General features: G+C 68.0%; 50 protein-coding genes (1 of these 50 only partly in view). 25 read left to right on the plus strand and 25 right to left on the minus strand.

What is annotated here, in order from left to right; translation table 11 throughout:
* Window positions 1–82 precede the first annotated feature (82 nt).
* Both H0X95_RS08455 and parA read right to left on the minus strand, forming a co-directional pair.
* The gene (locus H0X95_RS08455) at window positions 83–1144 is read right to left on the minus strand and encodes a ParB/RepB/Spo0J family partition protein (protein ID WP_006485146.1); all 1062 of its coding nucleotides are present in this window, start codon (window positions 1142–1144) and stop codon (window positions 83–85) included.
* 23 nt (window positions 1145–1167) lie between these two features.
* Window positions 1168–1830, minus strand: a complete 663-nt coding sequence (parA, locus tag H0X95_RS08460) for a ParA family partition ATPase (RefSeq protein WP_006480195.1) — start codon at window positions 1828–1830, stop codon at window positions 1168–1170.
* Between the two features lie 991 nt (window positions 1831–2821).
* On the opposite strand from parA, the gene arsC reads away from it, so the two are divergent.
* Window positions 2822–3178: an arsenate reductase (glutaredoxin) gene (gene arsC, locus H0X95_RS08465; protein WP_006485155.1), complete on the plus strand. Its 357-nt coding sequence runs from the start codon at window positions 2822–2824 to the stop codon at window positions 3176–3178.
* Window positions 3179–3315: 137 nt separating this feature from the next.
* On the opposite strand, the gene H0X95_RS08470 is transcribed toward arsC, so the two are convergent.
* Together H0X95_RS08470 and H0X95_RS08475 are read right to left on the minus strand one after the other, a co-directional pair.
* On the minus strand, window positions 3316–3531 hold the full coding sequence (locus H0X95_RS08470; protein ID WP_006485156.1) for a zf-HC2 domain-containing protein: 216 nt from the start codon (window positions 3529–3531) through the stop codon (window positions 3316–3318).
* Window positions 3509–4108, minus strand: coding sequence for an RNA polymerase factor sigma-70 (locus H0X95_RS08475; RefSeq protein ID WP_006496230.1), 600 nt, complete (start codon window positions 4106–4108; stop codon window positions 3509–3511). Before H0X95_RS08475 ends, H0X95_RS08470 begins: the two co-directional genes overlap by 23 nt.
* Before the next feature lie 368 nt (window positions 4109–4476).
* Between H0X95_RS08475 and H0X95_RS08480 the strand changes: the two genes are divergently transcribed.
* Entirely contained in the window at window positions 4477–5031 is a 555-nt protein-coding gene (locus tag H0X95_RS08480; RefSeq protein WP_006485152.1) for an NADPH-dependent FMN reductase, read from the plus strand.
* A 60-nt stretch (window positions 5032–5091) separates the two neighbouring features.
* Here the strand turns inward: H0X95_RS08480 and H0X95_RS08485 are convergent, their stop codons facing one another.
* On the minus strand, window positions 5092–7341 hold the full coding sequence (locus H0X95_RS08485; protein ID WP_012493655.1) for a hybrid sensor histidine kinase/response regulator: 2250 nt from the start codon (window positions 7339–7341) through the stop codon (window positions 5092–5094).
* A 470-nt stretch (window positions 7342–7811) separates the two neighbouring features.
* Between H0X95_RS08485 and H0X95_RS08490 the strand changes: the two genes are divergently transcribed.
* The 3 genes from H0X95_RS08490 to H0X95_RS08500 are packed head-to-tail and all read left to right on the plus strand — an operon-like array spanning window position 7812 to window position 9734.
* The gene (locus H0X95_RS08490; RefSeq protein ID WP_011548759.1) at window positions 7812–8180 is read left to right on the plus strand and encodes a response regulator; all 369 of its coding nucleotides are present in this window, start codon (window positions 7812–7814) and stop codon (window positions 8178–8180) included.
* The gene (locus H0X95_RS08495) at window positions 8173–8799 is read left to right on the plus strand and encodes a chemotaxis protein CheC (protein ID WP_006496234.1); all 627 of its coding nucleotides are present in this window, start codon (window positions 8173–8175) and stop codon (window positions 8797–8799) included. Before H0X95_RS08490 ends, H0X95_RS08495 begins: the two co-directional genes overlap by 8 nt.
* On the plus strand, window positions 8796–9734 hold the full coding sequence (locus H0X95_RS08500; RefSeq protein ID WP_006485173.1) for a GGDEF domain-containing protein: 939 nt from the start codon (window positions 8796–8798) through the stop codon (window positions 9732–9734). Before H0X95_RS08495 ends, H0X95_RS08500 begins: the two co-directional genes overlap by 4 nt.
* Before the next feature lie 19 nt (window positions 9735–9753).
* On the opposite strand, the gene H0X95_RS08505 is transcribed toward H0X95_RS08500, so the two are convergent.
* Window positions 9754–10638, minus strand: a complete 885-nt coding sequence (locus tag H0X95_RS08505; RefSeq protein WP_006485162.1) for an alpha/beta fold hydrolase — start codon at window positions 10636–10638, stop codon at window positions 9754–9756.
* Between the two features lie 191 nt (window positions 10639–10829).
* Here H0X95_RS08505 and H0X95_RS08510 point away from each other — a divergent pair, with 191 nt between their 5' ends.
* The 5 genes from H0X95_RS08510 (at window position 10830) to H0X95_RS08530 (ending at window position 16233) form a co-directional block, all read left to right on the plus strand.
* Entirely contained in the window at window positions 10830–11162 is a 333-nt protein-coding gene (locus tag H0X95_RS08510; RefSeq protein WP_006480205.1) for a hypothetical protein, read from the plus strand.
* A 258-nt stretch (window positions 11163–11420) separates the two neighbouring features.
* A complete protein-coding gene (hpnD, locus tag H0X95_RS08515) occupies window positions 11421–12269 on the plus strand; it encodes a presqualene diphosphate synthase HpnD (protein ID WP_006485179.1) in 849 nt (282 codons plus the stop codon).
* A 13-nt stretch (window positions 12270–12282) separates the two neighbouring features.
* Entirely contained in the window at window positions 12283–13536 is a 1254-nt protein-coding gene (gene hpnE, locus H0X95_RS08520) for a hydroxysqualene dehydroxylase HpnE (protein ID WP_012493654.1), read from the plus strand.
* A 12-nt stretch (window positions 13537–13548) separates the two neighbouring features.
* Window positions 13549–15522 (plus strand): squalene--hopene cyclase, encoded by a 1974-nt coding sequence (gene shc, locus H0X95_RS08525; protein ID WP_006482092.1) that lies wholly within the window; start codon window positions 13549–13551, stop codon window positions 15520–15522.
* 3 nt (window positions 15523–15525) lie between these two features.
* Window positions 15526–16233 carry a phosphorylase gene (locus H0X95_RS08530; protein ID WP_080403554.1) on the plus strand — a complete coding sequence of 236 codons (708 nt, stop codon included), beginning with the start codon at window positions 15526–15528 and terminating at the stop codon, window positions 16231–16233.
* A 104-nt stretch (window positions 16234–16337) separates the two neighbouring features.
* On the opposite strand, the gene H0X95_RS08535 is transcribed toward H0X95_RS08530, so the two are convergent.
* Together H0X95_RS08535 and H0X95_RS08540 are read right to left on the minus strand one after the other, a co-directional pair.
* Window positions 16338–17345 carry an MlaA family lipoprotein gene (locus H0X95_RS08535; RefSeq protein ID WP_062910155.1) on the minus strand — a complete coding sequence of 336 codons (1008 nt, stop codon included), beginning with the start codon at window positions 17343–17345 and terminating at the stop codon, window positions 16338–16340.
* Window positions 17338–19971 (minus strand): MMPL family transporter, encoded by a 2634-nt coding sequence (locus tag H0X95_RS08540; protein ID WP_059722227.1) that lies wholly within the window; start codon window positions 19969–19971, stop codon window positions 17338–17340. Before H0X95_RS08540 ends, H0X95_RS08535 begins: the two co-directional genes overlap by 8 nt.
* A gap of 327 nt (window positions 19972–20298) precedes the next feature.
* Between H0X95_RS08540 and H0X95_RS08545 the strand changes: the two genes are divergently transcribed.
* The gene (locus tag H0X95_RS08545; RefSeq protein WP_006485934.1) at window positions 20299–20895 is read left to right on the plus strand and encodes an MlaC/ttg2D family ABC transporter substrate-binding protein; all 597 of its coding nucleotides are present in this window, start codon (window positions 20299–20301) and stop codon (window positions 20893–20895) included.
* 81 nt (window positions 20896–20976) lie between these two features.
* Here the strand turns inward: H0X95_RS08545 and H0X95_RS08550 are convergent, their stop codons facing one another.
* Window positions 20977–21615, minus strand: a complete 639-nt coding sequence (locus H0X95_RS08550; RefSeq protein WP_012493651.1) for a TetR/AcrR family transcriptional regulator — start codon at window positions 21613–21615, stop codon at window positions 20977–20979.
* Between the two features lie 145 nt (window positions 21616–21760).
* Here H0X95_RS08550 and H0X95_RS08555 point away from each other — a divergent pair, with 145 nt between their 5' ends.
* Complete coding sequence (locus H0X95_RS08555) at window positions 21761–23281, plus strand: MFS transporter (protein WP_059722226.1); 1521 nt, start codon at window positions 21761–21763, stop codon at window positions 23279–23281.
* 45 nt (window positions 23282–23326) lie between these two features.
* Here H0X95_RS08555 and H0X95_RS08560 read toward each other — a convergent pair whose 3' ends face one another.
* The 8 genes from H0X95_RS08560 to glcD all read right to left on the minus strand — a co-directional run bounded on the left by H0X95_RS08560 (window position 23327) and on the right by glcD (window position 34133).
* Window positions 23327–23971, minus strand: coding sequence for a response regulator (locus tag H0X95_RS08560; RefSeq protein ID WP_006485936.1), 645 nt, complete (start codon window positions 23969–23971; stop codon window positions 23327–23329).
* A 32-nt stretch (window positions 23972–24003) separates the two neighbouring features.
* On the minus strand, window positions 24004–25386 hold the full coding sequence (locus H0X95_RS08565; RefSeq protein WP_006496242.1) for a cache domain-containing protein: 1383 nt from the start codon (window positions 25384–25386) through the stop codon (window positions 24004–24006).
* A 182-nt stretch (window positions 25387–25568) separates the two neighbouring features.
* Window positions 25569–27134 (minus strand): sensor domain-containing diguanylate cyclase, encoded by a 1566-nt coding sequence (locus H0X95_RS08570; RefSeq protein ID WP_059722224.1) that lies wholly within the window; start codon window positions 27132–27134, stop codon window positions 25569–25571.
* Window positions 27135–27671: 537 nt separating this feature from the next.
* Window positions 27672–29846 carry a malate synthase G gene (locus H0X95_RS08575; RefSeq protein ID WP_048988876.1) on the minus strand — a complete coding sequence of 725 codons (2175 nt, stop codon included), beginning with the start codon at window positions 29844–29846 and terminating at the stop codon, window positions 27672–27674.
* A 39-nt stretch (window positions 29847–29885) separates the two neighbouring features.
* Entirely contained in the window at window positions 29886–30290 is a 405-nt protein-coding gene (locus tag H0X95_RS08580; protein ID WP_006481612.1) for a GlcG/HbpS family heme-binding protein, read from the minus strand.
* Window positions 30291–30312: 22 nt separating this feature from the next.
* The gene (glcF, locus tag H0X95_RS08585; RefSeq protein WP_125332587.1) at window positions 30313–31533 is read right to left on the minus strand and encodes a glycolate oxidase subunit GlcF; all 1221 of its coding nucleotides are present in this window, start codon (window positions 31531–31533) and stop codon (window positions 30313–30315) included.
* Between the two features lie 24 nt (window positions 31534–31557).
* Window positions 31558–32634: a glycolate oxidase subunit GlcE gene (gene glcE / locus H0X95_RS08590; RefSeq protein WP_112750817.1), complete on the minus strand. Its 1077-nt coding sequence runs from the start codon at window positions 32632–32634 to the stop codon at window positions 31558–31560.
* Window positions 32634–34133, minus strand: a complete 1500-nt coding sequence (glcD, locus tag H0X95_RS08595) for a glycolate oxidase subunit GlcD (protein ID WP_196446022.1) — start codon at window positions 34131–34133, stop codon at window positions 32634–32636. The genes glcE and glcD overlap by 1 nt, the downstream gene beginning before the upstream one ends.
* Before the next feature lie 218 nt (window positions 34134–34351).
* Between glcD and glcC the strand changes: the two genes are divergently transcribed.
* The 4 genes from glcC to H0X95_RS08615 all read left to right on the plus strand — a co-directional run bounded on the left by glcC (window position 34352) and on the right by H0X95_RS08615 (window position 38865).
* Window positions 34352–35122 (plus strand): transcriptional regulator GlcC, encoded by a 771-nt coding sequence (gene glcC / locus H0X95_RS08600; RefSeq protein WP_124633472.1) that lies wholly within the window; start codon window positions 34352–34354, stop codon window positions 35120–35122.
* A 195-nt stretch (window positions 35123–35317) separates the two neighbouring features.
* Window positions 35318–36820 (plus strand): nitronate monooxygenase, encoded by a 1503-nt coding sequence (locus tag H0X95_RS08605; protein ID WP_125332589.1) that lies wholly within the window; start codon window positions 35318–35320, stop codon window positions 36818–36820.
* A gap of 35 nt (window positions 36821–36855) precedes the next feature.
* Window positions 36856–38310, plus strand: a complete 1455-nt coding sequence (locus H0X95_RS08610) for a DEAD/DEAH box helicase (RefSeq protein ID WP_125332591.1) — start codon at window positions 36856–36858, stop codon at window positions 38308–38310.
* A gap of 171 nt (window positions 38311–38481) precedes the next feature.
* Window positions 38482–38865 carry an ATP-dependent protease gene (locus H0X95_RS08615; RefSeq protein ID WP_124633474.1) on the plus strand — a complete coding sequence of 128 codons (384 nt, stop codon included), beginning with the start codon at window positions 38482–38484 and terminating at the stop codon, window positions 38863–38865.
* Between the two features lie 74 nt (window positions 38866–38939).
* Here H0X95_RS08615 and H0X95_RS08620 read toward each other — a convergent pair whose 3' ends face one another.
* Window positions 38940–39884 (minus strand): LysR substrate-binding domain-containing protein, encoded by a 945-nt coding sequence (locus H0X95_RS08620; protein ID WP_196446023.1) that lies wholly within the window; start codon window positions 39882–39884, stop codon window positions 38940–38942.
* An 82-nt stretch (window positions 39885–39966) separates the two neighbouring features.
* Here H0X95_RS08620 and H0X95_RS08625 point away from each other — a divergent pair, with 82 nt between their 5' ends.
* Window positions 39967–40365, plus strand: coding sequence for a nuclear transport factor 2 family protein (locus H0X95_RS08625; protein WP_171983974.1), 399 nt, complete (start codon window positions 39967–39969; stop codon window positions 40363–40365).
* Between the two features lie 218 nt (window positions 40366–40583).
* Here H0X95_RS08625 and H0X95_RS08630 read toward each other — a convergent pair whose 3' ends face one another.
* From H0X95_RS08630 to H0X95_RS08650, 5 genes are read right to left on the minus strand one after another with little or no spacing between them, the layout of a single operon-like run.
* Complete coding sequence (locus H0X95_RS08630; RefSeq protein WP_006482683.1) at window positions 40584–41435, minus strand: carbohydrate ABC transporter permease; 852 nt, start codon at window positions 41433–41435, stop codon at window positions 40584–40586.
* Window positions 41436–41456: 21 nt separating this feature from the next.
* Window positions 41457–42401, minus strand: a complete 945-nt coding sequence (locus H0X95_RS08635) for a carbohydrate ABC transporter permease (RefSeq protein ID WP_006494288.1) — start codon at window positions 42399–42401, stop codon at window positions 41457–41459.
* A 54-nt stretch (window positions 42402–42455) separates the two neighbouring features.
* Window positions 42456–43715 (minus strand): ABC transporter substrate-binding protein, encoded by a 1260-nt coding sequence (locus H0X95_RS08640; protein WP_059722214.1) that lies wholly within the window; start codon window positions 43713–43715, stop codon window positions 42456–42458.
* 60 nt (window positions 43716–43775) lie between these two features.
* Window positions 43776–45767 carry a beta-galactosidase gene (locus H0X95_RS08645; protein WP_196446024.1) on the minus strand — a complete coding sequence of 664 codons (1992 nt, stop codon included), beginning with the start codon at window positions 45765–45767 and terminating at the stop codon, window positions 43776–43778.
* An 8-nt stretch (window positions 45768–45775) separates the two neighbouring features.
* Window positions 45776–46933: an ABC transporter ATP-binding protein gene (locus H0X95_RS08650; RefSeq protein WP_196446025.1), complete on the minus strand. Its 1158-nt coding sequence runs from the start codon at window positions 46931–46933 to the stop codon at window positions 45776–45778.
* Window positions 46934–47122: 189 nt separating this feature from the next.
* Between H0X95_RS08650 and H0X95_RS08655 the strand changes: the two genes are divergently transcribed.
* Entirely contained in the window at window positions 47123–48148 is a 1026-nt protein-coding gene (locus H0X95_RS08655) for a LacI family DNA-binding transcriptional regulator (RefSeq protein ID WP_006485083.1), read from the plus strand.
* A gap of 27 nt (window positions 48149–48175) precedes the next feature.
* Here H0X95_RS08655 and H0X95_RS08660 read toward each other — a convergent pair whose 3' ends face one another.
* Window positions 48176–48817: a GntR family transcriptional regulator gene (locus tag H0X95_RS08660; RefSeq protein WP_171984152.1), complete on the minus strand. Its 642-nt coding sequence runs from the start codon at window positions 48815–48817 to the stop codon at window positions 48176–48178.
* 131 nt (window positions 48818–48948) lie between these two features.
* On the opposite strand from H0X95_RS08660, the gene H0X95_RS08665 reads away from it, so the two are divergent.
* Window positions 48949–49425, plus strand: coding sequence for an OsmC family protein (locus H0X95_RS08665; RefSeq protein WP_006485099.1), 477 nt, complete (start codon window positions 48949–48951; stop codon window positions 49423–49425).
* Between the two features lie 18 nt (window positions 49426–49443).
* On the opposite strand, the gene H0X95_RS08670 is transcribed toward H0X95_RS08665, so the two are convergent.
* The gene (locus H0X95_RS08670; RefSeq protein WP_006485089.1) at window positions 49444–50394 is read right to left on the minus strand and encodes a LysR family transcriptional regulator; all 951 of its coding nucleotides are present in this window, start codon (window positions 50392–50394) and stop codon (window positions 49444–49446) included.
* Between the two features lie 114 nt (window positions 50395–50508).
* Between H0X95_RS08670 and H0X95_RS08675 the strand changes: the two genes are divergently transcribed.
* From H0X95_RS08675 to araH, 6 genes are all read left to right on the plus strand, one after another.
* Entirely contained in the window at window positions 50509–52260 is a 1752-nt protein-coding gene (locus H0X95_RS08675) for an IlvD/Edd family dehydratase (RefSeq protein ID WP_006485093.1), read from the plus strand.
* Window positions 52261–52376: 116 nt separating this feature from the next.
* On the plus strand, window positions 52377–53306 hold the full coding sequence (locus H0X95_RS08680) for a dihydrodipicolinate synthase family protein (RefSeq protein WP_059722209.1): 930 nt from the start codon (window positions 52377–52379) through the stop codon (window positions 53304–53306).
* A gap of 25 nt (window positions 53307–53331) precedes the next feature.
* The gene (locus H0X95_RS08685) at window positions 53332–54261 is read left to right on the plus strand and encodes a Gfo/Idh/MocA family protein (protein ID WP_059722207.1); all 930 of its coding nucleotides are present in this window, start codon (window positions 53332–53334) and stop codon (window positions 54259–54261) included.
* Between the two features lie 93 nt (window positions 54262–54354).
* Complete coding sequence (locus H0X95_RS08690) at window positions 54355–55368, plus strand: arabinose ABC transporter substrate-binding protein (RefSeq protein ID WP_006485098.1); 1014 nt, start codon at window positions 54355–54357, stop codon at window positions 55366–55368.
* Window positions 55369–55389: 21 nt separating this feature from the next.
* Window positions 55390–56937, plus strand: coding sequence for an L-arabinose ABC transporter ATP-binding protein AraG (gene araG / locus H0X95_RS08695; protein WP_125332599.1), 1548 nt, complete (start codon window positions 55390–55392; stop codon window positions 56935–56937).
* Between the two features lie 36 nt (window positions 56938–56973).
* Window positions 56974–56994, plus strand: the 5' portion of a protein-coding gene (gene araH / locus H0X95_RS08700) for an L-arabinose ABC transporter permease AraH (protein ID WP_006485094.1). 1005 nt of this gene lie beyond the right edge of the window; 21 of the gene's 1026 nt are visible here — the first part of the coding sequence; its start codon is at window positions 56974–56976; its stop codon lies beyond the right edge, outside the window.

Consider the following 56994-nt stretch of genomic DNA (forward strand, 5'->3'; position numbering starts at 1 on the left):
GGCCCGTTGACGGGCCGCCGCCGGCTCCGCCCCCTGATCGGGCGGGACCGGCGCCCTCAATAGGCCCTGCGAGCCGTTTCCCTCACTCCGACAACAGCATCCGCTCGAGCTGCTCGAGAATCGCGTCGCGCTTGTCCTTCGGGAGGCCGCGCAGGCGCAATTCGATGCGGTCTTCGCCATACGACTTCAGGTCGCCGACCGACTTGCCGCCGAGCTTGATCTCGAGACGCTGCGCATAGCGCTGACGGCCTGCAGGCTTCGGCGTCTCCTGTGCCGCGACGCGACCCTTGACGATGTCCGACACCTGGCGCGTGCTGAGATCGTCCGACACGATCTTGTTGATCAGCCGCAGCGTGGCCTCGGTGCCGCGCGCATTGTGATAGCGGCCGACCTGATACGCCATGTTCGATCCGAAGCGATCGGGGCGTGCGACCATTTCCTGCATGATCGCTTCCGGCAACTTGCCGATCGACAGCGCGACGGCCACTGTCGACTCGTCGAGGCCGAGATGCTCGGAGAGTTCTTTCTGGCTCTGGAAATGCTTGTCGTCGAGGAAGCGGCGCCACACGACGGCGTTGTCGAACACCGTCTGCGAATCGCGCTGAACGTTCAGGTCGTAGCCGAGCTTGTAGCTCTGGATGCCGATCGGCACATCGATCACGATCGCCTTGACCGATTCCTTGTTCGCTTCCTTCAGCGCCCGCACGCGACGCCCGCCATCGCTGACGAAATACGTGCCCGGGTTGTCGTAATCCGGAATCACGTGGATCGCCTGCTGCTGCCCCTGCTTCGCGAGGTTGACCGCGAGTTCGGCAATCGACGATTTCAGATAGAAGTGCCGCGGGTTGAACGGGCTATGCTTGATCGCCTTCAGCGGCAGCTCGATCACCTGCCCGGGTGCATAGCGATTCTCGAGACGCCACGCGCGATATTGCTGCGATTCGTCGATCGACGGATCGATCGTGAATTCCGGAGCAGGCGGCGGTGCGATGTCCTTCTTCGCGGATTTGGTCGGCGCCGGGGTCGGCGTCTCGGACTTGACGATGCCGTCGATCGCATTGAGCCGATCAAGCGCCGTGCGCTTCTCGCTCGTCGTGATATCCGGGCGCGCTTGGAATCCTTTGGCAAATTGGGAGGGTTTCATGTGACTCCTTTGTGCGCATAAAGTCAGGGCAGCATGGCGACGATTTCGTCGGCGCATGCGCGAATTTCGGCGGCGGCCAGCTTGCCGCCACGATCGTTCATCTGCAGCACGGTCTGACCGAGCGCCATCGCCTGCTTGTACGCTTCCCGAGTCGGAATCTGCGTCTTCAGCAGCGGGAAGCCGAGTTCCTCGAGCGCACGCTTGAGCTCACGGGTCAGCATGCGCTTCTCTTCGGTCTTGTTCAGCAGGAAGACCGCGCGGAGGTCTTCGTTCATCACCTGCGCCTGCTGAATCAGTTTGACCAGCCCGACGCTCGACCAGTAGTCGGCCGGCGACGACGACGTCGGAATCACGGCAATCGACGCGGCCAGCAGGACGACACCGGAGACTTTCTCGGTGATCGACGGCGGGCAGTCCACGACGATGATGTCGTAGTCGTTGATGAACTTCTTGATCTCGCGATGGATCTGGCCGTCGGCCTCGGCAAGGTTGACGACCGGAAACGGGATGCCGTTGTCGCTGTCGCCGGATGCGCTCGACCAGTGAACGAGCGTGTTTTGACGGTCTGCGTCGATGACGAGGACGCGCTTCCCTTTTTCATGGAACGCGGCGCCGAGATGCATGGCAATCGTGCTTTTGCCGACGCCACCTTTTTGTTGAGTGACTGCAATGATTTCCGCGGCCAATTTTCACTCCTGTTTTGGTCGTTGGAATTCTACAGGACGATATTTGAATTTCAATGAAATTGTCGTTCGACAACTACGCGTTGGCCATTCGGACGATCGGTTTATGCGCATAAACGAGCGGTGGATGTTCGATGGCTCGTTTGGACGGTGTGGTGAAGAGGAAGCGGCTGATGCCGAGTGATCGATGCCCTGCTCAGGATTACGTCTTCATGGGCGTATCGTCGGGGCCGTTCGTGGCAGAGATATCTCGACGCTCTCTCCTTTCGCGGGACGAGCCGTGTTGCCTGCGAGCCGCGAGTTTGTGCGCATAAAGACTGCGGAGGCCGATCGATGGGCTTCGTCGCTAGAGCGCATGGTATTCACTCGCGAGCGACCGGCGTGAGCTGCGTGTCGTAGTCAGGTGCGTAGATCACGAGGTGCGTCGTTGAATGGACGTGCATGGAGGCAATGTCCTGCCGGGCCGTAGTGTTTATGCGCATAAACCAGAGGCAACGATGGACCGCGACGAAGGGTTGGACAGAGACTACGCCTGAGTTAGGCGGGCAATGACGTCATGTCGGGGACGACGGTCTATCGATATAGCCATCGCGCAGTGCCGTTGCGTGTCGACATATGTCCATGCCACGAGCCACGCTGTACCTCGCCCGGCAATCGCGCGCTTTATGCGCATAAACCTACCCGGCGTGTTCCGCAATCGCATACCCCTTTCGCCACCCGAGACAGCCCTCACGAGACAGCCCTCACGGGACATCGGCTGCGCCGGTCGTCGGCCCCGCGAAGCCACCCGCCCGACTTTATGCGCATAAACAACCACTCTTCGACGCGTCGCCGAACACAGGACACTCCCCTCTCGCGATCACTGCGCATCGCCAAACCGAAACCGCCTCAGCGACCTATCAAGAGGAACCCCACACCGATCTCGATTGCCCCCCATCAGGCCCCTCGATGCAGACTCGCTACAATACAGGCCTCACCCCTCCTGCCTTGAACGATGATCACGATCTACCACAACCCCCGATGCTCGAAATCCCGCGAGACGCTTGCGTTGGTCGAGTCGCTGAATACCGCCGGCGCGCCGCTGAATGTCGTCGAGTACCTGAAGACGCCGCCGACTGTCGAGGAACTGGACACGCTGCACAAGCAGCTCGGCCGCCCGGTCCGCGACATGCTGCGCGACGGTGAGGAGCCGTACAAGGCGTTGAATCTGGCCCGCGCGGATCTGACCGACGCCGAAGCCTACGGAGCGATCGTCGCTCATCCGGTTCTGCTGCAACGCCCCATCGTCGTGTATCGCGGCAAGGCGGCTATCGGTCGCCCGCCCGAGTCGGTGAAGGCGCTGTTCGAATAATTCTTGCCGCGCGTATTTTTCTTATTGCATCAACGCGCTCCAGCCCGGCACGCGCAACGGCAATCCACGCCGACGCGCTCGCCGGGCCGCACCCGCCAGCCACCACCGGAACGATGCGTCGGCAGGCACCGCGACGCCTAGCCCCCACCGGACGATCCATCGTCACCGTCCGGCTCCCGCCCGGCCGCCGCTTTCGCCGCCGTCCGCAACAGCGCGATCTGTCCGCGATAGGCGCGGCATCCGCTGCAGGTCGGCAGATGCACGCGCACCTGCAGGCGCTCGTGCAGCGTCAGACGCCGATCGAGCGCATCCGACAGCAGTCGCGTCACGTCAGTACATTTCCCCGGCAGCATCTTCGGTCGTCAGTCCTTTTTCGCTCAGGCAGGTTCGCAGGCGCGTGCGCGCCCGATACAGCAGCACGCTGCAATGATTCGTCGTCAGCGTCAATTCACTGCAGATGTCCACGATCTCGACATCGAGGAATTCGCGCATCATGAACACGCGTCCGATCTGCTCCGGCAGATGGTCGAGGCACGCCTGGAACAGCGTCCAGAATTGCTGCTGCTGCAACAGCGTTTCGGGCTTCGGCCACGGACGCGGTTTCGCGTGCGCGGCCCAGTGACCGTTGTCCTTGAACAGTTCGCGATCGAGCACGGATTCGCCGTCGAGTTCCGCATCGAGCGCGGTCAGGCTCACCATCCGCTGCCGTGCGCGCAGCACGTCGATCAACTTGTTGCGCAGGATGCCGAACACCCAGGTCTTGTGGGCCGACTGTCCGGCGAAATCGCCGGCATGCGACCACGCGGCGGCCAGCGCTTCCTGCACGGCGTCTTCGGCCGCGTCGGCGTCGCGGAGCTGGAGTCGCGCGAAGCGCAGCAGGTCGCGCCGCAGTTGCGCGAGATAGGTGGGGTCGTCGTATGCGGACGGCATGTCTGGGTGGCAGTGTCTCGAGGCGACCGCGCGTGCGTCACGGAGCGGGCGCGTCGCGGTGCGAGCAGCTTACTGGGCGCGGTGCCGGCCTGCAACGCAATGTTCCGTCACGATTTCACGAAGCCGGTCGCCGCGCTGCGCTATGCTTGCCGAACCCTGTCGCGCGCGTCGACGCCGACACGCGGCGGGCAATCTGTAACGTCAGAACATAACGGTCGAGTTATCCACAATTTCTGTGGAAAACCTTGTGGAAAGTCGGCCGGACGGCCCCGTGGGACGGCTCGCGGGCTGGCTTGCCTATAAACAGACCTTTGTCGCTCATTCGGAAGCAATCGATCCGATTCCTCACTCACCGGAAGGAGAATGCCATGTCCTATCGTATTGCGGTCGTCGTCGGCAGCCTGCGTCGCGCGTCGACGAACCGTGCGCTCGCGCACGCCGTGATCTCGCTCGCCCCCGCCGATTTCTCGTTCGAGTTCGTCGAGATCGGCGAGCTGCCGTTGTACAGCCAGGACTACGACGCGGATTTCCCGGACGTCGCGAAACGCTTCAAGCAGTCGATCGAAGCCGCCGACGCGCTGCTGTTCGTCACGCCCGAGTACAACCGGTCGATTCCGGGCGTGTTGAAGAATGCGCTCGACTGGGGTTCGCGCCCGTGGGGTTCCAACTCCTGGTCGGGCAAGCCGGGCGCGGTGCTCGGCACGTCGCCGGGCGCGGTGGGAACCGCGCTCGCGCAGCAGCACCTGCGCAACGTGCTCGCGTACCTCGACGTGAAGACGCTCGGTCAGCCGGAGATGTTCATCAAGCACGATCCGGCGCGCATCGACGACCAGGGGCAGATCGTCAGCGAGGACACCCGCAAGTTCCTGCAAGGCTTCGTCGATCGCTACGCGAGCTGGGTGCGCCTGCTGAAGTCGGCGTGATGTCGCCGGCCTGATCGCCACCCCCGTTCACGCCGCCGGCGCCGGCCCGCCCGCAGCGGGTCACGCGCCGGCGTGGCGTGCGTCGCGCGCTTCGCGGATGCCGAGCAGGATCTCGTCGAGCAGCGCGATGTCGAACGGCTTCGACAGCACGCGGACGTTGACGGTGCGCGTGCGGTCGAGTTCCTCCGCATAACCCGTGACGAGAATCACGGGCAGTTTCCCCGGCCGCTTCTCGATCGCTTCGGCGAGATCGATGCCGTTCAGGCGGCCCGGCATGTGGATGTCCGAAATCACGAGATCGAACGCATCGTTCGCGGCGGCGCCTTCGATCAGGCGCAACGCGTCGTCGGCAGTCGGCGCATAGGTCACGCGATGACCGAGCAGCGACAGCAGCGCCTCCGTGCCGGCCGCGACTTCGCCGTTGTCCTCGACGAGCAGCACGTGCAGGCCGGCGAGCGCGCCGCTCCCCGCATCGTGCGCGACGGCCGCCGGCCGCGCGACGACATCCTCGGCGCGCGCGCGCGGCAGATACAGACGCACCGAGGTACCCGCGCCGACCGCGCTGTCGATCGTCGCGAGGCCGCCCGAGCGTTCGCAGAACGCGAATACCTGGGGCAGGCCGAGCCCCGTCCCCATCCCCTGCGCCTTCGTCGTGAACAGCGGCTCGAACGCGCGGGCGAGCACGTCGGGCGCCATGCCCGAACCCGTGTCGTCGAGCGAGATCTGCACGAAGTCGCCGGTCAGCGGGAAGCCGTCCTCGCGGCGCAGCGTGACGTTGCGCGCACCGACCGTGAAGCGTCCGCCGGTCGCCATCGCATCGCGTGCGTTGACCGCGAGGTTGATCACCGCGAGCTCGAGCTCCGCGACGTCCACGCGGATCGGCCAGACGCCCGGCTCGATCGCGACGACCAGCGACGACTTCGACCCGAGCGACGTCTTCAGCAGTTCGCGGCACGTGCCGACCCATTGCCCGACGTCGATCGTCTCGTTGTGCAGCGGCTGCTTGCGCGCGACGCCGAGCAGCTGGCGCGTGAGCGACTGCCCGTTCTTCAGCGCGCGTTCGATCGCGCCGAGCTCCTTGTCGAGATGCTGGACGCCGCGCCGCCGCGCGATCTGCACGTTGCTCGAGATGATCATCAGCAGGTTGTTGAAGTCGTGCGCGACACTGCCGACGAGATTGCCGAGCGCCTGCATCTTGCGCGACTGCCGGTACGCCGATTCGATCGAGCGCCGCATCGACGCTTCGGCCTGCCAGCGGTCCCACGCCTCTTCTTCCGCCTTCAGCCGCTTGAGCGACAGCCAGATCACGGACCACAGCGCGACCGACGGCGCGAACATCGAGAGGAACAGCACGCTCAGGTGTTCGTACCATTCATGCCAGATCGCCGACGTGCGGTACGCGCAGCTCACGTAGACGGGATAGCTGCCGACCTGGCGATACGCGACGATCTCGCTGCTCGCGCCGTCGTGGCGCACGCGCACGACGCCGGCGCGCGGATCGTTGCGCGCATTGCCGAACGTGATCGAGCGATCGGTGTGCGCGAGCGACGGCGGCGGCGGATACGACGCGATCACCGCGCCGTCCGAGCGCGCGAGCGCCATCGTCATCGGCGTGCTCGCGCCGCCGAGCAGGTCGCGGTAGAACGCGTTGAAATACGACGACTTCAGCGCGATCGACACCATGCCGGCGAACGAACCGTCGCTATGGCGCCGCGCGACGCCCGTGTTGAACACGGGGATGTTCTCGAGCTTGAGCGGCCCCATCATCAGCCGCGAGATGTGTTCGATGACCTTGCCGTCGCGAATGCCGGCGAAGTCGTCGCGGTTCGCGATCGACGCGTACGGCGCCGGATAGTAGAGGCTGTTGGCGAGCAGCATCCCGCTCGCGCCGAAGATCGACACGGCCGCCACCTGCGGATAACCGCCGCCGATCGTGTTCAGCGCTTCGTGGATGTCGGATTCCCTGCTGCGCACGGTCGCGTCGTCCATGTCCTGCACGAGGTCGACGATGCGCGCATCGAGCGTTTCGCTCAGGTCGAACACCTTGAGCGCATGCTCCTCGGCGACGCGCACCGTGCGCATCGTCACGTCGCTCGCGGCGGCCTCGCGCGCCTTCAGGTCGTTGTACGCCATCACCACCACGTAGATGCACGGCAGCACGATCGCCGCGACGAGCAGCACGATCAGCGTGACGCGGCGCACCGCGAAATCGTGCTCCGGTGCGCCGGACGCGTAGCTGCCGTCGTCCTGCCAGTCGTCGGCGGGAGGGGGGGCGGGGGCGCGGGAGTCGGCAGGCCGTTCGGACGTCATCGAGGAAAGCGGGTGAGGCAGAGGTGTCTGCCATCATAAACGAGTTGCGACGGCCCGCCGCGCGGCGCCGTACGGGCGTCATCCCGTCGCATGTGACAGCGGTAAACCGTCAGATTGAAAACGCGACGAATCCGGCAGCGCAAACGTACACAAGGAAAAATTTTGCGTGCTTATCTCGAAAATGGTCGCGGCTGTTTTCGGAATGGCCCGCGATCGGATCGATTCTGTTCGAAATGGTGAAAATGGCGAGTTGCATCGCCTCCGGTTTACTCCGAGAATCGCGCCTTGCTTTCCCTATGACAGATATATGCGCCCGCCGGCGATGCCGCGCGGTGCGTCGCGCGCATCTGCGTCGCGGCGCCCGTGCGCGGCCGCAAGGCGGTTGCCCGCGCCCGAAACGCATGGCACTAAAGAAGTGCGCCGCGCGGTCGTTAACGCGAGAGAGACCATTCCGTATACCGCATCGCCCCATGCCTTTGCCGATTGTAATTGCCGACGATTCGCTGCTCGCTCGCAAACTTCTGACAAAGGCGCTGCCGGGAGACTGGGACGTTGACGTCGCGTATGCAGCGAATGGTCGCGAGGCCTTGGCGCTCTATCGTGACGGCAAAGCTTCCGTGATGTTTCTGGACCTGACGATGCCCGACATGAGCGGATATCAGGTCCTGGAAACACTGCGCCACGAAGATCTGAACACGTTCGTGATCGTGGTATCCGCCGATATCCAGCCGCAGGCGCAAGCACGCGTGCGTGAATTGGGCGCGATCGCATTCGTTGCCAAGCCCGTGACGTCGGAGGCATTGCTGCCCATTCTTAAGGAGTATGGGTTGTATGCCTGAATCGGTGTTCACGGCGGAGCAACGCGACGCGTTGCAGGAGATCGCCAACCTTGCAATGGGCCGCGCCGCCGCGCGGCTGGCGTTGCTGCTCGGGCATTTCATCGAGCTGTCGGTGCCGCGCGTGCGCGTCGTGAAAGCGGCCGACGCGGGCGACGCGCTGCGCGAGATGACGGGCATCCACGACAACGTGACCGCCGTGCGCCAGGGCTTCCGTTCCGACATCAAGGGCGAGGCGATCGTGCTGTGCCGCACGGCGGGCGTCGCGCGGCTCATGTCGGTCGTCGACCGCACGTTCGGCGACGGCGTGTACGGCGGGATGGCGACGCCGGACGAGCTCGTGTTCGACGTCGCCAACGTGCTGATGGGCGCGTGCGTCGCGTCGATCCTCGACGAACTCGGCCGCAAGCCCGTGTTCTTTCCGCCGGGGCTGCTCGGCGCGAACGTGTCGTTCGACGACGTGTTCCAGCCGAACGAACTCGGGTGGAGCGTCGCGCTGCTGCTGGAGGTGAACTTCGGGCTCGAGGACCACACGTTCCGCGCGCATTTCGTGATGCTGATGGCCGAGGATTCGATCCGGCTGATGGGCGACGCGCTCGACGCGTTGCTGTCCGCGCTATGACGGCCGCCGCCCCGTCGCTGAGCGACCTCGTGATCGAGCGGGTCGGCTTCGGCCTGTTCGTGCTCGACCGTTCGATGACCGTCCTGATGTGGAATCGCTTCATGCAGGACCACAGCGGCATCCCGGCCGCCGACGTGATCGGCCGCAACCTGTTCGACTGCTTTCCGGACCTGCCGCACGCGTGGCTGTCGCGCAAGCTCGAGAGCGTGTTCCAGCTCGGCAGCTTCGCGTTCAGTTCGTGGGAGCAGCGGCCCTACCTGTTTCGCTTCGAGCACGACCGGCCGATCACGGGCGGCGTCGACTACATGCAGCAGGACTGCACGTTCATGCCGCTCACGCGCGGCCGCGACGTCGAGGCCGTGTGCGTGACGATCTCGGACGTCACGCATGTGAGCGTGATGCAACGGGAGCGCGAGGAAGCGGTCGCGAAGCTGCGCGAACACGCGAATCGCGACGGGCTGACCGGCATCGCGAACCGGCGCTTCTTCGAGGCGCGGCTCGGCGACGAATTCGCGCGCTGGCAGCGCTACGGCGGCGACCTGTCGGTGCTGCTGTTCGATCTCGACCACTTCAAGACGATCAACGACCGCTTCGGGCATGCGGCGGGCGACGCCGTGCTGCGCGAAACCGCGCGCCGCGTCGCGTCGATCGTGCGCGGACAGGATACGTTCGGCCGGTTCGGCGGCGAGGAATTCGCGCTGCTGCTGCCGTGCACGAATCTCGACGAGGCGATGCGGGTGGCCGACAAGGTGCGCGACGCGATCGGCAGCCTGCCGGTCGACGCCGAGGGCGTCAGCGTGCCGGTCACGGCGAGCGTCGGCGGCGCGTGCGCGAAAGCCGGCGCACTGACCTGCGACGTGCTCGTCAACGAGGCCGACGCCGCGCTCTATCGCGCGAAGCGGCTCGGGCGCGATCGGTCGGTCGCGTACGCGTGACCGGCCGCGCCCGCCCTGCTCAACCCTTCGCGATGTCGGCGAGCACGCCGGCCAGCACGGCCGGCTGCGACACGAACGGCGAGTGGCTGCTGTCGAGCTGGTGCACGTGGGTCGGGTTGCCGGGTGCGAACGCGTCGGCTTCGTCGATGAAGCGCTGCTGCAGCGCGGGCAGGATCACGCGATCCTGCAGGCACTTGATGTAGTGACGGTCGAGCGCGCCCCAACGGGCGGCGGTCGTCGGGATCGCGGTCGCGAACGGCGCGGCCGGCACGTCGCAGCTCATCAGGTTCGCGACCGCATCGAAATCGGCCTGCGGCACGTCTTCGTACAGCGCGCGCTTCATCAGTTCGCGATATGCGGCGTCGCCGCTGTGCGGATCGACGCGCAGCGCACCGGCCACACGCGGGCTCGCGAGCATCAGCGGGCCGAGCAGCTCGCCCTGGTTTTCCGGCGCGCGCACGTAGTCGAGGCCCGGCACGCCCGACGCGGGCATGAACGCCGCGAGATAGACGATCTTCGCGATCTTCTCCGGCGCGCGTTCGGCGGCCGCCGTGATCGCGAGGCCGCCCATGCTGTGCCCGACCAGCACGACCTTGCCGCGGCCGAGCGCGTACGCGTCGTCGACGGCCTGCATCACCTGCGTCGCGTATTCGTCGAGCGTGGTGTTCGCGACCGGCGACGGCTCGGCGCCGAACGCGTCCTGGTCGAGCGGCCGGGCGAGATACGACGCGGGAAAGCGGGCATGGATGCCGTGCGCGGGCAGGTCGCGCGCGATCGACAGGTAACCGCGCGCGGCCAGCGCGGCCGCGACGTGGGCGTAGCACCACGCGCCATGCCACGCGCCGTGCACGAGCACGAAAACGGGATGATCGGCCTGCGGGGTGGCGGTGTCGTGCGTCTCCATGGTGTCCGTATTTTTTGCGGGAAAGGTGTCATCTTAGACGAACCGGCCGGCATCGAGACGCGATCGCGCGGCGCGTTTCGATGCCGGCAACGATCCGTCCCTTTGTGTCGCGCAGGCCACATTTCGTCGGGATCCGATTTGAATTTGTGCCGAAGCGCGCTAATTTGTTGCTTTACCTGCGATTGCGCCCCATGAACGTCGACTATCTCTTCTATCGGAAGCCGAACAAACCCGGCCCCTATTCGCTCGACGACCTGGGCGACATCGCGCCGCCGATCGGCCCGGGCGATCTGGTGCGGGCGGGCATCGCGCGCGTGTTCGAGCAGATCGACTGGCAGGAATCGCCCGACGTGCCGGGCGCGTGGTTCGGCACCGGCGGCGCGGTTTTCCAGTTCACCGCCGAGCCCGACGGCCGCGTGACGAGCTTCATGGGCTCGCGCCTCGAGCGCCGCTCGATGCTGCAGCTCACGCGCGAAATGGGACTCATCGCGCTCGATCTGCAGCGCGACATCGTCTACGGCTGACGCACCGCGCGGCGCCGGTTCGCCAAGGCCGGCTGTGCGGGCCTCCCGACAGCGCTGAAGGCCCCGCCAGACAGGGCGCGTGTCCGCCATCGAACTTCAAAGATTGCTATACTTTCGGCCAATTCCGGCTTCCGGCCGGTAATTTGTGCCTGTCTGCGTCGATCGTTCGCATATCTCGCACGCATTCGACGCCCTGACCATCCCAGCCGGGCATGGCTTCTTCAATCGCCCCGCGTGGGTGTCTCCGTGGAGCTCGTCTTGGCCGTTTCCCATTCCGTCGTGGACGAACAAGAAACCGACGCCGCTGCCGTCACATCGGGCAGTTCTTTCTATCTGGCGATGCGCATCCTGCCGGCCGTGCAGCGCGATGCGATGTTCCAGGTCTACGCGTTTTGCCGCGCGGTCGACGACATCGCCGACAGCGACCTGCCGCGCGCCGAGCGCAACGCGGGCCTCGATCGCTGGCGCGCGGACATCGACGCATGCTTCGCCGGCCGCCCGCCGCGTCACCTGGCCGCGCTCGATCGCGAGATCCGCGCGTTCAACCTGCAGCGCGACGATTTCCACGCGATGATCGACGGGATGGCGATGGACGCGGCGGAAGACATCTGCGCGCCCGACGAGCCGACACTCGACCTCTTCTGCGACCGCGTCGCGAGCGCGGCCGGCCGGCTGTCGGTGAGGATTTTCGGGATGCCGGAAGCCGAAGGGATCACGCTGTCGCACCACCTCGGCCGCGCGCTGCAACTGACGAACATCCTGCGCGACATCGACGACGACGCGGCGATCAACCGCTGCTACCTGCCGCGCGAACTGCTCGCGCGCGAAGGCATCGCGATCACCGATCCGGCGACGATCGTGCGCGATCCGGCGCTGCCGCGCGTGTGCGCGACGCTCGTCGAGCGCGCGCTCGAGCACTTCCGCCAGGCCGACGCGGTGATGGATACCTGCCCGCGTGCGCAGGTGAAGGCGCCGCGCATCATGTCGGGCGCGTATCGCTGCATTCTCGAGGCCGCGATCGCACGCGGCTTTGCCGCGCCGCGCGCCCCGCTGCGCAAGCCGAAGGCGCGCATGCTGATGATCGCCGCGCGCTACGCGCTGTTCTGAGTCGACCGACGCGATGCCCAGAACCGTCCATGTGATCGGCGCAGGACTCGCGGGCTTGTCGGCCGCGGTCGAGCTGCAACGGCGCGGGCGGCGCATCGTGCTGCACGATGCGCATGCGCACGCCGGCGGCCGCTGCCGGTCGTGGTTCGACGGGACGCTGAACACGACGCTCGACAGCGGGCTGCACACGGTTTTCGCGGGACAGCCGGCGACGCAGCGCTACCTGCGCGCGATCGGCGCGGCCGATCAGCTCGCCGGGCCCGCGCTGGCTGAATTCCCGGTGATGGACATCGCGTCGCAACAGCGCTGGACGCTGCGCTTCGGCAACGGCCGCTGGCCGTCGTGGCTGTTCGATGCCGCGTCGCGCGCGCCGGGCACGACGCCGCTCGACTACCTCGCGCTTGCGCCGCTCGCGCTCGCCCGCACGGGCCGCTCGCTCGCGCAGACGATGCGATGCGACGGCGTGCTGTGGGATCGCTGGCTGCGGCCGTACTTCCTCGGGGTACTGAATATCGAGCCGCGCCACGCGAGCGCCGAGCTCGCGCGCGCCGCGCTGTGCGGCACGTTCGCCGCGGGCGGCCCCGGTTGCCGTCCGCGCGTCGCGCGCCGCGGGCTCGGCAGCGCGTTCGTCGAACCGGCGCTGCGGATGCTGCAGTACGGCGGCGCGCAGATTCGCCTGAATTCGCGGCTCGACGCGTTCGAGTTCGGCGCGCACGGCAATGCGGTCGATGCGGTGTCGATCGGCGGCGAGCGCATCGATCTCGCGCCGGGCGACGCGGTCGTGCTGGCCGTGCCGCCCGAGGTCGCGCAGCCGCTCGTGCCGGAACTCGCCGCGCCCGACACGTTCAGCGCGGTCGTGACCGCGTATTTCGCGGTCGAAGCGTCGGCCGGCCATCCGCTGCAGACGACCGTCGTCAACGGCGTCGTCGATGCGGTGCGGAGCGGCGACGGCCAGCTCGCGGCGACGATCCGCGATGCGGGCCGCTGGCTCGACATGCCGCGCGACACGCTCGCGCGGCGCATCTGGGAAGACGTCGCGCGCGTGACCGGCGCGAACCCGGAAACCATCCCCGCGTGGCAGCTCGTCGTCGAGCCGCGCGCGGGCTTTGCGGCGGTGCCGTCGCAGGAAATGAAACGTCCGGCCGTGCGTACGCGCTGGACCAATCTTGTACTGGCGGGCGACTGGATTGCCACCGGCTTGCCCGCCACGATCGAGGGCGCGATCCGTTCCGGCCAGCTGGCCGCGGACGTGCTCCAGACGCAATAAAGAGAGGGACCGATGAACGATCTCACCGAAATGGCTACCTTGTCCGCCGGCGCCGTGCCGGCCGGCGTCGACGCGGCCGTCGCGCGGGCGACCGACGCGCTGCTGGCCGCGCAGCAAGCGGACGGCCACTGGGTCTACGAACTCGAGGCGGATTCGACGATTCCCGCCGAATACGTGCTGCTCGTCCACTATCTTGGCGAGACGCCGAACCTCGAGCTCGAACAGAAGATCGGCAAGTATCTGCGCCGCATCCAGCAGGCCGACGGCGGCTGGCCGCTGTTCACCGACGGTGCGCCGAACATCAGCGCGAGCGTGAAGGCCTACTTCGCGCTGAAGGTGATCGGCGACGATGAGAATGCCGAGCACATGCAGCGCGCGCGCCGCGCGATCCACGCGATGGGCGGCGCCGAGATGTCGAACGTGTTCACGCGCATCCAGCTCGCGCTGTACGGTGCGATTCCGTGGCGCGCGGTGCCGATGATGCCGGTCGAGATCATGCTGCTGCCGCAGTGGTTCCCGTTCCACCTGTCGAAGGTGTCGTACTGGGCGCGCACCGTGATCGTGCCGCTGCTCGTGCTGAACGCGAAGCGACCGCTTGCGAAGAACCCGCGCGGCGTGCGCATCGACGAGCTGTTCATCGACCCGCCGGTCAACGCCGGGCTGCTGCCGCGCCAGGGGCATCAGAGCCCGGGCTGGTTCGCGTTCTTCCGCGTGGTCGACCATGCGCTGCGCGCGGTCGACGGGCTGTTCCCGAGCTACACGCGCGAACGCGCGATCCGCCAGGCCGTGTCGTTCGTCGACGAGCGCCTGAACGGCGAGGACGGCCTCGGTGCGATCTATCCGGCGATGGCCAATTCGGTGATGATGTACGCCGCGCTCGGCTATGCGGAAGATCATCCGAACCGCGCGATCGCGCGCAAGTCGGTCGAGAAGCTGCTCGTCGTGCACGACGATGAAGCGTATTGCCAGCCGTGCCTGTCGCCGGTGTGGGACACGTCGCTCGCCGCGCATGCGCTGCTCGAAACCGGCGATGCGCGTGCGCAGGAAGCCGTGCTGCGCGGCCTCGAATGGCTGCGCCCGCTGCAGATTCTCGACGTGCGCGGCGACTGGATCTCGCGCCGCCCGAACGTGCGGCCCGGCGGCTGGGCGTTCCAGTACGCGAACGCGCACTACCCGGACGTCGACGATACGGCCGTGGTCGTGATGGCGATGGATCGCGCGCAAAAGCTCACGCAATCGGACACGTATCGCGAATCGATGGCGCGGGCGCGCGAATGGGTCGTCGGCATGCAGAGCAGCGACGGCGGCTGGGGCGCGTTCGAACCGGAAAACACGCAGTACTACCTGAACAACATTCCGTTCTCCGATCACGGCGCGCTGCTCGATCCGCCGACGGCCGACGTGTCGGGGCGCTGCCTGTCGATGCTGTCGCAGCTCGGCGAGACGCCGCTGAACAGCGAGCCGGCCCGCCGCGCGCTCGACTACATGCTGAAGGAACAGGAGCCGGACGGCAGCTGGTACGGCCGCTGGGGGATGAACTACGTGTACGGCACGTGGACCGCGCTGTGCTCGCTGAACGCGGCCGGCCTGACGCCGGACGACCCGCGCATGAAGCGCGGCGCGCAGTGGCTGCTGTCGATCCAGAACAAGGACGGCGGCTGGGGCGAGGACGGCGACAGCTACAAGCTGAACTACCGCGGTTACGAGCAGGCGCCGAGCACGGCGTCGCAGACGGCCTGGGCGCTGCTCGGCCTGATGGCGGCCGGCGAAGTGAACAACCCGGCCGTGGCGCGCGGCGTCGACTACCTGGTTGCCCAGCAGAACGAAGAAGGCCTGTGGGACGAGACGCGCTTCACCGCGACGGGCTTCCCACGCGTGTTCTACCTGCGCTACCACGGCTATCGCAAGTTCTTCCCGCTGTGGGCGCTCGCGCGCTACCGCAACCTGAAGCGCGCGAACGCGACGCGCGTGACGGTCGGGATGTAACGCGTGGCGACGACGCAGCACAACGGCGCATTGCCCGTCATCGCGGTGACGGGGATGGCGTTCGAGGCGCGCATCGCGCGCGGTGACGGCGTCGAAGCGGTGTTCGCCGCGCGGGCCGACCGGCTCGAGCGCGCGCTCGCCGATGCGACCGCGCACGGTTGCGCGGGTATCGTGAGCTTCGGCACGGCGGGCGGCCTCGCGCCCGATCTCGCGCCCGGTGCGCTCGTGATCGCGAACGCGATCGACGGGCCGTTCGGCCGCGTGGAGACCGATGCGGGCTGGAGCGCGCGGCTCGTCGCCGCGCTGCAAGACACGCCGGTGTGGGCGCGCGTCACGCGCGGCACGATGGCGGCCGTCGGCGCGCCGGTCGTCAACGAACAGGACAAGGCGTCGCTGCATCACGCGAAGGGCGCGCTGGCCGTCGACATGGAGTCGCACATCGCGGCGGCCTTCGCGGCCGCGCGCGGCGTGCCGTTCGCGGTGTGCCGCGCGATCGTCGATCCGGCGTGGCGCACGCTGCCGCGTGCGGCGACGGCCGGCCTGCGCGACGACGGCAGCACGGCGATCCTGCCGATCCTGCGCGAACTGCTGAAGCAGCCGTCGCAGCTCGGCCCGCTGCTGCAGGTCGCGAGCGACGCGCGCGCGGCGCGCACGACGCTGATCCAGGCGCGCCACGCGTTCGAGCGGGCGGGCGCGATGCGGATCGTTTGAGCGGCGCGCGCCGCTTTTTCTCCCCTCTTCGCGTTTTGCGCGGACAAAAAAAGCGCGCTGCATGATGCAGCGCGCTTTGTTCTTGCGCGGTCGCCGTGGTGGCGTTACTGCGCGGCCGGATTGCTCGCGGGCAGCGTCGGCATCGCCGGCGCGATCGGCGCGCCGTTGGCGGCCGGCGCCGTCGTGGCGCCCGACGATGCCGGGACCGATGCAGCCGCCGGCGCGCTCGCGGGCATCGCACTATCCGCACCCGGATCCTCGTACTGCGGCAATCCCGGCGCGGCCGGTGCGTTGTTCGGCGTGGCGCCCGATGCGCCGCCCGACTCGCCCGGATCCTCGTAGTTCGGCAAGCCGCCCGGCATGGTCGGCGTAGCCGCCGGCACCGCGCCTGCTTCACCCGGCTCCGCATAGTTCGGCGCCGCGGCCGATGCCGACTGGCCGTGGTACGTGAGCGACTTGCGCTGCTGCAGGTACGCGTCGCGCACGAACGAATACGGATCGAGCGCGGCCTGCTTCAGCAGGTCGGTCGCGCCGAGCAGGTCCGAACGCGCGCTGATGAACTGCGCGATGTACATCGGATTGCGCGCGGCCGGCTCGATGTAGTTCAGCAGGTTGAAGCGCACGTCCACCGCGCGGCCGACGCCGTCGCGGATCGTGCTCGGCCCGAACACGGGCAGCACGAGATACGGGCCGGACGGCATGCCCCAGCGCGCCATCGTCAGCCCGAAATCCTGGTGATGCTTCGGCAGCCCGGCCGGCGTCGCGATGTCGATCAGGCCGGCGACGCCGAACACCGAGTTCATCGCCACGCGCATCAGATCCTGCGTCGCATCGGTGATGCGCAACTGCAGCAGGTTGTTCGCCATGTTGCCGAGATCGCCGAGGTTCGAGAAGAAGTTGCTGATCGCGGTGCGTACCGGCGTCGGCGTGACTTTCTGGTAGCCCTTCGCGATCGGCTGGGCGATGTTCGTGTCGACCGTGTCGTTGAACTTGTACATCGCCCGGTTCATCGGCTCGAGCGGGTCGTTGGGATTGCGGTTCGGTCCCGTCGCGCAGCCGGTCAGCATCGCGCTGGCGGCGACGGTCGCCGCAATGATTCGCACCTTATTCATTGATTCCTTGCGATTGGTTCTTGGCGCGTTTGACGCGCGGTTTGCCCATCAGGACGGGCTGGAACACCACGGCGCCGATCAGCGTACAGGTCAGGGCCAGCGCGAGCAGCTTGCCCATGCTCGACGTGCCCGGATGATGCGACAGCCACAGGCTGCCGAAGGCGGTCGCCGTCGTCGCGGCGCTGAACAGCACGGCATGCGTGAGGCTCGAATGCAGCAGCCCCGTCTGTCCCGCGCGCCACGCCATCACGAAATACACCTTGAACGCGACGCCGACGCCGAGCATCAGCGGCAGCGCGATGATGTTCGCGAAGTTCAGCGACATGCCGAGCACGACGCACATCTCGAGCGTCACGATGCCCGACACGAGCAGCGGCACCAGCGTGCGCAGCACGTCGCCGAAGCGGCGCAACGTGACCCACAGCAGGATCGTGATCGAGATGATCGACCACAGCGCCGCATGCAGGAACGCGTTGATGATCGTGTCGGCCGAATGCAGGATCGAGATCGGCCCGCCGGTCGCGCCCGGTTCCGCGGCCTTCACGGCCTTGGCGAAACGGCGCAGCATCGTGTCGTCGTTCGGGTCGACGCCCTTCGGCACCTTCGGCGAGATCTGCACGAGCGCGTGGCCGTCCGGTGCGACCCAGTCGCGCACGACTTGCGGCGGCAGCGATTCGCGCGTGATGTCCTGCGGCTGCAGCAGCGAAGCGAGCTGGTTGAGCGCGATGCGTAGCGTATCGGAGAACGCGCGTTCGGCACGGTCGCGCGTCGCGCTGTCGGCGGCGGCGAGCTTCGCGAGCGACGCGGACAGGTGCTGCGCGGCGGCGGCGCCCGGGCCGGGGTGATCTTCGGCTGCATAGCTCAGCAGATCCGACACGCGCTTGAGCGCGGCCACGCGTTGCGCGTCGGTCGCGGGCGGCGCGGCCGGCTGCGTCAGCGCGGGCAGCAGCTCGCTCGCGGCCGCGGCGATCGCCGCGCGCTTGGCCGGCTGGTCGGCGGGGATGAAGGTCGACAGCGTGGTCGTGCGGCCGACTTCGGGCAGCGCGTCGAGGCGCTTCGCGGCCGCATCGGCTTGCGCGAGCGACGGCGCGAGCAGCGTGACGTCGTTGACGGCGGCTTCCGGCGAATCCTTCAGCGCGAGCAGCGTCGCCATCGATTCGCTGTTCGGATCTTTCAGGTGCAGCGGGTTGAAGTCGAAATGCAGGAACGCGAGCAGTGGCAGCGCGCCGATCACGACCGCGAGCGTGCCGATCAGGATCGGCTTGCGGTGGCGATCGAGATAATCGTCGACCGGCGCGAGCCACGGAAAGCCCGGCGTCTTCGATTCGCCCGGCGGCGCGAACAGGCGCAGCAGCGCGGGCAGCAGCGTGAGCGTGGTCAGCAGCGCGACGAACATCCCGACGCCCGCGATCAGCCCGAGCTCGGACACGCCGCGATACGCGGTGGGGATGAACGAGAAGAAGCTCGCCGCGACGGCCGCGGTGGCCAGCGCGAGCGGCATGCCCATCGAGTGCGCGGCGCCGATCAGCGCGTGATCGATGCGCGAATCGCGGAAGCGTTCCTCGCGGTACTTCACGCCGTACTGGATCGAGAAATCGACGCCGAGGCCGACGAACAGCACCATGAACGCGACCGAGATCATGTTCAGCGAGCCGACCATCGCGAGGCCGAGCGCGGCCGTCACGACGAGGCCGACGAACAGCGTGACGAGCACCGAGCCGATCATCCGCTTCGAGCGCAGCGCGAGCCACAGGATCACGAGCACGGCAAGCAGCGTGAGCACGCCGTTGAGCGCGGCGCCGTCTTCGACCGACGCGAATTCGTCGTCGGCGAGCGGCTGTTCGCCGGTCAGGCGCACGGCCGCGCCGTAGCGCTTCTCGAGGTCGAGCGACCGGGCCGCGTCGCGGATCACCTGGCTCGTCGCCGCGCCGGCCTTCAGCGCGCCGTAGTTGACCACCGGCTGCACGGTGACGAACGCGCGCGCGGGCTGCCGCGCGGCATCGTTGTCGACCAGCGCGCGCCACGAGAACGCGGCCGGCTTGCCGGCCAGCACGTCGTCGACCGTCGCGGCGCTGCGAGCGAGCAGCTTCGCCATCGCGGGCAGCTTCACCTGGCCGGTCAGGAGCGGCTGGCCGAGCGTGGTGGACAGCGTGGTGGCGAGCCCGGTGAGGCTCGGGTTCTTCGCGAGTTCGTTGACGAGCGGGCGCGCGCTCGCGAGCTGCGCGGTCGTATCGGTGACGTCCTGCGGCGACAGGAACAGCAGCCCGTTGTGCTCGAAGAACGGTCCGCCGCCCGGCTCGGCGACGGGGCCGATGCGGCCGGCGGTGGCGTCCTTCTGCAGCGCTTCGGTCAGCGCGTGCGCGGCGGCCGTCGCGAATTCGGGCGCGGGCGCCTCGACGACCGCGAGGATCGTGCCGTTGCGTTGTGGGAACGCCTTGTCGACGGCTTGCCCGAGCGCGGCCCATTGCGGCTCCGCATCGACGAGCTTGCTGATGTCGGTGTTGATCTTGAAATGCTGCGCGACGTAGACGCCGCTGAAGGCGGCGATGACGAGCGACAGGACGACGACCCAGACGGGGCGGCGCACCGACCACGCAACGAGTCGGACGATGAGAGATGTCACCATGTGGCGGTGGGGAGCGGCTGGCAAGGGCAAAGTAGCCAAGTATACCGGCGCGGGGCGGCGACGGTCGTGACGTTGGGGAGATTCGGGGCGGGAAGGATATTTGCTCGCGACGTTGGAATCGGATCGCGCGGCCGGTCCATTTGTATGGGGATATTTACATAATCGACGCGGCGCTGCGCCGCCACGCCGCCGCGCCGCCTGTGACAAACGGCGCTGAAAGGTAACAGTCGGTCACCGGGCGGCAGCGGGGCGTCAGGCCCGGTATACTTTGCTCCACCGGCCGATGCAAAGAGCCGGCCGTTTTTTCCCATCGAGTGCGAAATTCGTATGAAACGTCATCTGTTTGCTTTCGTCGCGGCGGCCGCCGTGTCGGTTTCCGCTTTCGCGCAGAGCGCGCCGGTCGATATCGTCCGCACGGCGGTCGAGGGCACCGTCAACGCGATGAAGGCCGATCCGGCCGCGCGCGGCGGTGACATGGCGAAGGTCACGCAGGTCGTCGAGCAGCGCTTCCTGCCCGCGACCAACTTCGAGCGCACGACCCGCATCGCGGTCGGCGACGCGTGGAAGCAGGCCACGCCGCAACAGCAGCAGGAGCTGTACAAGCAGTTCCGGTTGCTGATGACGCGCACCTATGCCGCGTCGCTCGCGCAGCTCGGAGGCCAGGACGCGAAGTTCTCGTTCAAGGCCGGCGGCGCGTCGGGCGCCGATGCGCTGGTGCAGTCGACGGTGACGACGCCGGGCGACAGCCAGTCGGTCGGCTATCGTCTCGGCAAGGTCGGCAACGACTGGAAGATCTACGACATCGACATGTCGGGTGCGTGGCTGATCCAGGTCTACCAGGGCCAGTTCAAGAGCCAGCTCGCGACGGGCGGGATCGACGGCCTGATCGCGTATCTGCAGAAGCACAATTCGCGGACCAACTGACGACCGCTGCAAGGCTGCGGTCGGGATGGACGAAGGGCGCCCTCGGGCGCCCTTTTTTCATCGCGGCGCGTCGGCCGTGCGTCATGCGCCGACGCCGAGCATCCGCAGGCAATCGTCGACCACCGCATCGACGAACGCGGCGCGATCCGTTTGCGGCGCCGCGATGATGTGATCGGTCGCGCCGTGCACGCCGGCATAGATCAGCAGCGCGGTGACCTGCGGGTGCGCGAGCCGCCACGTGCCGGCCCGGGCGCCGCCGTCGAGAATCGCGCCGAGCTGCTCGAGGATCGCGTTCTTGTCGGCATTCTCGCGATCGTGGTGGTGATGGTTCGTGTAGACGATGTCGTGCGTGCGATAGGTCGCGGCGTAGATGTCGATGCTGGCGCGGATCCATGCGCGCAGGCGCGCGAGCCAGTCGTCGGCGTCGCACGCGTCCACCGCCTGCTGCAACTGGTCGAGGAACGACGCGGTGTAGCGCTGCGCGAGCGCCGCGAGCATGTCGGTCTTCGATTCGAAGTAGTGATAGAACGTGCCCTTCGCGACCTGCGCGTGCTCGACGATCTCGCTGATGGTGGTCGCTTCGACGCCCTGCGCGAGGAACAGCGTCTCGGCCGCGGCCATCAGTTCCTCGAGGCGGACTTCCGCCGGCTTCGTGCGCGGCTTGCCCGCCGGCGCGTCGTCTTTCACTGTCCTGATCCCTGCCTTGGTCCTGTCCGTCATCGCGCGGCTCGACGCCCGTTCATGCAAAGCCCGCAGTTTAGGCCAGCGCCCCCGTTTACGGCCAACATGATCCATTGACCGACGGTCAGTCGATATGTAAGATGAGAATCATTCTCATCAATGGGCCCGTCGCGGGTCGACCGCCATGTCTCGCTACCGTCGCGCCGCACTCGTCCTGGCCGCCTGTCTCGGCACCTTTCTCGCCACGCTCGACATCAGCATCGTCAACGTCGCGTTGCCGACGCTGCAGACGGCGCTCGATACCGATATCGGCGGCCTGCAGTGGGTCGTCAATGCGTACGCGCTCGCGCTGTCCGCGTTCATGCTGTCGGCCGGCCCGCTCGGCGACCGCTACGGTCACAAGCGCGTGTGGCTCGCGAGCGTGATCCTGTTCACGGCCGGTTCGATCGTCTGTGCGTGCGCGGGCCGGATCGGGCCGCTGCTGGCCGGCCGCGCGATCCAGGGGCTCGCCGGCGCGTTGCTGATTCCCGGCGCGATGCCGATCCTCACGCATGCGTTTCCCGATGCGCGCGAACGCGCCCGCGTGATCGGCGGCTGGTCGGCGTTCAGTGCGCTCGCGCTGATCCTCGGGCCGCTGCTGGGCGGCCTGCTCGTCGAGCATGGCGGATGGCAGGACATCTTCCTCGTCAACGTGCCGATCGGCATCGTGGCCGTGCTGCTCGGCGCCTGGGGCATTCCGGAGCGCCGGCATCCGGCGCATGCGGCGTTCGATCCGTACGGGCAGGCGCTGAGCGTGGTGTGGCTCGGGTTGCTGACCTACGGGCTGATCGGCATCGGCCAAGCCGGTGCGTCGCAGGTGAAGGTGCTGGCGCCGCTGGCGGGCGCCGCGGTGGCGTTCGTCGTCTTCGTCCGGGTCGAAACGCGGGTCGAGCGGCCGCTGCTGCCGGTGTGGCTGTTTCGCGACCGGCGGCTGGTGCGCGCGAATCTCGCGTCGTTCGTGCTCGGGTTCTCCGGGTACAGCAGCCTGTTCTTCCTGTCGCTGTTCCTGCAGCAGGCGCAGGGTCGTGCGCCCGCCGCGGCCGGCTGGCAACTGATGCCGCAGTTCGTGATGACGGCGATCACGTCGATGCTGTTCGGGCGCATCGCGGCACGCATGCCGCTGCATACGCTGATGGTGGCCGGGTACGGGCTGATCGGCGCGATGCTCGCGGTCATGGCCGGCTTCGGTGCGACAACCCCCTACGCGGCCGTCGGCGTGGTGCTGGCGCTGCTCGGCGTCGGCATGGGGCTCGCGGTGCCGGCGACCGGCATGACCGTGATGGAACTGGCGCCGGCCGAGCGCGCGGGCATGGCGTCGGCGACGATGAACGCATTGCGCCAGACCGGGATGAGCCTGGGCATCGCGGTGCTCGGCAGCATGATGAGCGTCGGCGCGTTGCACCGGATGACGGCCGCGATGCACGCGGCGGGCGGCGCGCACGCGGATACGCTTGCGCGGCAGGCCGTGATGGAGCACGTGCTCGCGGCCGGGCGGCCCGACATGCTCGGCGCGTATCGGGATGCGATGGCGCACGGGTTTTCGCTCGCGATCCTGTGTTCCGGAATCCTCAGTATGGTGATCGCGCTGATGTTGACGATGCGACGTGAAAAGGCGCAGCAAGCGGCCGTGTCGTGCGTGACGTCTTCACGGCCGGAGCCGGAATGAGAAGGCGCGCGGGCGGGTCGCGGCGGATCGGTTCGACAGGCGTGCCTACCGCCGCCGATGCTCGACCGCGAACTTGATCAGCTCGGCCTGCCCTTCGATCTCCAGCTTGCGCTTCAGGTTGAGCCGGTGCGTCTCGACCGTGCGCACCGACAGCCCCGTCTGTTGCGCGATCTGCTTGCTCGACAGCCCCTCGGCCAGCGCGTCGAGGATGTCGCGCTCGCGCGGCGTCAACCGGTCCAGCGGCGACGCGGTCGCGCTCGCCTGGATCATGCGCGCGGCCAGCCCTTCGCTGAAGAACGTCTGCCCGGCCAGCACGGCGCCGATCGCGCGGACGATCTCGCTCGCGGGCGAATCCTTCAGCAGATAGCCGCTCGCGCCGGCACGCACCGCCTGCGTCACGTACTCGATGTTGTCGTGCATCGACAGCATCAGCACGCGAATGCCCGGAAAGCGCTCGTGGAATACGCCGGCGAGCGTGATGCCGTTCATGCCGTTCATGCCGACGTCCATCAGCGCGAGATCGGGTTCGAGCGACGCGGCGAGCGCGAGCGCCTCGTCCGCGTTGCCGGCCTCGCCGACCACCGACAGATCGGCCGCTTCGAGCCGCATCCGCAAGCCGTCGCGTACGAGCGGGTGGTCGTCGACGAGCAGCAGTCGGGCGGCGGGCCGGGCGGTATCGGGGGCGCTCATGCGTGAAAGGTCTCCTGTAATGGGGCGCGTCGTCACGCCGCGCTGCGCAGCGGCACGCGTGCGGCGACGATCGTGTGGCCCACTTGCGACGTGATCGTCAGCGTGCCGCCGAGCGCGTCGAGGCGCTCGCGCATGTTGCGCAGGCCGATGCCGCGGCGCGCGTCGGCCTGCGAGCGTTCGGCGTCGAAGCCGCAGCCGTTGTCGGCAATCGTCAGCGTGACGGTTTGCGCGCCGACGTCGAGCGTGACGGCCGCGCGCGACGCCCGCGCATGATGCACGATGTTGCTCAGCGCTTCCTGCGCGATCCGGAACAGCGCGGTGTTGACGGCTTCGGGCAATGGCTGCGTGCCGCTGTGCGCGACCTGCGTATAGCCGATGTCGATGCCGCTCTCGGCGCCGAGCTCGCGCACGAGTTGCTCGAGCGCGGCCGCGAGGCCGAGATCGTCGAGCATCGACGGCCGCAGCGCATGCGAGATGCGCCGGACTTCGCGCAGCGTATCGCCGAGCCGCCCGACACCCGACGCGAGCGCCTGCTCGGCTTCGGGCACGCGCGACGTGCCGCGCTCGAAGCGCGCGAGCGCGGATTCGAGCATCAGCTTCGCGGACACCATCATCTGGCTGATCCCGTCGTGCAGTTCGCGGGACAGCCGCGCGCGCTCCTGCTCCTGCGATTCGACGACGCGCTGCGCGAGCTGCTTGAGTTTCGCGTCGGCGCTGCGCGACTCGCTGACGTTCAGCACCAGCGCGCACACGGCGATCGCCGCCGCGCCGGTGAGCGCGATCGCGGTGAGCCAGCTCATCGTGCGCTCGATGTTCGCGGACGCGCGCGCGTCGATGCGCTGCAGCGCGGTGTCGACGTCGTCGAGATAGATGCCGGTGCCGACCATCCAGCCCCAGCGCTCGAGCGCGACGACGTAGCCGAGCTTCGGCGCGACGCGGCCCGTCGACGGCCGCTGCCATGCGTAGCGCACGTAGCCGCCGCCCTGCGACGCCGCGCCGATCAGCTTCTGGATGGTCAGTGCGCCCTGCGGGTCGCGCATCGACCAGAAGTTGTGGCCGACGCGTTCGGGCTCGCGCGGATGCATCAGCGAATTGCCGTGCAGGTCGTACACGAAGAAATAGCCGTCCGGGCCGAAATCCATCTTTTGCAGCATCGCGAGCGCCTGCGTGCGCAGCAGCGCGTCGTCGCGCGCATTGCGGCCGCTCGCGTCGTAGAGCGGCATGATCGCGCTCGTCGCGAGCTCGACGTAGTGTTTCAGCTCGACTTCCTTGCTCGACAGGTACGCGGCCTGGATCGTCGCGTGCTGCGTGCGCGCGAGCGACGTCGCCTGCTGGCGCACGCCGAAGCCGATGCCGGCGATCGCGAGCAGGAACGGCACGATGGCCAGAAGGAAGATCTTTGCCTTGAGTCTCATGGTGGTGCGAAGCGGCCGCGAACCGGCGCGGCCGTGGTGCGGCTGGCCAGGCGCGGCCAGCCAGGCGCGGCCCGGCCGGGGACGTCGGCCGCGCGGCGGCGCGGCGGCGCGGTGGCGTATCGAGCCGATATTGTCGGTGATTTTGCCTGCGGACGGCGGCGGCCCCGCCGCTGCCCGTACGCTCAGGCCCGCCGCGACTGGCGATCGTCGGGCGGCGTGGCCGCCTGCACGACGATGCGGTTGCGCCCGCCTTCCTTCGCCCGGTACAGCGCATCGTCGGCCAGCTTCAGCGCGGCCTGGATGTTGTCGTCGCGTTCGGGATAGCTGGTCGTCACGCCGATGCTCACCGTCAGCCGGCCGACCGTGCCGGCGTCGTGGCGGATGCCAAGATCGAGGACGCCCGTGCGGATCGTTTCGGCGATCGTCACCGCGCCGTCCGAGTCGATGTCCGGCAGCACCACGACGAATTCCTCGCCGCCATAGCGCGCCGCATAGTCGGCCGGGCGGCGCAGGCAGCCGGCGATGCAGTGGCCGACCGCGGCGAGGGCGTCGTCGCCGGCCTGGTGGCCCTGCGTGTCGTTGTAGCGCTTGAAGTAATCGACGTCGATGAACAGCAGCGACAGCGCATGTTGCGAGCGCGCGGCACGCCGCCATTCGCGCGCGAGCGTGACGTCGAGCATCCGGCGGTTGTCGAGGCCCGTCAGGCCGTCGGTGCGCGCGAGCGCCTGCAGCTCGGTTTCCGCGCGATGACGCTTGCGCAATTGCACGTCGAGCAGCAGCGACAGGCCGACGAAGCCGATCGCGAGCACGACCATCGCGGAGCCGATCGGGATCGCACGGTCGTACCACGCGGCGTAGGTGTCCGCTTCCGAGCGCGCGACCATGACGATCAGCGGCAGGCCGTCGAGGTGCCGGAACACGTACAGGCGTCGCACGCCGTCGATCGACGCGGTATCGGCGAAGCTCCCTTCGCTGGCGGTCATGAAATGCCGGAACGTGCTCGCGCGACTGATGTCGCGGCCGACAATCCTGGGGTCGTAGGGCTCGCGCGCGACCATCTTGCCGTCCGTGTTGATCAGGGCAACCGAGCCGCGGTCGCCGAGCGACAGGCGCGAGAACAGATTCTGGAAATATTCGAGCCGGATCGACATCACGGCGACGCCGCCGAACGACCCGTCGGGCCGCGTGATTCGCCGGCTGAGCGCGATGCTCGGCGAGCCGCCGCGCAGCCGCGAATGATACGGGGGGCTCACGTACAGGCCGATCTCGGGGTGGTCGCGAGGCACGGTGAAGTACGGTTCGTTCGCGAAGTTGGCCTTGCGCGGCACGTCGCTCTTGCCGTCGACCGCGATGTCGCCCTTTGCGTCGAGCACGTAGATGCCGCCGAGGTACTTGGCCGTCGTCGCGCGGTCGAACAGCACCTGGCGGCGCAGCGGCATCGGCAGCTTGGTGACGTCGGGGTCGTTCGCGCCTTCGACGACCGCCTGCAGCGACAGCGAATAGATCTCGATGTTGCGTTCGATGTCCCACGACGCCATCAGCGCGAGATTCTGCTGCATGCTGCGCGAACGGTCGCGCGCGTCGATGCGGCCTTCGTACAGCACGATTCCGCACAGGAGCAGCAGGATCAGCGCGATCAGCAGCCCCGTATAGAAGATCAGGTGCGGCAGCAGGAACCGGCGCAGATGAGCGGCGACACGGCTCGTCAGGCCGGATTCGCTGGGCATTGCGTAGTCGGTTTCGGCCATGGTCCGTGGATCGGGGGCATCGTCGCCGGGCGGCGGGTCGATGCGATTGTTCGTATGACTACCGGTGGCGATCCGGTGCGCAGCCCTCTGCCCGTGCCAGCCTTTCGTTCAGCGGAAAAAACGGCCGCCGATTATCGACAATCGCGACCGGATAAACCCTATATTTACAGGTAAACATTGACTGCAATTCGACGATCTGACGAATTGCGTGATGCGAATTCCACGGAGTATAACGCGCGTGTTTGCGTGCGCGGAAAATGTTGCATCCTGTTGATCGGGGTCAAATTACGGTGTAATCCCGGGCTTGCCAATATCGGGCGCAGCGTTGCGGCGCAAGGCTTTGCGGGGCAGCGGGGAGGTCGCGCCGACGGTTGCGGATACCGGCGGATTAATGGTGGGCCGGCGACAGGCGCCGATTATCGGTTTCAACGCTCGGCTGAACGCGAATATGAAAACGTGCAGCCGCGAGGCTGCCCGTTTCGCGAGGCCGGCGTACGGCCGGCGCCCGGCATGCGGGACGAACCCGCATGCGCAGGTTTATGCGCCGCGCTGTTGCGCCTTGAACGCGAGCCGGAACTGATGCAGCAGCGGCTCGGTATAACCGCTCGGCTGCGACGTACCTTGCAGCGCGAGCGCGCACGCGGCCTGGAACGCGGTCGACTGGTCGTAGCCGGGCGCCATCGGGCGATAGTTCGGATCGCCGGCGTTCTGCTGGTCGACGACGCGCGCCATCCGCTTGAACACGTCGAGCACGAATGCCTCGGTGATCACGCCGTGGCGCAGCCAGTTCGCGATGTGTTGGCTCGAAATGCGCAGCGTCGCGCGATCTTCCATCAGGCCGACGTCGTGGATGTCCGGCACCTTCGAGCAGCCGACGCCCTGTTCGACCCAGCGCACGACGTAGCCGAGGATGCCCTGCGCGTTGTTCTCGACCTCGCTCAGGATTTCCGCCTCGCTCCACGCGGCACGCTCGACGACCGGCACGGTCAGCAACCCTTCGAGCAGTGCGTCGCGCTCGCTCGCGTACGGCGTCTTCTCGAGTTCCTGCTGGACGGCCTGCACGTCGACGAGGTGGTAGTGCAGCGCGTGCAGCGTCGCGGCGGTCGGCGACGGCACCCATGCGGTGTTCGCGCCGGCGCGCGGATGCGCGATCTTCTGCTCGAGCATCGCATGCATCAGGTCCGGCATCGCCCACATGCCCTTGCCGATCTGCGCGCGGCCGCGCAGGCCGGCCGACAGGCCCGCGAGCACGTTGTTGCGCTCGTACGACTGGATCCACGCCGACGACTTCATGTCGCCCTTGCGGATCATCGGGCCCGCTTCCATCGCGGTGTGCATCTCGTCGCCGGTGCGGTCGAGGAAGCCGGTGTTGATGAACGCCACGCGCGCGGCGGCGGCGGCGATACATGCGGCGAGGTTCACGCTGGTGCGGCGCTCCTCGTCCATGATGCCCATCTTCAGCGTGTTGCGCGGCAGGCCGTACAGATCCTCGATGCGCGCGAACAGCGTGTCGGCGAACGCGACTTCCACCGGGCCGTGCATCTTCGGCTTCACGATGTAGATCGAACCCGTGCGCGAATTGCGCTTCGCCTTCAGGTCGTGCAGCGCGCACAGCACCGTGACGACACCGTCGAGAATCCCTTCCGGAATCTCGTTGCCGTCGCGGTCGAGCACCGCGCCGTTGGTCATCAGGTGGCCGACGTTGCGCACGAACAGCAGCGAGCGGCCATGCAGCGACAGCGTGCCGCCGGCGGGCGTCGTGTACTCGCGATCGGCGTTCAGGCGGCGCGTGAAGGTCTTGCCGCCCTTCGCGACTTCCTCGACCAGCGTGCCCTGCATCAGGCCGAGCCAGTTGCGGTAGAGCTGGACCTTGTCGTCGGCGTCGACCGCCGCGACCGAATCCTCGCAGTCGATGATCGTGCTGACCGCGGCTTCGAGCACGACGTCCTTCACGTTCGCGAGATCGGCGCGGCCGATCGGCGTCGACGCGTCGATCTGGATCTCGAGGTGCAGGCCGTTGTGCTTCAGCAGGATCGCGGACGGCGCATCGGCCGCGCCCTGGTAGCCGACGAACTGCGCGGGCTGCGCGAGCGCGACGTTGCCCTGCGCGGTTTCGACCGCGAGCTGGCCGTCCTGCACGCGGTAGCGCAGCGCGTCGCGGTGCGAGCCGCTCGCGAGCGGCGCCGCGGTGTCGAGCACGTTGCGCGCGTAGTCGATCACGCGCTGGCCGCGCGTCGGGTTGTAGGCCGACGTGCGTTCGGCGCCGCCGTCTTCGGGCAGTGCGTCGGTGCCGTACAGCGCGTCGTACAGGCTGCCCCAGCGCGCGTTCGCGGCGTTCAGCGCATAGCGTGCGTTCGACAGCGGCACGACGAGCTGCGGGCCGGCCTGCGTGGCGATCTCGCTGTCGACGTTCGCGGTGGCTGCCGCGACGTTCGACGGGACCGGCACGAGGTAGCCGATTCGTTCGAGGAATGCGCGATACGCGGCATGGTCGCGAACCGGGCCGGGGTGCGCGCGATGCCACGCGTCGAGTTCCTGCTGCAGGCGGTCGCGTTCGGCGAGCAGCTCGCGGTTGCGCGGCGCGAGGTCGTGCACCAGGGCCGAGAAACCGCTCCAGAACGCGGCCTTGTCGATGCCGGTGCCCGGCAGCGCTTCGTTTTCAATGAACTGGCTCAGCGCTGGCGCGACTTGCAGTCCTGCTTGGTCGATCATCGTGAATCCTCCCGGGGAAAATGCGCGCGGTTTGGCTGGTTATTCCGCGACGCTCTGTGTACCGGCGCGGGCGATCTGCGCGTCCTGTTCGGACTTTACGCCAGACACACCGATCGCGCCTGCAATCCGGCCGCCGACCGTGACCGGCACGCCGCCTTCGAGCAAGCCCGTTAGCGGCGCGCTCAGAAACGCGGTGCGGCCACCGTTGATCATATCCTCATACGCCTTCGTCTCGCGACGGCCGAGCGCCGCCGCGCGGGCCTTGTCCTGCGCGAGGGTGCTGCTGGCCGGCGATGCGCCGTTCAGCCGCGCGAACGCGAGCAGGTGGCCGCCGTCGTCGACGACGGCGATCGACACGGCCCAGCCGTGGCGTTCCGCTTCCGCGCGCGCCGCGGCGAGCATGCGCTCGGCATCGGCCAGTTCGAGTTCGGGTTTCGTTTGCATGGGTTTCCTCCGGAAGCGGCGGTCAGGTGACCAGCCGGTTGTCGACGAGCTCGATCCAGTGGCGCACGGGCGTGCGGCCCGCGCCGTTCAGATGAGTCTGGCAGCCGACGTTGGCGGTGACAATCAGGTCCGGCTGCGCCGCTTCGAGCGCATCGAGCTTGTTGTCGCGTAGTGTCGTCGCGAGGTCGGGTTGCGTCAGCGCATACGTGCCGGCCGAGCCGCAGCACAGATGGCCGTCGGCGACATTCGTCAGATCGAAGCCCAGCCGCGTCAGGATGCGCTCGACCGCACCGCCGAGGCGCTGCGCGTGCTGCAGCGTGCACGGGCAATGGACCGCGACGCGCCGTGGCGTCGCATCGGCGAGTGCGTCGAGCGGCTCGGCCGCGATCACTTCGGCCAGATCGCGCGTGAGCGCGCTGACGCGCCGCGCCTTCTCCGCATAGACGGGGTCGGAGCGCAGCAGGTCGCCGTATTCCTTCACGAACGCGCCGCAGCCGCTCGCGGTCAGCACGATCGCCTCCGCACCGGCCTCGATCGCGGGCCACCATGCGTCGATGTTGTGGCGCGCGCGCTGAAGGCCCGCATCCTGCGCGTTCAGGTGATATTCGGTCGCGCCGCAGCAGCCGGCTTCGCGCGCGGGGCTCACGCTGATGCCGAGCCGGTCGAGCACGCGCGCGGCGGCCGCATTGGTGTTCGGCGACAGCGACGGCTGCACGCAGCCCTCTAGCATCAGCACGCGCCGTGCATGACGCACGGCCGGGCGCGGCGCGGCGGCGGGCACGGCGGCCGGGATCTTGTCCCGCAGCGTGCCGGGCAGCAGCGGGCGCAGCGCGCGGCCGGCCTTCAGCAGCGCGGCGAACGTGGCCGGGCGCGGCACCACGTGACGCAACCCGGCGCGCAGCAGGCGTTCGCGCGCCGGCCGTTGCACGCGCTTTTCGGCTTCCGCGCGACCGATGTCGAGCAGCGTGTGATAGCGCACGCCGGACGGGCAGGTCGTCTCGCAGTTGCGGCACGTCAGGCAGCGGTCGAGATGCCGTTGCGTGCGTTCGCCGCACGGCTCGCCTTCGAGCAACTGCTTGATCAGGTAGATGCGGCCGCGCGGCCCGTCGAGCTCGTTGCCGAGCACCTGATAGGTCGGGCAGGTCGCATTGCAGAAGCCGCAGTGCACGCACGCGCGCAGGATCGCTTCCGCTTCGTCGGCCCGGGCGAGGGCCTTGCTTGCTTCGCTGAGATTGGTTTGCATCGGCGGGTCGGGATCGGGTTCGCGTCAGAAGTCGGCGTAGAGCCGGCCGGGATTGAAGATCGCGTGCGGGTCGAGCTGCGCCTTGAGCTGCCGGTGCACGCGCAGCAGCGCGGGCGGCAGCGGCTGGAACGGCTCAGGTGTCGTGCCCGGCGTGAAGCAGGTCGCGTGGCCGCCCCATTGCGCGGCCAGGCGCTGCACGTCGGCCGGCGCCGCGTCGCTTTTCAGCCAGCGCTGCGCGCCGCCCCAGTCGACGAGCTGCGCGCCCGGCCACGCGTCGAGCGGCGCGGCAGCCGGCACCGACACGCGCCACAGCGGACGCGGGTCGTCGAAGAACGGCAGCGCGAGATCGCGCAGCCGCGCCCAGAATGCATCGCCGCGGTCGTCCATCCGGTCGCCGCCGATCGTGTCGCGCGCGGCCTTCACCGAGCCGTCGCCGCCTTCGATCCGCACGCGCAGCACGCCGTTCGCGTGGCACGCACCCGCGAGCGGCAGCCCCGCGCGACGCCACGCGGCGACGCGCAGCACGGCTTCGCTTGCCGCGAGCGTCAGCGCGAGATCGCACGTCGCGCGCGGCTTCGGCAGCACCTTCAGCGACACTTCGGTCACGACGCCGAGGCAACCGAAACTGCCGGCCAGCAGGCGCGACACGTCGTAGCCCGCGACGTTCTTCATCACTTCGCCGCCGAAGCGCAGATGCTTCGCGTGGCCGGTGATCACGCGGCAGCCGAGCACGAAGTCCCGCACCGCGCCGGCCCACGGACGACGCGGGCCCGACAGCGCCGCCGCGAACATGCCGCCGACGGTGGCCGCGCCGCCGAACGACGGCGGCTCGCACGGCAGCATCTGGCCGGCCGCGTCGAGCATCGCGTCCAGATCGGCGAGCGGCGTGCCCGCGCGCGCGGTGATCACGAGTTCGGTCGGGTCGTACGACACGATGCCGCGATGCGTGCGCACGTCGAGCGTGCGGCCTTCGACCGGGCGGCCGACGAACGCCTTCGTGCCGGCGCCGCGGATGCGCAGCGGCTGGCGATCGCGGATCGCCGCGTCGACCTGCGCGACGAGCGCCGCGCTGTCGTCGATGGATTCGATGTCGCGTCGCATCAGAAGCGCTCCAGTTCGGGAAACGGCAGCTTGCCGTGATGGACGTGCATTGCGCCGAATTCGGCGCAGCGGTGCAGCGTCGGGATGTTCTTGCCGGGATTGAGCAGCCCCTGCGGATCGAATGCGGCCTTCACCGCGTGGAAGAACGTGATTTCGTCGGCGTTGAACTGCACGCACATCTGGTTGATCTTCTCGCGCCCGACACCGTGCTCGCCGGTGATGCTGCCGCCCGCCGCGACGCACAGCTCGAGGATCTTGCCGCCGAGCGCTTCCGCGCGGTCGAGCTCGCCGGGCCGGTTCGCATCGAACAGGATCAGCGGGTGCATGTTGCCGTCGCCCGCGTGGAACACGTTCGCGACCGGCAGCCGGTATTCGGCGGACAGCGCGGCGATCCCTTCGAGCACGCGCGGCAGCTCGCGGCGCGGGATCGTGCCGTCCATGCAGTAGTAGTCGGGCGACATCCGGCCGACCGCCGGGAACGCGTTCTTGCGGCCGGCCCAGAAGCGCTGGCGCTCGGCTTCGTCGCGCGCGACGCGAATCTCGCTTGCGCCCGCGTCGCGCAGCAGCGCGGCGACGCGTTCGGCATCCTCGTCGACGTCGCTGGCCGCGCCGTCGAGCTCGCACAGCAGGATCGCCTGCGCGTCGACCGGATAGCCCGCGTGGATGAAGTCCTCGGCCGCGCGGATCGCGAGGTTGTCCATCATCTCGAGGCCGCCGGGGATCACGCCCGCGCCGATGATCCGCGCGACCGCGGCGCCCGCCTTGGCGACGTCGTCGAAGCTCGCCATCAGCACCTTCACGCTCGGCGGCTTCGGCAACAGCTTCACCGTCACCTCGGTGACGATGCCGAGCATCCCTTCGGAGCCGGTGAACAGCGCGAGCAGGTCGAAGCCCGGTGCATCGAGCGCGTCGGCGCCGAGCGTGAGCGTGTCGCCGTCGATCGTCAGGATCTCGACCTTCAGGATGTTGTGCACCGTGAGCCCGTATTTCAGGCAGTGGACGCCGCCCGCGTTCTCGGCGACGTTGCCGCCGATCGAGCACGCGATCTGCGACGACGGATCGGGCGCGTAGTAGAGGCCGTGCGGCGCCGCGGCTTGCGAGATCGCGAGATTGCGCACGCCGGGCTGCACGCGCGCGATGCCGGCATCGGGGTCGATGTCGAGGATCCGGTTGAACTTCGCCATCACCAGCAGGATGCCTTTTTCGAGCGGCATCGCGCCGCCCGACAATCCGGTGCCCGCGCCGCGCGCGACGACCGGTACGCCGTGCGCGGCCGCGACGCGCAACACCGCGCGCACCTGGTCGACCGTGTCGGGTAGCACGACCGCGAGCGGCACCGTGCGGTACGCGGCCAGCCCGTCGCATTCGAACGGCTTGAGCGCCTCGCGTTCGTGCAGCACGTCGAGGCCGGGCGCCGCCGCGTGCAGCGCGGCGACGAGGGTGGCGCGGTCGACGGTCGCCAGCGGCCCGTCGATCCGTTCGTCGTAGATGAAACTCATTGGTTCGTCTCCACCATGCGGGCGGCCGCGCGAGGCGCGACACGCCGGAAGGACAGGATTCTTGGCGGCCCGCGCGGGCATGTCCAGACGTCGCGAAGGTGGTCATACCAGTTTTTGATACGCGATCGATTCTGCGTTCTTGAAGGATCGGCAAAACGCAATGACAACAAGGCTTTGTGCGAAAATCGGCGTCATCTGTCCAAAGTGGTCATACCAGTATGGAAATGCAGGATCGGGAAGGGCCGGCGCGACGCGTGGCCGACGTCGTCGCCGAGCGGATCGAGCAGTTGATCGTCGACGGCGTGCTGAAGGCCGGGCAGGCGCTGCCGTCGGAGCGGCGGCTGACCGAGAAGCTCGGCGTGTCGCGCACGGCCGTGCGCGAAGGCATGAAGCTGCTGCACGCGCGCGGGATCATCGACACGACGCACGGCAAGGGTTCGTTCGTCGCGAGCCTGACCCCGCAGCGTGCGATCACGCCGATGATGCATCTGCTCGGCTCGCAGCCGCGTACGCTGTACGACCTGTTCGAGGTGCGCGGAATGCTCGAGGCCGAGGCCGCGCGGCTCGCGGCGCTGCGCGGCACGCCGGCCGATTTCATCCTGATCCGGCGCCGCTACGAGGAAATGACGGCGGCCGACGCGCAGGATCTCGATCCCGCCGCGCGCGCGAAACTCGACCACGCGTTTCATCTTGCGATCTGCGAGGCGTCGCACAACCCCGTGCTCGTCAATACGCTGCAGTCGCTGACCGACCTGCTGCTCAGCTCGGTGTTCGCGTCGGTGAACAACCTCTATCACCGCGAACCGCTGAAAAAGCAGATCGACCGTCAGCACGCGCGGCTCTACAACGCGGTCACGGGGCGGCTGCCCGACCAGGCGCGCAAGGCCGCGAGCGAACATATCCGTCAGTGCGTAGACTATCTGCGCGAGATCGAGCAGGAGGAGCAGCGGCTCGTGCGTTCGACGTTGCGGCTCGAAGGGTGGACGTAAACGGGCGGGGGTTCGCCTGCACGTTGATGTAAATCACGCCTGGTGCGCTGACGCTGCGGCCTCACGATCGAATATGTCACAATGTGATCTATTCGGTGCGCGGCTTGGCATCGCTCGTGCACGTGGATGCAACACGTACGGCGTACCGTCGAGCGTGATACGCCACCGATCCCGCTTCTGACAGGAGGATGCTGCATGTCGATTCCGACGCGTGGCGACGGGCACGACGCCCGCGCCATCCAGATCCTGCATCGCCCCGTCTGCGACCTGCTCGGCTGCACCTGGCCGATCGTGCTCGCGGGCATGGGCGGTGTCGCGCGCGCGGAGCTCGCGAGCGCCGTGAGCGCGGCCGGCGGGTTCGGCTTTCTCGGCATGGTGCGCGAGCCGGTTGCGCTGATCCGCAGCGAAGTGCAGCGAGTACGCGCGGCGACCGATCGCCCGTTCGGCATCAATCTGATTCCCGCGTCGACGCCGCCCGATCTGCTCGATGCCCAGCTCGACGCATGCGTCGAGCTGGGCGTGCCCGTCGTCGCGCTGTTCTGGGACGTGATGCCGGCCGTCGTGCGGCGCCTGCGCGACGCGGGCGTGTGCGTGGTGCATCAGGTCGGCTCGCTCGACGATGCGCGCGCGGCCGAAGCGGCCGGGGCGCAGGCATTGATCGTGCAGGGGCGCGAGGCGGGCGGCCATGTCCGCGGCGACCGGCCGCTTGCCGCGTTGCTGCCCGACGTGATCGGTGCCGCGAACGTGCCGGTACTCGCGGCGGGCGGGATCGTCGACGGTGCGGGCGTGGCGGCCGCGATGGCGCTCGGCGCGCAGGGCGCGGTGATGGGCACGGCCTTCATCGCGACCCACGAATCGTTCGCGCATGCGTATCACAAGCAGCGCATCGTCGAGGCGCACGAAGGCGACACGCTGCTGACCGACATCTTCCACATCAACTGGCCCCGCGGCGCGAGGGTGCGCGTGCTGCCGTCGAGCGTGACGCGCGGCGAACGCGGCGATCCGTTCGGCGACGCGCGGACCGTGATCGGCGACGAGGAAGGGCGGCCGATCTATCTGTTCAGCACCGATTCGCCGCTGCGCACGATGACCGGCGATGTCGAGGCGATGGCGCTGTATGCGGGCACGGGCGCGGGGCGGATCGAGGCGGTCGAGATGGCCGGCGACGTGTTGCAGCGGATCGTCGCCGGCGCGGCCGCGATACTCGACAAAGGCGGCACGGGGACGCCGGCCGGCGCCGTCGACGAGCGCGAACACGAGCGCCGCGCCGCGTTGCTGGCTACGCTCGATGAATTGCTGGAAGCCGAGCGCGCGGGTGCGCGCGTCGCGTCCGAGACGGCGACCGAGGTGACCGACGATCCCGAGCTGCATCGGCTGATCGCCCGTATCCGCCAGGACGAGGCGCACTGGTGCAGCGTGCTCGTCGACGCGATCCGGTCGCTCGACGCGGTGCCGACGCGCGCGACCGGCGCGTTCTATGAGAAGGCGATGGCGATCGACGATCTGGCGGAGCGGATGGCGTTCCTGAATCGCGGCCAACGCTGGGTCGTGCGCAAGCTGCAGACCTTGCTTCCGACGCTCGCCGATCCGGACATTCACCACGCGCTGTCGTTGATGCTGGTCGCGCACGAGAAGAATATCGGGGCGGTGGACGTGCGGCTGCGCGGCGGCGTGGGCGGGGCGCAACCGGCGCGGTAACCGCTAGAATTGCGGTTTTCGTCCGGAATACGTCCATGTCTTTTGCCTCGCTTGGCCTGATCGAGCCGTTGCTGCGTAACCTGCAGGGCCTCAATTACCAGACACCCACGCCGGTGCAGGCCAAGGCGATTCCCGCCGTGCTCGGCGGCAAGGACGTGATGGCCGCGGCCCAGACCGGCACCGGCAAGACGGCCGGTTTTGCGCTGCCGCTGTTGCAACGGCTGGTGCAACACGGCCCGGCGGTATCCAGCAACCGCGCGCGCGTGCTGGTGCTGGTGCCCACGCGCGAACTGGCCGAACAGGTGCTGCAAAGCTTCGTCGAATACGGCAAAGGCCTCGATCTGCGGTTTCTGGCCGCCTACGGCGGGGTGAGCATCAATCCTCAGATGATGAAGCTGCGCAAGGGCGTCGACGTGCTCGTGGCGACGCCGGGCCGCTTGCTCGACCTCAATCGCCAGAACGCGGTGCAGTTCGATCAGGTGCAGACGCTGGTGCTCGACGAAGCCGACCGCATGCTCGATCTCGGCTTCGCGCGCGAACTCGACGCGGTCTTTGCCGCGTTGCCCGCCAAGCGCCAGACATTGCTGTTCTCCGCCACGTTCTCCGACGAGATCCGCACGATGGCGGCGGGCATTCTGCGCAGCCCGGTCGATATCAGCGTCAGCGCGCCCAACGCCACGGCCAGCAAGATCAAGCAGTGGGTGGTGACGGTCGACAAGCGGAACAAGCCGGACCTGTTCATGCATCTGGTGGCGCAAAACAAGTGGGAGCACGCGCTGGTGTTCGTCAAGACCCGCAATGGCGTCGATTATCTGGCGGTGATGCTGGAGAAAGCCGGCTATGCGGTCGACACGATCCACGGCGACAAGCCGCAACCCGCGCGTTTGCGGGCGCTGGAGCGTTTCAAGGCGGGCGAAGTGCAGATGCTGGTCGCCACCGATGTGGCGGCGCGCGGACTGGATATCGACGATCTGCCGCTCGTGATCAACGTCGATCTGCCGATCGTCGCGCAAGACTATGTGCACCGTATCGGCCGCACCGGCCGCGCGGGCGCCAGCGGCGTGGCGGTATCCCTGGTATGCGCCGATGAAGCGCCGCAACTGGCCGCGATCGAAGCGCTGATCCGGCAGACGCTGCGGCGCGAAGAAGAGCCGGGTTTCGAAGCCGAGCATCGCGTGCCGGAAACCAGCGCGACGGGCCAGATCATCAAGAAACCGAAAAAGCCGAAGAAGCCCAAGGTGCCGCAAGCCGCGCCGGTCGCGAGGCAAACGCCGGGCAAGAAGCCGCATACGCCGAGCAACGACGGCAGGCGCAAGCCGGGGGCGCAGCATGCGACGGCCGCTGGTGCCGGTAAAGGTCCGGACTACACCATCGGCAGCCCGTTCAGCGTGCAGAAGCCGCGCAGCAAGCCAGCCGGGAAGACGGGGGCGGCGAAGCCCGCCGGGAAATCCGCCGGTGGGCGCGGCAAACCGGGCAAACCGTCCAGGTAGGCCGAATCTTCCTGTCCGGGGTGCCGAGACGATTGAATCGTCCGATGCAGTGGACGAATACGGGTGGCTGGAAGCAGCGCGGCCGGTTTTTTCGTTGCCGACCTGAAACCGGCCGCGACCCGGCCTTCCCGGCGTGACCGACGATGTGCGATGACTGAAGTGAGAGAGGGAATGACGACGACATTCGACGAGGCGACAACGGCGGCGATCGCCGCGTTTGCCCAACTGGATTTGTACACGGCCGTGCAAGCGATGCGCGCCGAGGCCGATTATGACCACGAGCGGGACCAGTGGATCACGCGCTATATCGACGAGCACGGCGGCGGCGTGGACGATGCCGAGTACGACGCCTTGCATGCGCAGGCGCAGGCAACGCCGGAATACGCGCACTTCATCGAGGGGGTTCGCCAAGAAATCCTCGAATACTTCGGCGTGACCGACGATCAACTGGACTGCATGATCGTGCTGCGCGAGGACGACAGCGATGCGCTGTGGGCGGAGGTCAACCGCCAGCGGAGCGCGCTGGGAACCGGTGAAGTGCGCGGCGATCTCTGACAGGCCCGTCATTCGCCGGTACTGTGGGTGGGTCATTCGAGCATGTCGATTCCACCCGGGTATCGGATGCTCGCCTATCGGTCTTCTCGCGCAAGTCTCAGCAAGACGTCGGCGAGGGCCCCAATTTTCGGTTGTGCCGCACGTTGGGGCGGATAGACGACGAAGTACGAAAGGCCGTCTCGAGCCACGTCCTCGAACGGCGTCACCAGCGATCCGGCGCGGAGCCGGTCTCTTGCCATTCGCGGGTCGCCGATTGCAACGCCGTGTCCTTCCATCGATGCCGCGAGCGTCAATTCGAGGGTATCGAATACGAGTCCGCGTCCCGCATCGACCTGGCGTGCCCCGACATGATCGAGCCAGCACCTCCATTCCGCGTGGCTGGGCCCGGGATGGAGCAATTCGACCTGCGCAAGGTCGGCAACGGATCGCAGTGAGGTTGCCAAGGCGGGCGCGCACATCGGCGTGAGCATCTCGGCAAACAGCGGGATCGCCTCCATGCCGGTCCATTGTCCCGTGCCGCGCACGACGACGGCATCGACGTCGGACGTCGTGAAATCCGGCGTGTCGTCCGCGGATGTCGAGATACGAAGCTCCGTTCCGCTCATCGCGCGCTGGATGTCCGGCAGCCGCGGGAGCAGCCAGCGAACGGCGAACGTGGAAGGCAACTTCAACGTGAGCACCGAGGTCGCCCGTGCATGGACGTCCGCGTGCCGAACCAATTGCGTGAGCACGTTGACCGCGACCGTCAGCAGTGCATTCCCTTCCGCCGTCAACGTCAGGCCCGATACGTGGCGCACGAAGAGTGCGCATCGGTAATGCGTTTCCAGCTGCTGTATCTGGCGGCTGACCGCACCTTGCGTCCGGCATAGGTGGTCCGCCGCCTTGCTGACGCTGCCCAGCTGCGCCGCGGCGACGAACGACTGAATCGCCGCCAACGGCGGGAGCGGCCGCGTCAGGTCGGCCAGCGGGTATGCATGCGCCGCATACCCGGGTTGCAAATTTTTCGATTGTTCGGTCATCGGGGCGTCGCTATCGTGCGTCTACCGGATGCCCTGTTCTTGCGAGTGAACGGGGTCGTCAACGAATGATCGGAGGATAGCCTTGGGCTCAACGTCGGGATCACTATATACGCAACAGGTTCGCGCCTACCTTCGGGAACTGGAGCGAGGCGATGTCGGCGCCATCTGCGCGCTATTTACGCCGGACGCGCGGATTTTCTCGCCCTTTCTCGGCTGGATGCAGCCTGAGCCCTTCTTTTCGAAGGTCGCTGCCGCGTCGGGAGAAAGCAGGATTACGCCGATCGATATCTGCGTCAGCACGAGTGGCGCTCGCCGTGCGACCGGTTACTTCATCTACGACTGGGGCCTGAAAGACGGCTCGGCGGCGCGCTTCGAGTGCGTCGACGTATTCGAGTTCGACGTCGCGGGGCTCATCGAACGAATGATCATCGTCTACGACACCCATCCGATTCGCAGTACGGTCGGCGACAAGTACGCGTAGCCGAATCGATGTCGAGCAAAGTCGCGCCCAGACGTCCAGGCGCGTCGAAACCGCCAGCATCCAGCTGCGCGTTTAATCGGTTGGCGGCATTGGAGCCTGGATGGCGGGCCGAGGTCGCCAACCGACATCGCCTCAATCTGCAAAGCATGAAAAAAGCCCGCCGAAGCGGGCAACCTCACGATGCGGAGGGGGAGATTCGAAACGCGAGCGGCGCGCGTTCAGCCTTTCGTCGCGCCGAACGTGAGTCCCGCGACGAAATGCTTCTGCATCGCGAAGAACATCGCGACCGACGGCAGCGCGGCGAGAATCGACCCGGCCGAGACGAGGTTCCACGAAGTCGTCCATTGACCTTTCAGCGCGGCGACGCCCGCCGTGATCGGCGCCGCCTCGTCGCCTTGCGTAAGGCACAGCGCCCAGAAGTAATCGTTCCACACGAACGTGAACACGAGAATCGCGAGCGCGGCCAGCGCCGGCCGGATCAGCGGCAGCACGATCCGCCAGAACACCGTCCATTCGCCCGCGCCTTCGATGCGCGCCGCCTCGATCAGCTCGAACGGCAGCTGCTTGATGAAGTTGCGCAGGAACAGCGTGCAGAACCCCGTCTGAAATGCGACGTGGAACAGGATCAGCGCTTCGACGGTATTGAACACGCCGAGCCGCAGCGACAGGTCGCGCACCGGAATCATCAGCACCTGCACCGGCACGAAGTTGCCGGCGACGAACGTGCCGAACAGCGCGGTATTGCCGCGAAACCGGTAGGTCGCGAGCGCGAAGCCGGCCATCGCCGCGAGCGCGATCGAGCCGATGACCGACGGCACGGTGATCTGCACGCTGTTCCAGAAGTAATGCAGCATCGGCGACGTGGTCAGCGCATCGCGATAGTTCTCGATCATCGCGAAGCGGCGCGGCCAGCCCCAGTAGTGGCCTTCGACGAGTTCCTCCGTCGAGCGCACCGACGTGACGAACACCGCGATCATCGGCAGCAGCCAGATCACGAGCGCGACGGGCAGCGACAGCTTGTACAGCCGGCGCGATACCGGCTTCCAGTGGGCAACGGGTGTCGGAAACATGATGAGTGGGCTCCCGAAAGGTCACTGCTCGTTGCGCAGCATGCGGCGCAACTGGAACACGATGTAGACGAGCATGATCGCGAACAGCACGACCGCGATCGACGCGGAATAGCCGAGCCGGTAGTACTTGATCGCCTGGTCGTACATGTAATACGCAAGCACGGTCGAGCTTTCGAACGGGCCGCCGCCCGTCATCACCGAGATCAGGTCGAAGCTGCGCAGCGCGCCGATCACGGTGACGACGATCGCCATGAAGGTGGTCGGCCGCAGTTGCGGCAGCACGACGTGCCACAGCAGCGCGAAGCCGCGCGCGCCTTCCATCCGCGCGGCTTCGATCTGTTCGGGGTTGATCGACGTGAGGCCGGTCAGGTACAGGATCATGCAGTACGCCGTCTGCGGCCACAGCGCCGCGAACACCACGCCGAGCGTCGCATAGCGTGCGTCGCCGAGCACCGGGATGCCGTGCCCGGCGATGAGCGCGAGCAGCCCGAAAGTCGGATCGTAGAACCACGAGAAGATCAGCCCGACGACCACGCCCGACAGCACGAACGGCGCGAAGAACAGCGACTTCACGAGCCGGATGCCACCGACCGCCTGGTTCAGGTACAGCGCGAGCGCGAGGCCGAGCGGCGGTGCGAGCATGAACAGCACGAGCCAGATTACGTTGTTGCGCAGCGCGGTGTAGAACGTCGGCGCCTGCAGCAGCTCCGCGTAGTTCGCGAGCCCGACGAAGGTGCGCTCGGTCATCCCGTCCCAGTTGTACAGGCTCAGCCACAACGTCGACAGGATCGGCCAGATCACATAAATGGCAACCATTGCGCAGGCCGGCGCGAGAAACAGCCACGCGGCGCGCCGTTGCCGTCGCACGGCGGGCGACGGCCGGCGCGCGGGCAACGCGGTGGTGGACGGGCCGCGCGGCGGCGGTGCGGTGCCGGCGGGCGGGGTGGACGTGATCGGACTGGACACGGCAAGCCTCCTGAACGGACACGGCGGCGCGCGGCCGCCGGTTGGGTCACGCGGTCACTTCTTGTAGATCCGCTTGCGGGTCTGTTCGAGTTGCGCGAGCACCGTATCGAGCTGCGCGGGATTCGCGAGGAACTGCTGCATGCCCTTCATCCCTTCGTCGGCCATTTCCTTGGTCATGTCGCGGTCGTAGAACTGCGCGACGCCGCCCTTCGTGTCGGCGAGGATCCGGAAGCCGATGCGCGAGATCGGATCGGCCGGCTCGGGCGACTTGCTGTTGGCCGACAGCGAGCCGAGCCCTTCGGCGAGCTTCGCGCCCATCTCGGGCGTTTCGACGAACGCGAGGAACGTGTGCGCGTCGGCCTTGTTCTTCGCCTTGGTCGGGATGTGCAGCGATTCGACCGGGCCGTCCTCGGCGGTCGGCACCTTCGGGTCGATGATCGGAAAGCGGTAGTAACCCATTTCCGGCTTCACGTTCGGCGGGAAACCGGCCGCGATGAAGGTACCCATCAGCATCATCGCGGCCTTGCCCTGGAACAGGAACGGCTGCGCGCCGTCGAGATCGTAGGACAGCGCGTTGTCGATGAAGTAGCCCGAGTCGATCAGCGATTTCCACGTCGTGTAGACCTTCTTCACGCGCGGGTCGGTGTACGGCACGTCGCCGGCCATCAGTTGCTGATGGAACGCGTTGCCGTTCAGGCGCAGGTCGAGATAGTCGAACCAGCCGGCGAGCGTCCACGCGTCGCGGCCGCCGATCGCGATCGGCGTGATGCCGGCCGCCTTCAGTTTCTTGCACGCATCGAGAAACTGGTCCCACGTCTTCGGCTCGTCGGCGATGCCGACCTTGCGGAACAGGTCCTTGCGGTAGAACAGCCCCCACGAGTAGTAGACGGTCGGCGCCGCGTATTGCTTGCCGTTATAGGACGACGCGCTGCGCGTCGACGCATACATCGCATCCCAGCCGTTCTTCGTCCAGTCGCCGCTCAGGTCCTCGAACAGCCCGCGCTTCGCGTAGTACGCCATCCGTTCGCCCGCGTGCCAGTTCACGACGTCCGGCGCGACGGTGGTGAGCCACGCCGGGAGCTGCACCTTGTACGCTTCCTCGTCGACGAAGGTCGGCTTCACGTCGATGTCGGGATGCGCCTTGTGGAACGCTTCGATCGTCGACTGCCAGACCGCGCGCTGGCTCGCGCCCTTGAACGCGATGTTGAGGGTCAGCGTGCCGGCATCGGCGGGCGCCGTCGTGCCGAGCGACGCGAAGGCGACGGCGGCGGCCGTGGCGAGCCGGGCGGCGGCGCGAAGGGGGCGATGTGTCATGGTGTCTCCAGTCCTGTGTGTCGTTGTGCGTGCCCGGCGCGTCGCGGCGCCGGTGAGGGGTTACGAACGGCTTCGATACACGGCTACGTCCTGCGGTCCGACCTGCGCGGCGCCGAACACGAACGCCGACGGCGGTACCGCGTCGATCGTGTGCGGCGTGCTGCCGTAGTTGAACACGTAGGTCAGGCCGCCGCGGCGGCTCACGCGTACGCCGTCGGGCAGCGGCGTCGGCGCGAGGCCTGCTTCGGCCGCGACATCGGCGAACAGGCGCATGGTGGTCGCGTCGTCGAACAGCGCGGCCCAGTAATGCAGCGCGCCATGCGACACGCAGGCCGGATGACCGTCGGCGAAGCGCGCATGCACGACGCTGCGCGTGTCGTCGTGCAGTTCGACGAAGTCGCGCCAGTGGCGCGCCGCGCCCGCGAGCGGCGAGCCGTCGCGCAGCGTGCCGTCGATCCGTTCGGTCAGGTTCGGCCGCAGCGATTCGACGCGCCACACGCGTACCGGCAGGATCGACGCGAGCGGGCCGGGCGGCAGCGCCGGCGGAATCTGCAGGTCGACGGTTTTCGAGCCGGTGCGCGGCCCGAACACCACATGGGCGCCCGATGCGGCGAGTCGTGACGCGAAATCGTCCGGCACGATCGGCAGCGGCGGCACCACGACGACGCGGTAGCCGTCGAGCGGCGCGTGCGCGGATACGATGTCGACGTCGAGGCCGAGCGCGCGCACCGCCGAGTAGTACTCGAACGCGAAACGCGGGTAGTGGAAATCGGCGCCCTGCGGCTGCACTTCGAACAGCCACTTCGCCTCGTAGTCGAACACCAGCGCAACGGGCGCGCGCACCGCGCCGTCCACATCCGCATCCGCGCCGGCGTCGTGCACGGTCGCGATCTCGCGCGCGACGCGCTGCGCTTCGCGGCCGCCTTCGTCGAGCTTGTCGTCGGGCGTGTGCAGCCCCGCGTGCATCTGTTCCTGCGCGAACGGCGCCTGCCGCCAGCGGAAGTAGGACACGCAGCCGGCGCCGTGCGCGAACGCCTCCCAGCTCCACAGCCGCACCATGCCCGGCAGCGGCGCGGGGTTCCACTGCGCCCAGTTCACGGGCCCCGGCTGCTGTTCCATCACCCAGAACGGCAGCTTCGACATGCCGCGATACAGGTCGTGATTGAACGACGCGAAATCCGGATGGCCGGTGCGCAGCCAGCGCGCCTTCACGTCGGGCGCGAACCATTGCTCCTCCAGCGCGCCGAGCGGGTAGCTGTCCCACGTCGCGATGTCGAGGTCGCGGGCGACCTCGTAGTGATCGAACTCGGTGAACAGCTGCATGAAGTTGTGCGCGACCGGCCGGCCCGGCGAGTGTGCGCGGATCACGTCGACCTGCATCCGGTGATAGCGCGCGAGCTCGTCGGACGCAAAGCGTCGGTAGTCGAGGCGATGCGACGGATGGGCTTCGGTCACGGTGCCCACCGGCGCGTCGACTTCGTCGAAATGGCGATACTCCATGCTCCAGAACACGGTGCCCCATGCACGGTTCAGCGCGTCGATCGTGCCGTAGCGCGCCTTCAGCCATTCGCGGAAGCGCACGAGCGCGGCCGGCGAGTAGCTGACGACGGTCTGGTGGCAGCCGAGCTCGTTGTCGGTCTGCCAGTAGCGCACGGCCGGATGGCGGCCGTAGCGCTCGGCGACCGCCGTGCAGATCTGGCGCGACGCTTCGAGATAGGTCGGCGACGAGAAATCGTAGTGGCGGCGCGAGCCGAACGCGCGCGGCCGGCCGTCCGCGCCGATCGCGAGGATGTCGGGATGACGGTCGACCAGCCATTTCGGCGGCGTCGCGGTCGGCGTGCACATCACGATCTCGAGGCCGGCCGCGCCGAGCACGTCGACCGCACGGTCGAGCCAGCCCCAGTCGTATTCGCCCGGCGACGGCTCGATGCGGCTCCACGCGAATTCGGCGATCCGCACCTGCTCGATGCCGAGCGTTTTCATCCGGTGGGCGTCGTCGGCCCACATCGATTCCGGCCAGTGTTCCGGGTAGTAGCAGACTCCGAGGCGCATGCCGATCCTTATGCGTAGTGGTGAACGTGGACGTCGGCGCACGCGGGCACCGCGCGGCCGTCTTCGGTGAACAGGTGGCAGGCCGCGGCCGGCGCGTGCACGTGCACGCGTTCGCCGGTGCGCACCTGCGCGTCGCCGGGCACCTTCGCGATCAGCGGCGTCGCGTCGGCCAGGCCAGGCGAATCGAGGTGCACGTAGGTCTGTTCGCCCAGGCGTTCGACGAGCGCGACGTCGCGCGCGAGCGTCGTTGCGTCGGCCGCGGCGCCGAGCGTCAGGTGTTCGGGACGGACGCCGAGCGTCACGGTGGCGCCGGCGCCCAGCGCCGAGCCGTCACGCGGCAGCGCGAAGGTTTCGCCGGACGGCACCAGCTTGACGGTCGTGCGCTGCGCGTCGCACGCGGTCACGACGGCCGGCAGGAAGTTCATCCGCGGCGAGCCGATGAAGCCCGCGACGAAGCGGCTGGCCGGGTGGTGGTAAAGGTCGAGCGGCGCGCCGACCTGCGCGATGCTGCCGTGCTGCGCGGTATCCGCGCCGGCGTGCAGCAGCTCGATCTTGTCGGCGAGCGTCATCGCCTCGGTCTGGTCGTGCGTCACGTAGACGACGCTCGCGCGTTCGAACTGCCGGTGCAGCCGCGCGATCTCGATGCGGGTCTGGCCGCGCAGCGCCGCGTCGAGATTGGACAGCGGTTCGTCGAACAGGAACACGCCGGGCTCGCGCACGATCGCGCGGCCGATCGCGACGCGCTGCCGCTGGCCGCCCGACAGCGCCTTCGGCTTGCGTTCGAGCAGCGTGTCGAGCTGCAGGATGCGCGCGGCGTCGCGCACCTTCCGGTCGATCTCGGCTTTCGGCACGCGCGCGAGCTTCAGCCCGAACGCCATGTTCTCGTACACCGTCATGTGCGGAAACAGCGCGTAGCTCTGGAACACCATCGCGACGCCGCGCTCGGCGGCCGGCACGTCGTCGACGCGGCGGCCGTCGATCGACAACTCGCCCGCGCTCAGATCCTCGAGCCCGGCGATCATGCGCAACAGGGTCGACTTCCCGCATCCGGACGGCCCGAGAAACACGCAGAACTCGTGCGCGCCGATCTCCAGATCGACGTCGCGAATGACCGGCGCGTGCTCGCCATAGGCTTTCTGCACGCGTCGCATCGAGATGCTCGCCATTGTCTCCGCTCCATGTTTTAATGCGCCACATTGCTTGATTAAGCGCTTAATCATCGCGATCAAAAAAAGGGGCGATGCGATCGCGGCCGAGTCGCGCCCGTCGGTCGGGCGGCAGGGTGTGCGGCGATAGTGCGCCGCTTCGGTGAGCGAAGCAAATATTGGATCGACGTCTCATATAGTGAGCAAACGATGGCAACTCTGGATGAAGTGGCGCGCCGCGCCGGCGTGACGGCCGCGACGGTGTCGAACGTGCTGCGCGATCGCGGCCGGGTCGGCGACGCGACGCGGGCGCGGGTGCTCGAAGCGGTCGACGCGCTCGGGTATCGGCCGCACCTCGCCGCGCGGGCGCTGGCGGAAGGGCGCGCGCCGACGGTCGCGCTGATGGTATCGAGCATCGCGAACCCGTTCTATCCGGAGTTCGCGCTGGCGGTCGAGCGCGCGGTGCGCCGCAACGGGCAGTTCCTGATCGTCTGCAATACGAACGAAGATCCGTTGCAGGGGCGCGCGTATCTCGACCAGATCGCCGGCACGATCTCCGAAGGGATTCTCGTGACCAATGCGAACCTGCACCTGCCGGACCTGCTCGACGTCGCGCGGCGTGGCGTGCCGGTCGTGCTGTGCCTGTGGGAGCGGCCCGACGCGCCGCCCGACGGGTTGCCGTGCGTGGCGATCGATTTCCGCGAGGCGGGACGGATCGCGACGCGGCATCTGCTCGAACTCGGTCACGAGACAATCGGCGTGATCGTCGGCGGCGCGGCGAGCGGCGTGCAGGCGGCGCGCTACGACGGCTTCGTCGACGTGATGCGCGATGCGGGGCTCGACGCGTCGATCGTCGCGGCCGAGCGTGATTCGATCGAAGGCGGGCTGCGTGCGGCGGGCCGGCTGCTCGATGCGCACCCGCGGTTGACCGCGCTGGTCGCGACCAACGACCTGCCGGCGATCGGCGCGATGCATGCGGCGGCCGATCGCGGCCGGCGCGTGCCCGACGATCTGTCGATCGTCGGCATCACCGACATCCATCTCGCGCGCGACACGCGGCCCACGCTGACGACCGTCGCGATCCCCACTGCCGAAGCGGCCGGCCTCGCAGTCGAGCTGCTCAATACGCTGCGCGAGGCGGGCGGGAAGGGCGACGGCGCGTCGCGCGTGCGGGTCGCGTCGCTGCCGACGCTGACGGTGCGCGGCACGACCGGGCCGGTGCCGCGCGCGGCATGACGAAACGCGAGCGGTAGCCCGCCGGCTTCAGCCGCCTTCGACGAGCCGCAGCACGATGCGGCGGGCCGAATCGAGATGCGCGACGGTCATCGCGCGGGCGCCGCGGGCATCGCGTTCGAGGCACGCCTGCAGGATATCGTCGTGTTCGACCTGGAACGACGGGGTATCGGCGAGCAGCGTGGCCTGCAGGCGCTCGTAACGTTCGACCTGGCCGCGCAGTTCGGCGATCGACTTCAACTGCCGCGCGTTGCCGCAGCACGAATACAGCAACGCGTGGAATTCGCGGTTCAGTTCGCCTTGCCGGCGTGGCACGGTTGCATCGCCGAGCAGCCGATGCACGAGTTCGGCGCGGGCGAGCGTTTCGTCGTCGAGCCGCTTCACGCTGCGGTAGATCGCATCGCCTTCGAGCAGCACGCGCAGATCGTAGATTTCCTGCACGTCCGACGCGCTCAACATGCGCACGACGGCGCCGCGATTCCGGAAGATGTCGAGCAAGCCCTCGCGTTCCAGCCGCTGGATCGCCTCGCGCATCGGAATCCGGCTGATGCCGAAGCGCTCGGCCAGATCGCGCTCGACGAGCCGCTCGCCGGCCGCCAGTTCGCCGTTGATGATCATGTCGCGCAGCGACGCGGCGACCGCGTCCGCCGTGGAGTCGAGTTTGGCTTCCATGCCTGCCTGTTTCGTCATTTTGGAATAATGGTATACCAAACGGCCATCCAGTGCCACAATGGCCACCATCGGCGGGCTTCACGCAACGGCGTCCGGCCCGGTCGAGGCAACCGACATCAATGGAGAGCGAGATGGCATCGGGCGAACACCAGTATCGCGTCGCAGTGGAGTGGACGGGCAATCGTGGCACCGGCACGTCGGGGTATCGCGAGTACGGGCGCGATCATGTGATCCGCGCAGGCTCCAAGCCGGATATTCCCGGCTCGTCGGACCCGGCGTTTCGCGGCGACGCGGCGCGCTGGAACCCTGAAGACCTGCTGCTCGCGTCGGCATCGGCGTGCCACAAGCTGTGGTATCTGCACCTGTGTTCGGAAGCCGGCATCCGCGTGCTGGCCTATGTCGACCACGCGGAAGGCACGATGCTCGACGGCGCCGAAGCGGGTCGCTTCACCGAAATCGTGCTGCGCCCGCAGGTGACGATCCGGGCCGGCGACGATCGTGAACGCGCGGCGCAGCTGCATCACGATGCGCATGCGAAGTGTTATATCGCGAATTCGGTCAATTTTCCGATTCGGTGCGAGCCGGTGATCGAGGTTGCCGCGGCGTAGGAAACCGCGGCTGCGTCGTCACAGCGCGACCCCATAAACCTCCCGCGCCGCGGCCCGAATCGCCTCGACCATCACCGTCACCGCCGGCGAATGCAGCCGGTCGGTGCGCGTGATGATCCCGAAATCGTCCATCCGGCAATCCATCTCCAGCGGCAGCATCGTGACGATCCCGTGCCGCGCGTAGTAGCGCGCGACGTCCTCGGCGAGCACCGCGATCATGTCGCTCTGTTCGAGCAGTTGCGTGATGAACAGCAGCGCCGACGTTTCGACGAGGTTCGCCGGCGGCGCGAGGCTCGCGCGCTGGAACACGAGTTCGAAGCGGTGCCGCAGCACGCTGCCGGCCGGCGGCACGACCCACGCGGCGCGCTGTACGTCCGCGAGCGCCAGCGGCGCTTGCGCGAGCAGCGGATGGCCGGGCCGCACGACCGCGGCCACCGATTCGCCGGTCAGCGGCTCGTAGCGCAGGCGCAGCTTGTCGTGTTCGGCGGACAGCCGGCCGAGCACGATGTCGATCTTTTCCTGCGCGAGATGCTCGAGCAGCACGTTGCTGGTGTCGATCTCGACCGACACGTGCAGGCCCGCATGCGTGCCCTTCACCGCGGCGACGGCCGGCGGCACGAGCCGCAGGGCCGGCGACGTGATCGCCCCCACCGCCACGTGGCCGAGATGGCCGGCCTTCAGCGCGGCCAGCTCCTCGCGTGCCTGGTCGAGGCTGCCGAGCGCCGCGCGCGCGTGGCGGATCAGCGCGTCGCCGTACAGCGTCGGCCGCATCCCGCGCGGCAGACGCTCGAACAGCACCGCGCCGATCGATTCCTCGAGTTCGCGCAGCAGCTTCGACGCGGCCGGCTGCGTCATGTTCAGCGCGGCCGCCGCGCGGTGGATGCTGCCTTCGTCGGCGAGCGCGACGACCAGCAGCAACTGGCGCGTCTTCAGGCGGGCGCGGTTTCCCCACGGACTGGCTTCGGTCATCGTACGGGTTTATATCGATATCGGAATCGATATCGTAATCGCCAAAAACGTCATTAGCCAGTTATCAAAATTCTGCCTAGACTGCGCCGGTATCCCGTCACCACAGGACTGACGATGTCGGCAACAAAACCCAGGCTGCGCTCCGCCCAATGGTTCGGCACGAACGACAAGAACGGCTTCATGTACCGGAGCTGGATGAAGAACCAGGGCATTCCCGATCACGAATTCGACGGCCGGCCGATCATCGGCATCTGCAATACGTGGTCCGAACTGACGCCGTGCAACGCGCACTTCCGCAAGCTCGCCGAGCACGTGAAGCGCGGGATTTCGGAAGCGGGCGGCTTCCCGGTCGAGTTCCCGGTGTTCTCGAACGGCGAATCGAACCTGCGGCCGTCGGCGATGCTCACGCGCAACCTCGCGTCGATGGACGTCGAGGAAGCGATCCGCGGCAACCCGATCGACGCGGTCGTGCTGCTCGCCGGCTGCGACAAGACGACGCCCGCGCTGCTGATGGGCGCGGCAAGCTGCGACGTGCCGGCGATCGTCGTGTCGGGCGGCCCGATGCTCAACGGCAAGCTCGAAGGCAAGAACATCGGTTCGGGCACGGCCGTGTGGCAACTGCACGAAGCGCTGAAGGCCGGCGAGATCGACCTGCATCACTTCCTGTCGGCCGAAGCCGGGATGTCGCGCTCGGCCGGCACCTGCAACACGATGGGCACCGCGTCGACGATGGCGTGCATGGCCGAGGCGCTCGGCGTCGCGCTGCCGCACAACGCGGCGATTCCGGCCGTCGATTCGCGCCGCTACGTGCTCGCGCACATGTCGGGCATCCGCATCGTCGAGATGGCGCTCGAAGGGCTCGTGCTGTCGAAGGTCCTGACGCGTGCGGCGTTCGAGAACGCGATCCGCGCGAATGCGGCGATCGGCGGCTCGACCAACGCGGTGATCCATCTGAAGGCGATTGCCGGCCGCATCGGCGTGCCGCTCGAACTGGAAGACTGGATGCGTATCGGCCGCGACACGCCGACGATCGTCGACCTGATGCCGTCGGGGCGCTTCCTGATGGAGGAGTTCTATTACGCGGGCGGGCTGCCGGCCGTGCTGCGCCGGCTCGGCGAAGGCGGGCTGCTGCCGCACCCGGACGCGCTGACGGTCAACGGCAAATCGCTGTGGGACAACGTGCGCGAAGCGCCGAACTACGACGACGAGGTGATTCGTCCGCTCGACCGGCCGCTGATCGCGGACGGCGGCATCTGCATCCTGCGCGGCAATCTCGCGCCGCGCGGCGCGGTGCTGAAACCGTCGGCGGCGAGCCCCGAACTGCTCAAGCATCGCGGCCGCGCGGTGGTGTTCGAGAACCTCGACCACTACAAGGCGACGATCAACGACGAAGCGCTCGACGTCGACGCGAGCTCGGTGATGGTGCTGAAGAACTGCGGGCCGCGCGGCTATCCGGGCATGGCCGAGGTCGGCAACATGGGGCTGCCGCCGAAGCTGCTGCGCCAGGGCGTGAAGGACATGGTGCGGATTTCCGATGCGCGGATGAGCGGCACCGCGTACGGCACGGTCGTGCTGCACGTCGCGCCGGAAGCGGCCGCTGGCGGGCCGCTCGCCGCGGTGCGCAACGGCGACTGGATCGAACTGGACTGCGAGGCCGGCACGCTGCATCTCGACATTCCGGATGAAGAGTTGCAGCGCCGCCTGTCCGACGTCGATCCGACCGCGGCGCCGGGCGTGGCCGGCCAGCTCGGCAAGGGCGGCTACGCGCGGCTGTATATCGATCACGTGCTGCAGGCGGACGAGGGGTGCGACCTCGACTTCCTGGTCGGCACGCGCGGCGCGGACGTGCCGAGCCATTCGCATTGAGCAGGCGGGCGGCGCGACCTGCGTCGCCGCCGGTTGCGGGCCTTCCCGGCCCGCGCTTCATGAAACCGTGAACGCATGACGGCCGGCGACAACCGGACCGAAGCAGGACGCGAACCATGACATCGAGCAGCACGCCGCGCTATCGCGGCATCTTTCCCGTCGTTCCGACGACGTTTGCCGATACCGGCGAGCTCGATCTCGCGAGCCAGAAGCGCGCGGTCGATTTCATGATCGACGCCGGCTCGGACGGGCTGTGCATCCTCGCGAACTTCTCCGAGCAGTTCGCGATCACCGACGACGAACGCGACGTGCTCACGCGCACGATACTCGACCACGTGGCCGGCCGCGTGCCGGTGATCGTCACGACGTCGCACTACAGCACGCAGGTGTGCGCGGCGCGCAGCCTGCGCGCGCAGCAGCTCGGCGCGGCGATGGTGATGGCGATGCCGCCGTACCACGGCGCGACGTTCCGCGTGCCCGAAGCGCAGATCTTCGATTTCTTCGCGCGCGTGTCGGATGTGATCGACATCCCGATCATGATCCAGGATGCGCCCGCGAGCGGCACCGCGCTGTCCGCGCCGTTCCTCGCCCGGATGGCGCGCGAGATCGAGCAGGTCACGTACTTCAAGATCGAGACGCCGGGCGCGGCGAACAAGCTGCGCGAGCTGATCCGGCTCGGCGGTGACGCGATCGAGGGGCCGTGGGACGGCGAGGAAGCGATCACGCTGCTCGCCGACCTCCATGCGGGCGCGACCGGCGCGATGACGGGCGGCGGCTTCCCGGACGGCATCCGGCCGATCCTCGAAGCGTTCCGCGAAGGGCGGCACGACGATGCGTTCGCGCATTACCAGGCGTGGCTGCCGCTGATCAATCACGAGAACCGCCAGTCCGGGATCCTCACCGCGAAGGCGCTGATGCGCGAAGGCGGCGTGATCGCGTGCGAGCGGCCGCGGCATCCGATGCCGGAACTGCACCCGGACACGCGCGCGGAATTGCTCGCAATCGCGCGCCGGCTCGATCCGCTCGTGCTGCGCTGGGCGCGCTGAGCGATTCGCGAAGGAGAAAGGCACGATGAGTGAACCGATTTCGCTGGGCGTCGTCGGGATCGGCAAGATCGCACGCGACCAGCATCTGCCGGCGATCGCCGCCGAACCGGGCTTCGCGCTGACCGCATGCGCGAGCCGTCACGCGGAAGTCACGGGCGTACGCAACTACCCCGACCTGCGCGCGCTGCTCGCCGCCGAACCCGAACTCGACGCGGTGTCGCTGTGCGCGCCGCCGCAGGTGCGCTACGCGCAGGCGCGCGCCGCGCTCGAAGCCGGCAAGCACGTGATGCTCGAGAAGCCGCCGGGCGCGACGCTCGGCGAAGTGGCCGCGCTGGACGCGCTGGCCCGCGAGCGCGGCCTCACGCTGTTCGCGACCTGGCATTCGCGTTGCGCGAGCGCGGTCGAGCCCGCGCGCGCGTGGCTCGCGCACCGCACGATCCGCGCGGTGCAGGTGCGCTGGAAGGAAGACGTGCGGCGCTGGCATCCGGGGCAGCAGTGGATCTGGGAGCCGGGCGGCCTCGGCGTGTTCGATCCGGGCATCAACGCGCTGTCGATCGTCACGCGCATCCTGCCGCGCGAACTCGTGCTGCGCGAGGCGACGCTCATCGTGCCGAGCGACGTGCAGACGCCGATCGCGGCCGAACTCGATTGCGCGGATACCGACGGCGTGCCGGTGCGCGCGGAATTCGACTGGCGCCACGGCCCCGTCGAGCAATGGGAGATCGCGGTCGACACGGCCGACGGCGTGCTCGCGATCAGCCGCGGCGGCGCGCAATTGTCGATCGCGGGCGAGCCGGTCGAGATCGGGCCCGAACGCGAATACCCGGCGCTGTATGCGCACTTCCATGCGCTGATCGCGCGTGGCGAAAGCGATGTCGACGTGCGGCCGCTTCGGCTCGTCGCCGATGCCTTCCTGTTCGGCCGGCGCGTGCAGACCGACGCGTTCGGCCGCTGAACCTGCGCGCGCGCTTCGGTACGAACAAGCGCGCGCGACGAATGATTGATTACGGCACACATCACGGCATCAGCCGATACAAAGGAGACACCCATGAACCGCACGACTCACACGATTCGCCGCCATACCCTGCGCGCGCTGCTGGCCGCGCTCTGCATCGCGCCGCTCGGCATGCAGGGCGCCGCGCACGCCGACGCGCCGCTGAAGATCGGCTTCCTCGTGAAGATGCCGGAGCAGGCGTGGTTCATCAACGAGCAGAACGCGGCGTCCGCGCTCGGCCAGAAGGAGAATTTCTCGGTCGTGAAGATCGGCACGCCGGACGGCGAGAAGGTGCTGGCCGCGATCGACAACCTCGGTTCGCAGGGCGCGCAGGGCTTCGTGATCTGCGCGCCGGATGTACGTCTCGGGCCGGCGATCGCGTCGCGCGCGAAGCGCTACAACATGAAGTTCGTGACGGTCGACGACCAGCTCGTCGATTCGAGCGGCAAGCCGCTGCCGAACGTGCCGCACCTCGGGATGTCGGCGACCAAGATCGGCAACCAGGTCGGCCAGGCGATCGCCGACGAGATGAAGCGGCGCGGCTGGAAGCCGGAAGAAGTCGGCGCGCTGCGCGTGACCAACTACGAGCTGCCGACCGCGAAGCTGCGCACCGACGGCGCGACGCAGGCGCTGCTCGCGAACGGCTTCCGCAAGGAAAACATCTTCGACGCGCCGCAGAAGACCACCGACGACGAAGGCGGCTTCAGTGCGGCGGCGCCGGTGCTCGCGCGCCATCCGAACGTGAAGAAATGGGTGATCTACGCGCTGAACGAGGAAACCGTGCTCGGCGCGGTGCGCGCGACCGAACAGCTGCACATCCCGGCGGCCGACGTGATCGGCGTCGGCATCAACGGCGCGGGCGAGGCGTTCGCCGAGTTCCAGAAGAAGGAGCCGACCGGCTTCTACGGGACGATCGCGGTCAGCTCGACGAACCACGGCAAGGACAGCACGCAGAACCTCGTCGACTGGATCCGCAACGGCAAGACGCCGCCGGCCGACACGCAGACGAGCGGCAAGCTGATGACGCGCGCGAACTGGCAGGCCGTGCGCGCCGAACTCGGTATCTGAGCGGGGCGAGGCGAGAACGCGATGACGATGCAGACGATCACGGCCGCGTCCGGCCACGACGCCGAAGCGGGCATGCGGCCGGACGGCCCGCTGCTCGCGCTCGACGGCATCACGGTGACGTTTCCGGGCGTGCGGGCGCTCGACGCGGTGTCGCTGTCGGTGCGCGCGGGCGAGGTGCACGGGCTGATGGGCGAGAACGGCGCGGGGAAATCGACGCTGCTGAAGGTGCTGTCCGGCGTGAACCAGCCGCAGGCCGGCACGCTGACGCTGAACGGCACGGCGCAGCGCTTCGCGTCGACGCGCGCGGCGCTCGAGGCCGGCATCGCGATCATCTACCAGGAACTGCATCTGGTGCCCGAGCTGACGGTCGCGGAAAACCTGATGCTCGGGCAATTGCCGAGCCGGCTCGGCGTGGTCGACGAGCGCACGCTCGCCGCGCGCGCGCTCGATGCGCTGGAGCGGCTCGGCGAGCACATCGATCCGGGCATCCCGGTGAAGTATCTGTCGATCGGCCAGCGCCAGATGATCGAGATCGGCAAGGCGCTGATGCGCGACGCGCGCGCGATCGCGTTCGACGAACCGACGAGTTCGCTGTCCGCGCGCGAAACCACGCAGCTGTTCCGGATCATCCGCGCGCTGCGCGCGGAAGGCCGCGCGATCATCTACGTCACGCACCGGATGGAGGAGGTCTATGAACTGTGCGACCGCGTGACGGTGTTTCGCGACGGTCGCCGCATCGACACGTTCGATTCCGTCGCCGATCTCGACCGCGACCGGCTGATCGGCTGCATGGTCGGCCGTTCGATCGAGGACGTGTACGGCTACCGGCCGCGTGCGGCCGGCGACGTGCTGATCGAAGCGAAGGGGCTGGCGGGGCCGGGGCTGGCCGAGCCCGTGTCGTTCACCGCGCGGCGCGGCGAGATCGTCGGCTTCTTCGGGCTCGTCGGCGCGGGCCGCTCCGAGCTGATGAAGCTGCTGTACGGCGCGGTGCGACCGAGCGCCGGGCACGTCGAGCTGAACGGCAAGCGGGTGGCGTTCGGCAGCCCGCGCGACGCGGTGCGCGCCGGCATCGCGCTGTGCCCGGAAGACCGCAAGCAGGAAGGCATCGTCGCGATCGCGTCGGTGGCCGACAACCTGAACATCAGCGCGCGCCGTCATTTCAGCCCGGCGCGCGTGCTGCTCGACGGGCGGCGCGAACGCGAGCTCGCGCAGCAATACATCGAGCGCCTCGCGATCAAGACCCGCGACGGCGACACGCCGATCGGCGCGCTGTCGGGCGGCAACCAGCAGAAGGTCGTGCTCGCGCGCTGGCTGGCCGAGCGCATCGACGTGTTCCTGATGGACGAGCCGACGCGCGGTATCGACGTCGGCGCGCGCGCGGAAATCTACAACCTGTTCTACGAACTCGCGGAAGCGGGCCGCACCGTGATCCTCGTGTCGAGCGATCTGGCCGAGGTGATCGGCGTGTCGGACCGCATCGTCGTGATGAAGGAAGGACGGATCGCGGGCGAGGTCGCGAAGGCGCACGCGACGCCCGATGCGCTGATCAAGCTCGCGCTGCCGCGCTAGCGGCGTGCTGTTCAACCGGAAAGCAAGTGAACTGATATGAGCCAGGCAATGCAACCC

It is taken from the genome of Burkholderia sp. 9779_493 (genome assembly GCF_015712215.1).
GTDB classification, from domain to species: Bacteria; Pseudomonadota; Gammaproteobacteria; order Burkholderiales; family Burkholderiaceae; genus Burkholderia; species Burkholderia cenocepacia.

What these genes read in the sequence shown, in the direction of transcription:
- H0X95_RS08505 (WP_006485162.1), bottom strand. Translation starts at nt 10,638, where the DNA reads ATGGAGACGCACGACACCGCCACCCCGCAGGCCGATCATCCCGTTTTC.
- H0X95_RS08540 (WP_059722227.1), bottom strand. Translation starts at nt 19,971, where the DNA reads ATGGTGACATCTCTCATCGTCCGACTCGTTGCGTGGTCGGTGCGCCGC.
- H0X95_RS08475 (WP_006496230.1), bottom strand. Translation starts at nt 4,108, where the DNA reads ATGCCGTCCGCATACGACGACCCCACCTATCTCGCGCAACTGCGGCGC.
- H0X95_RS08510 (WP_006480205.1), top strand. Translation starts at nt 10,830, where the DNA reads ATGAACGTCGACTATCTCTTCTATCGGAAGCCGAACAAACCCGGCCCC.
- H0X95_RS08610 (WP_125332591.1), top strand. Translation starts at nt 36,856, where the DNA reads ATGTCTTTTGCCTCGCTTGGCCTGATCGAGCCGTTGCTGCGTAACCTG.
- H0X95_RS08645 (WP_196446024.1), bottom strand. Translation starts at nt 45,767, where the DNA reads ATGCGCCTCGGAGTCTGCTACTACCCGGAACACTGGCCGGAATCGATG.
- H0X95_RS08615 (WP_124633474.1), top strand. Translation starts at nt 38,482, where the DNA reads ATGACGACGACATTCGACGAGGCGACAACGGCGGCGATCGCCGCGTTT.
- H0X95_RS08655 (WP_006485083.1), top strand. Translation starts at nt 47,123, where the DNA reads ATGGCAACTCTGGATGAAGTGGCGCGCCGCGCCGGCGTGACGGCCGCG.
- H0X95_RS08665 (WP_006485099.1), top strand. Translation starts at nt 48,949, where the DNA reads ATGGCATCGGGCGAACACCAGTATCGCGTCGCAGTGGAGTGGACGGGC.
- glcC (WP_124633472.1), top strand. Translation starts at nt 34,352, where the DNA reads ATGGAAATGCAGGATCGGGAAGGGCCGGCGCGACGCGTGGCCGACGTC.
- H0X95_RS08640 (WP_059722214.1), bottom strand. Translation starts at nt 43,715, where the DNA reads ATGACACATCGCCCCCTTCGCGCCGCCGCCCGGCTCGCCACGGCCGCC.
- arsC (WP_006485155.1), top strand. Translation starts at nt 2,822, where the DNA reads ATGATCACGATCTACCACAACCCCCGATGCTCGAAATCCCGCGAGACG.
- glcD (WP_196446022.1), bottom strand. Translation starts at nt 34,133, where the DNA reads ATGAGTTTCATCTACGACGAACGGATCGACGGGCCGCTGGCGACCGTC.
- H0X95_RS08485 (WP_012493655.1), bottom strand. Translation starts at nt 7,341, where the DNA reads ATGACGTCCGAACGGCCTGCCGACTCCCGCGCCCCCGCCCCCCCTCCC.
- H0X95_RS08455 (WP_006485146.1), bottom strand. Translation starts at nt 1,144, where the DNA reads ATGAAACCCTCCCAATTTGCCAAAGGATTCCAAGCGCGCCCGGATATC.
- H0X95_RS08630 (WP_006482683.1), bottom strand. Translation starts at nt 41,435, where the DNA reads ATGTTTCCGACACCCGTTGCCCACTGGAAGCCGGTATCGCGCCGGCTG.
- H0X95_RS08680 (WP_059722209.1), top strand. Translation starts at nt 52,377, where the DNA reads ATGACATCGAGCAGCACGCCGCGCTATCGCGGCATCTTTCCCGTCGTT.
- shc (WP_006482092.1), top strand. Translation starts at nt 13,549, where the DNA reads ATGAACGATCTCACCGAAATGGCTACCTTGTCCGCCGGCGCCGTGCCG.
- H0X95_RS08685 (WP_059722207.1), top strand. Translation starts at nt 53,332, where the DNA reads ATGAGTGAACCGATTTCGCTGGGCGTCGTCGGGATCGGCAAGATCGCA.
- H0X95_RS08605 (WP_125332589.1), top strand. Translation starts at nt 35,318, where the DNA reads ATGTCGATTCCGACGCGTGGCGACGGGCACGACGCCCGCGCCATCCAG.
- H0X95_RS08650 (WP_196446025.1), bottom strand. Translation starts at nt 46,933, where the DNA reads ATGGCGAGCATCTCGATGCGACGCGTGCAGAAAGCCTATGGCGAGCAC.
- H0X95_RS08570 (WP_059722224.1), bottom strand. Translation starts at nt 27,134, where the DNA reads ATGGCCGAAACCGACTACGCAATGCCCAGCGAATCCGGCCTGACGAGC.
- H0X95_RS08480 (WP_006485152.1), top strand. Translation starts at nt 4,477, where the DNA reads ATGTCCTATCGTATTGCGGTCGTCGTCGGCAGCCTGCGTCGCGCGTCG.
- glcE (WP_112750817.1), bottom strand. Translation starts at nt 32,634, where the DNA reads ATGCGACGCGACATCGAATCCATCGACGACAGCGCGGCGCTCGTCGCG.
- H0X95_RS08690 (WP_006485098.1), top strand. Translation starts at nt 54,355, where the DNA reads ATGAACCGCACGACTCACACGATTCGCCGCCATACCCTGCGCGCGCTG.
- H0X95_RS08495 (WP_006496234.1), top strand. Translation starts at nt 8,173, where the DNA reads ATGCCTGAATCGGTGTTCACGGCGGAGCAACGCGACGCGTTGCAGGAG.
- H0X95_RS08555 (WP_059722226.1), top strand. Translation starts at nt 21,761, where the DNA reads ATGTCTCGCTACCGTCGCGCCGCACTCGTCCTGGCCGCCTGTCTCGGC.
- H0X95_RS08550 (WP_012493651.1), bottom strand. Translation starts at nt 21,615, where the DNA reads ATGACGGACAGGACCAAGGCAGGGATCAGGACAGTGAAAGACGACGCG.
- H0X95_RS08565 (WP_006496242.1), bottom strand. Translation starts at nt 25,386, where the DNA reads ATGAGACTCAAGGCAAAGATCTTCCTTCTGGCCATCGTGCCGTTCCTG.
- glcF (WP_125332587.1), bottom strand. Translation starts at nt 31,533, where the DNA reads ATGCAAACCAATCTCAGCGAAGCAAGCAAGGCCCTCGCCCGGGCCGAC.
- H0X95_RS08490 (WP_011548759.1), top strand. Translation starts at nt 7,812, where the DNA reads ATGCCTTTGCCGATTGTAATTGCCGACGATTCGCTGCTCGCTCGCAAA.
- H0X95_RS08580 (WP_006481612.1), bottom strand. Translation starts at nt 30,290, where the DNA reads ATGCAAACGAAACCCGAACTCGAACTGGCCGATGCCGAGCGCATGCTC.
- araG (WP_125332599.1), top strand. Translation starts at nt 55,390, where the DNA reads ATGACGATGCAGACGATCACGGCCGCGTCCGGCCACGACGCCGAAGCG.
- H0X95_RS08660 (WP_171984152.1), bottom strand. Translation starts at nt 48,817, where the DNA reads ATGGAAGCCAAACTCGACTCCACGGCGGACGCGGTCGCCGCGTCGCTG.
- H0X95_RS08470 (WP_006485156.1), bottom strand. Translation starts at nt 3,531, where the DNA reads ATGCTGCCGGGGAAATGTACTGACGTGACGCGACTGCTGTCGGATGCG.
- hpnE (WP_012493654.1), top strand. Translation starts at nt 12,283, where the DNA reads ATGCCCAGAACCGTCCATGTGATCGGCGCAGGACTCGCGGGCTTGTCG.
- H0X95_RS08545 (WP_006485934.1), top strand. Translation starts at nt 20,299, where the DNA reads ATGAAACGTCATCTGTTTGCTTTCGTCGCGGCGGCCGCCGTGTCGGTT.
- H0X95_RS08500 (WP_006485173.1), top strand. Translation starts at nt 8,796, where the DNA reads ATGACGGCCGCCGCCCCGTCGCTGAGCGACCTCGTGATCGAGCGGGTC.
- H0X95_RS08560 (WP_006485936.1), bottom strand. Translation starts at nt 23,971, where the DNA reads ATGAGCGCCCCCGATACCGCCCGGCCCGCCGCCCGACTGCTGCTCGTC.
- H0X95_RS08620 (WP_196446023.1), bottom strand. Translation starts at nt 39,884, where the DNA reads ATGACCGAACAATCGAAAAATTTGCAACCCGGGTATGCGGCGCATGCA.
- H0X95_RS08575 (WP_048988876.1), bottom strand. Translation starts at nt 29,846, where the DNA reads ATGATCGACCAAGCAGGACTGCAAGTCGCGCCAGCGCTGAGCCAGTTC.
- H0X95_RS08535 (WP_062910155.1), bottom strand. Translation starts at nt 17,345, where the DNA reads ATGAATAAGGTGCGAATCATTGCGGCGACCGTCGCCGCCAGCGCGATG.
- H0X95_RS08670 (WP_006485089.1), bottom strand. Translation starts at nt 50,394, where the DNA reads ATGACCGAAGCCAGTCCGTGGGGAAACCGCGCCCGCCTGAAGACGCGC.
- H0X95_RS08675 (WP_006485093.1), top strand. Translation starts at nt 50,509, where the DNA reads ATGTCGGCAACAAAACCCAGGCTGCGCTCCGCCCAATGGTTCGGCACG.